Consider the following 57,671-nt stretch of genomic DNA (forward strand, 5'->3'; position numbering starts at 1 on the left):
TATTTTGATTATCTTGCCGGGAAGCGCGAAGACACTGGTTTTGCGGGAGAATACATGAATCAGTATAGCTGGGCAGAGCCAACTCTTGGAAAATTATGTCAACTATCTGACGGTTTTTGGTAAAAAGGTTTCAAAGTGGGTCTGGGAGACCGCATAAATACTGAACTTAAACGTTGTGACACTTTTGTGACACATAATATGAGACAATAAAGTCCCAAATGATTTCCTCTATTATATAGTTCCCTCTATAATAATTAAGGATGGGAAGAGCGCTTGCTTATGCAGGCGCTTTTTTCATGCCCAAAAATAATATTTTGATTTTTGATGTTTTTTAATATTTAGGGTTGATAAAATACATCAAGTGTATTATTATGTATAAAACAAACGATAAATGAATAAATATGCAAGAAATAATGAATAAATTCATTTCGAAGGAGGAATTATGAAGAAGAAACTTTTAGCAGCTATTATGATCGGAGTTATGACATTAAGCATGACAGCCTGTGGCGGGGCATCTAAGGAGGCAGGCAGTACTTCATCAGAGATTTCAACAGTTACAGCAGGTAAGCTTACAGTAGCAACTTCACCTGATTTTGCACCTTATGAATTCTATGCAGTAGATGAGAACGGAACACCCAAGCTTGCAGGTTTTGATATTGCACTTGCTGAGTATATTGCTGATTATATGGGACTTGAGCTTGAAGTTGTTCCTGTTGATTTTGATGGTGTTCTTATGGAGCTTCAGACAAAGGCAGTTGATATTGGTGTTGCAGGACTTTCACCTGATCCGAAGCGTGAGTCAATCATGGATTTCTCAGACATTTATTATGAAGGTGGTCAGTCATTCGTATGCCTTCAGTCAAACAAAGATAAGTTCGCAAGCCTTGAGGACGTGAACGGTTCTGACCTTGAGGTTGGTGCCCAGACAGGATCTATCCAGGTTGACCTTGCACAGGCTAACAGCCCTGATGCTGAAATTATTCAGCTCACCAAGGTTACGGATATCATTGCTGAAATCCTTGCAGGCAAGCTTGATGGTGCTTATATTGAGACAGCCGTTGCTGAGAGCTATGCTAAGAACTATCCTGAGCTTTGCGTAGTACTTGAAGTTCCCTACGATGGAGCAGAGGGCTCTGCAATTGGTGTAAGCAAAGGAAACGATGCACTTAAGGCAGCAGTTAACGAGGCTATCGCTAAGGCGAAGTCAGAAGGAAAAATGGATGAGTTCGTTGCAACAGCTAACGAACAGGCTAGTGGTGAGATCATCGAAGGTCTCCTTGATCAGTAATCACTTAGCGAGGTCTTTTCGAGCTTAGTGTACTACTTAGTTCTGACGAAGGCGAAGCCTGAGAGCAGAACTTCACATAGGACATATGAATGAACTCGGCAATCCTTGCATTACCGAGTTCATTTTTATGATAGAATGATAATTGTGGAGGCGAAGCTTTTGCAAATACCAAAAAAATGGAGAGAGAATAAGTTATGGACAGCTTTATTCAGATTGAGAATTTTTCGAAGATCTCAGCGTATACCAGCCTGTTTTGGCAGGGAATGCTCGTTACCGTTATGCTTTCGGTTTTTACTGTGGCAATTGGTTTCGTGCTTGCATTAATACTATCATCCATGAGAATGTCAAGGTTCTATCCCCTGGCTTTCCTTGGACTTGATAAGGAAGGACATCAGAGGGAGAGAGGACTTGGTGTTACACTGGGAAAATTCAATCCCCTTGGTTTTCTTGCAACAGCATATGTTGAGATACTGCGATCAACCCCTGTTATTGTACAGGTTGCGATTATTTACTACGGAGTATTCGGTGCACTTATAAAACTGCCAAGCTTCACATTTTTGGGATTTATTAAATTTGAAAGATTTTTCCCGGGTGTGGTTGCCCTTGGTATGAACTCAGGAGCTTACCTCTGCGAGATCATGAGATCAGGAATTCAGTCAATTGATGGTGGTCAGACTGAGGCAGCAAGATCTCTTGGTATGAGCCAGTATCAGAATATGAAATACATCATTCTTCCGCAGGCTATTAAAAATATCCTTCCTGCTATTGCTAACGAGTTTGTTGTTATCATCAAGGAGTCGGCTATCACCTATACAATCGGTGTGCAGGATATCATGTCAGCGGTTAATGCTGTTCGTGGAGCAACATTCATCATCATTGAGCCTCTGCTTGTGGCTACGGCGATCTACTTCTGCCTGTGCTTCCCTACAAGTAAGATCATTGCATATTTTGAAAGGAGGATGAGCCGTGGCGACAGGAGATAAGCTTATAAAGGTTGTTGACCTTGAAAAACATTATAATTTCGGCAAAATCAAGGCTCTTGATGGTGTGACGGTAGACATTGACAGAGGTGACGTTATGGTTGTTATCGGACCCTCCGGAAGTGGAAAGTCCACATTCCTCCGTTCCCTCAATCTACTTGAGGAGCCCACAGGAGGAGCAATCCTTTTTGATAATGTGGATATAACCAAGAAAAAATATAGGGATGAGAACGGCAAGTGGGTAAAGCTTGATATCGATGTTCACAGACAGAAGATGGGTATGGTATTCCAGCATTTCAATCTTTTCCCGCATAAGACTATTATGGAAAACATGATTCTTGCTCCTATGAAGGTTAAGAATATGCCTGAGGATGAAGCCAAGAAAAAGGCAATGGAGCTTCTTTCGAGAGTTGGCCTTGCGGACAGGGCTGATGCATATCCTATTCAGCTCTCCGGTGGTCAGAAGCAGCGTATTGCAATTGTAAGAGCACTTATGATGGACCCTGAGGTTATGCTTTTCGATGAGCCCACATCAGCGCTGGACCCTGAGATGGTAGGTGAGGTTCTTGACGTTATGAAGGAACTCGCCGGTGAGGGGATGACCATGGTCGTGGTTACTCATGAGATGGGCTTTGCCAAAGAGGTTGGAAACCGTGTGCTCTTTATGGCTGACGGAAAACTGCTGGAGCAGGGGACTCCCGATGAAATTTTCGAACATCCAAAGCACCCAAGGCTTCAGGAGTTTTTGAGCAAGGTACTGTAATTTGTGAGAGATATAGATAAGAATTATCATAAGCCTTCCCCTTTTGGAGAAGGTGTCAGCTAAATAAGAATTATCATAAGCCTTCCCCTTTTGGAGAAGGTGGCAGCTAAATAAGAATTATCATAAGCCTTCCCCTTTTGGAGAAGGTGTCAGCTAAATAAGAATTATCATAAGCCTTCCCCTTTTGGAGAAGGTGGCAGCTAAATAAGAATTATCATAAGCCTTCCCCCTTTGGGGGAAGGTGTCAGCGAAGCTGACGGATGAGGGTGTCAGTGAAAAAAGATATAGCAATTTTGGAAATCGAAAACAAGCGCGACATTATCTGCGATGTCGCAGACAAAATCTGGGAATATGCGGAAATCTCACTGCAGGAATACAAATCCTGCGATCTCTACTGCAAGGTCCTTGAAGAGGAGGGCTTTGCGGTGGAAAAGGGAATCTGTAATATTCCCACTGCTTTTTCTGCAAGCTTTGGAAGCGGGAAACCGGTCATAGGAATTCTTGCTGAGTACGATGCTCTTTCGGGGCTCTCACAGGAGGGCGGCGCTCTTTTGGAAAAGCCTTTAGAGCAGGGAGGAAGTGGCCATGGCTGTGGACATAATCTTCTTGGGGCAGGTGCCTTGGCAGCAGCTATTGGTATAAAGAAGTATCTTGAAGATAGGACGAAAGAAGAATCGGATAGTGGTTCTTCAAAAGGCTGCGGCACTGTTATTCTTTATGGCTGCCCTGGAGAAGAGGGATGCGCCTCCAAGGCTTTCATGGCGCGTGATGGCGAGTGGGATAAACTGGATGCTGCACTTACCTGGCATCCCGCAGACTGCAATGAGGTCGTGACAGGTTCTTCCAACTCATGCATTCAGGTTCAGTACACTTTTCATGGAATAGCTTCTCATGCTTCAGGAGCTCCTGAAAAGGGCAGAAGTGCGCTTGATGCCGTGGAGCTTATGAACATCGGGGTTCAGTTTTTACGTGAGCATATGAGTGAGCGCGCAAGGGTTCACTATGCGATAACTGATGCCGGCGGAGTAAGCCCCAATGTGGTACAGCCAAGAGCACAGGTTCTTTATATGGTCAGATCCAATCACATTGCCGAGGCCGTGGAACTTCAGAAGCGAGTTGGCAAGATAGCTGAAGGCGCTGCACTGATGACAGAGACGACCTTTGATAGGAAGTTTGTGGATGGATTATCCGATACAGTTACTAACCGCACCTTGGAAAAAGTGGCCTACAGGAATTTTGAGGAGCTTGGCGTACCTTCGCATTCTGAAGAAGAGCTTGAGTATGCCGGAAAGCTGGCGATGACCTTCGACGGAGCAGGCTCTGTTCCGGGAGTGGGTTCAGGCGCGGATACCGATTATGCGGATAAAGTTAGTAAAATGTGCACGCCACAGGGAATGAATGATTTTCTTCTTCCGCATTTTATGGGAGATGCTTTTGAACCTTCATCCACGGATGTGGGAGATGTGAGCTGGAACTGCCCTACAATGCAGATACATGTGGCTGCATGGCCAAACGGATGCCCGGGACACAGCTGGCAGAACGTTGCATGTGCCAGAACTGAAATAGGCCACAAGGCTGCTGTTCATGCGGGAAAGGTTCTCTGCGCAACGGCAATTGATCTGTTTGAAAATGAGGATCTTTTAAACGAAGCAAAAGCGGAGTTCATAGAACGGACAAAAGAGGGCTATGTATGCCCAATACCGGCTGATGCGATCGCGGAAATATGATGAGGTAAAGCGCTGATGGGGAAGCGTTATGGCATCTTATTTTTCAGACATAAATGTGTTGCTATATGATGCAGATATTATATATTATTTATGAGGGGAACCTGTAAGTAGTGTACTGACGCGATGATGGTTCTATGTGAACCGTGAGCGGCACATTAGGTTTTGCGGAGGGAACGGTTATGTCAAAGGTTTTTGTTGGTAAATGTCCGAGTTGTGATGCTGATTTATTTAAAGAAGAGGGGCAGGATTTTGCAAGATGCAATTACTGTGGTTCGGTAATAGGCACCCATCATAAAGCAGAAGCTCCTGCAAAACGTGTCACACTGGAAGCAAAGATTGAAAAAAAGAAACCAGATAATAAGCTTTCAATTGCCCTGATTTCGGGATTGGGAGTTCTGTTTACAGGCCTTGCTGTTATGTTATTAGTTCTCGGAATTACAACTGCGAGAGGAAATCTTAGATCTAAGGATAATACTAAGCCTGATGCAGAGATGGGAAGTAATTTCCTTGGCAGACCGGATGAAGTATACACGGATGATGAGGTAGATATTCCTGAGAGTGCTTCACTGGATGGTGCTGAAACCATTCTTGATGATGAAACTCCTCTTGCTGCAGAGTTGCCTTCATTTGAGTTTACTCAGTATGGAGATCTTACGGAGAATGAGTGCCGCGCGGTTGATGATGCGCTGTTCTGCCTTAGCATGACGAGTTTTTCAAGGCAGATGCTCTTTGATTCTCTGGCTGAAGGAAAAGATGCACAGTATACCTATGATGAGGCCAATCATGCTCTTGACTATATGGAGGAGAATGGTCTTGTGGACTGGTATGCGCAGGCTGTGAAGGCAGGTGAGGATCTTCTGGAGATTTATTCCTATAACAGGAAGCAGCTTATTCATCTGCTCACTACAGGTGCTCAGGCATATACACAGAAGGAAGCAGAGTTTGCGGCTGATACGCTTGGTCTTGAATAAAAACAGCATTGACTAAGAGAGGATAAAACTGTATATTAGAACAGTTGGCAGAAGTGATGGAATTGGCAGACATGCAGGATTTAGGTTCCTGTGCCGCAAGGCGTGTGGGTTCAAGTCCCATCTTCTGCATAAATTAAAATGGGTATGGCAGATTGCCATACCCATTTTGATTTATGCCGAGGAGCCCCTTGAACCCAAGGGTTCAAGGTCTCCTCGCAGCATAGCTGCTTCGTCGGTCGGTTCGGCGGGAAAAAGGTCCCCCGGACCTTTTTCTTTATCCGCCTCACCCCATCTTCTGCACGAGCACACTACTTTTTGGTATAAAGTTATATGCCATACCCATTTTGATTTATGCAGAAGATAGACATATTAAGAAAGAATGCTTATAGTATAGGGTGAAATTTTTGTTTTAAGAGAGAAAGAGTAATGTTTGGAAATAGTAAGTTGAAGGAAAACCGCACATCAAGTGCGATTGTTATGAATATGCTCATTGCGGCGGTGAGTCTTGTGGCGAATGGATTTGGGGTGTACCTTACAATCCAGGCTAATATAGGCGCAGGGCCGTGGGATGTGCTTAATCTTGGGGTGTCGAATACCTTTGGGATTTTGTATGGTACGGCATCGGTTGCAATTTCCTATGCGATTCTGGGAATAGATATTGCGTTTAAGGAGCCTATTGGAATTGCGATGTTTATTGACGCATTTGTTGTAGGTAAGGCGGTGGATTTTTTCAATAAAATGGATGTTGTGCCAAAGCGTGATTCGATGATGGAAGGGGTTCTGGTAATGATTATCGGGCTTATAATCATGGCATATACGCAGTACACCTATATGAGTGCATCCCTTGGATGCGGACCGAGAGATACGCTTCTTGTGGCACTTGCAAAGAGAGCAAAGAATATTCCGATAGGAATTGTCAGCATTACACTTCTTAGTCTTGCAACCTTTATCGGATGGCTTCTTGGAGGCCCTGTGGGAATCGGAACTCTTATCTGTGCATTTGCTACAGGTCCTATTATGCAGATGGCATTTGCTACGGTGAAATTCGATGCTACCAGTGTTCATCATCAGCATCTTGCGGATTCATTTAAGGTGTTTGTAAATAAAAAAGCCGCATGATAAGAGAAGTCTGAGATTGAAGGTTAGCTAAAAATATTTGAATTCATAGTGGGGATAAAATGGTAAAATAAATATATCAACATTTTAGGAGGTGCCTATGAAGCTTTGTTTCATCGGTGCAGACCATGAAGTTACTGGGAGCTGCCATTATTTAGAGGTTGGTGACAAACACATTCTTGTTGATTACGGCATGGAGCAGGGACATATTTCTTTTGAACATGTGGAAATTCCTGTAAGTGCGGCCGAGATCGATTATGTTTTTCTGACGCATGCTCATGTGGATCATTCAGGAAATCTTCCCCTTTTATATGCGAGAGGTTTTCGCGGCAAAATTTATATGACAAGACCTACAGCGGATCTATGCAGTATCATGCTGCGTGATTGTGCGCACATTCAGATGCAGGAAGCTGAGTGGAGAAGCCGCAAGGGTAAGAGAAATAAGGATATTAAGCAGATTGAGCCTCTGTACACCATGGAGGACGCTGACAACACCTTAAGACATATCATTCCCTGTGAGTATGGCAAGAAGATTGATGTCTGCGAGGGTGTTCAGATCAGATTTACCGATATCGGACATCTTTTGGGTTCTGCCAGCATAGAGGTGTGGGCAACCGAGAAGAATGTAGAGAAAAAGATAGTATTTTCAGGTGATATCGGCAATAACGATCAGCCTATTATTAAGGATCCTGCGCTCACCACAACGGCGGATTATGTGGTCATGGAGTCCACCTATGGCGACAGATATCACGGTGAGGAGAAGCCTGATTATATCGCAGAGCTGACGGAAATCCTCAACAGGACCTTTGCAAGAGGCGGAAACGTGGTTATTCCGTCCTTTGCTGTAGGACGTGCTCAGGAGATGCTGTATTTCCTCAGGACTATTAAAAAGGAGCATCTTGTAACCGCTGTCGATGATTTCCCTGTTTACGTGGATTCACCGATGGCTGTTGAAGCTACCGAGGTTTTCACGGAGCATGCCATGGAGTGCTATGACGAGGAAGCCATGGAGCTTGTTAAAAAGCATATCAACCCCATTTCATTCCCGGGACTAAATCTTGCGATCACCACAGAGGAGTCGAGGGCTATAAATGAGGAGGATACTCCGAAGGTTATCATCTCGGCATCGGGTATGTGTGAAGCCGGAAGAATCAGGCATCATCTGAAGCATAATCTATGGAGACCTGAATCCACTATTCTGTTTGTGGGATATCAGTCTGTGGGAACCACAGGACGAGCTATTATAGACGGCGCTGATAAGATAAAGCTCTTTGGTGAAGAGGTTGATATTCGGGCTGAGATATGCAAAATTACCGGACTTTCCGGTCATGCTGATAAGGGCGGACTGATTCACTGGATTGAGGGCTTTACCGAGAGACCTAAGAAGGTATTCCTTGTTCACGGCGAGGATTCGGTATGTACATCTTTTGCAAATTGTCTAAGAGAGGAGCATGGCTTTAGTACATACGCTCCTTATAGCGGAACAGAGTTTGATCTTATATCGGGACAGATCATCAAAGAAGGCATTCCGAAGGAAGCACTCAGAAAGACAGCCAAAGTTTCTGATGTATTTACAAGACTTAAGGCAGCAGGTGCAAGACTTGTTGCAATCATTGCAAGGAGCGAGGGAATGACCAATAAGGATAAGGCCAAGTTTGCCGATCAGATTATCGCACTTTGCGATAAGTGGGAATAGGTGGTAAACTTAATTGTTGGTATGTAACGCATCTATGAGGGGAGCAAGATTTTTTTAGAGAGGTGAATGGTATGAAAAAAGGAATAATTGCGGCGCTTACATGCGCTCTGTTTGCAGTTGCAGTTCCGATGACAGCTAAGGCTTGGACAGGTGATCCGATCCGAGGCTATGACACTCAGGAACAGGCTGCAATGCTCGATTTTGGTAACACTTATTATGAAGAGCACATTATCGAGGGAAGAGATTACTACTACAAGTTCAACACCAGTGATAAGGACGGCGGTGTTTATCTTGTAAGTCTTGAATCAATCGTTATCGATAATTCTGCTAGTGGAACATTTACTGCTCAGGTCAAAGACAGATATGGTTCCGTTATTGATCAGGCTACCGTTGGTGGAGCCGGTGCAACCTATAGAAATGATGGCGGAAGAGCACTTGATATCCTTTTCCCGCTCAGCGGACTTCCTAAAAATGAGCCTTATTTTATCTGCCTTAAAGCTGATGATGGTTCAAATGCACAGCTTGAGATCACTAACAGATTAGGTGTCAGATACATTCCGTTCTTTGCCGCTGAAGGCTTCACAATGAAGAATGCGAACGGAAATCTTAATTTCTCATGGAACAACGTTCAGAGGGCTAATACCTATAACTCACTTAGCTCTTTTGACGCTTTCCAGATCGAACTCTATGGAAACAACACAACAAAGATTAAAGAGGCCGGTAACGGTGGTACTACTTCCTACTCACTTTCAGTTACTGATCCGGATCTTTTAGCACTTGGTTATCCTGCAAAAAGTGTTCGTGTAAGACTTGGCTGTATTCAGAGATACCGCTCTGTTCTTGAGCACACAGTGACAACTTCAAAGGTTATCTATTCCAATACAGTAATCAACACAGAAGTAGTAAAGAAGAAGACACCCACAGCAATCTCAAGCTATAAGTATGAGATCACAAAGGTTGCAGGTGATGGTTCCGGAACAGTTAAGCTCCTTGGCTTTGGTCAGAAGAAGAACGTAAAGAAAGTCAAGATTCCTGCTTCTGTAAATATCAATGGTACTTATTATCGTGTTACAGAGATTGATACTAAGGCCTTTGCAGGAAATAAGACTATAACAACTCTTGAGGTTGGTGAGAACGTAAACAAGATCGGTGCTAATGCATTTAATGGATGTTCTTCTCTTAAGAAGATCACCTTCAAAGCCGGAAATGTAACTTCTATCGGAAAAACAGCATTTTCAGGTATAAACAAGAAGACAACAATTTACACACCTACTACCAAGATCAGAAAGAAATATAAGAAGCTTCTGAAAAAGAAGATCGTTGCAGGAGTTAAGTATAAGATTTCTTAAATGCGAGGAGACCTATGAGTAAGGCTGATGAGATTTTCATAAATATGTGCAAGGATATCCTTGAGAACGGTACCAGTACTGAAGGAGAGAAGGTTCGCCCACACTGGGAGGACGGAACACCTGCATATACGATCAAGAAATTCGGCGTTGTTAATCGCTACAATCTTGCCGAGGAGTTTCCTATCATGACTCTTCGCAAAACCGCACTTAAGAGTGCCACAGACGAAATGCTCTGGATATGGCAGCAGAAGTCTAATAATATCAATGATCTTCACAGTCATGTGTGGGATGAATGGGCTGATGAGACAGGTTCTATCGGAAAGGCCTACGGCTATCAGATGGGTATCAAGCATCAGTACAAGGAAGGAATGTTTGACCAGGTTGATCGCGTGATCTATGATCTTAAAAATAATCCCTTTTCAAGACGCATCATGACAAATATGTATGTACATCAGGATCTTTCGGAGATGCATCTTTATCCTTGTGCATACAGCATGACATTCAATGTTACACAGAAAAAGGGCGATGACAGGCTGACTCTTAATGCGATACTCAATCAGCGCTCACAGGACATTCTGGCAGCAAATAACTGGAATGTGGTTCAGTACTCAGTTCTGGTTCATATGCTGGCTCAGGTGTGTGATATGAATGTTGGTGAGCTTGTTCACGTGATCGCGGATGCTCACATTTATGACAGACATGTGGATCTTATAAAAGAGCTTATTAAAAGAGAGCCGAAACCTGCACCGACTTTCCACTTAAATCCCGATGTTCATGATTTTTATCAGTTCACAAGGGATGATGTCTCCGTGGAAAATTACGAGGTTGCCGGAGAACAGATTAAGAATATTCCGATTGCGGTATAAAACAATAATTGCTCCGCTGCACCACGGCGGAGCAATTTGCAGTATTACGGACAATTTCTTGGAGGAAAAATGAAAATAATTTTATCTGCAGATGAGAAATGGGGAATTGGTAATAAGGGACAGCTCCTTATAAGAATCCCAAATGACATGAAGAATTTCAGAGCTGAGACAATGGGCAAGGTTCTTGTGTACGGAAGAAAGACCCTTGAGACTTTTCCCGGGCAGCAGCCTCTTGAGGGAAGAAAAAACATAATTCTTTCCACTAACCCTAATTATGAGGTTAAGAACGCCACTGTTGTTCACAACCTCGATGAGCTCAAGGATGCAATCGCTGAGTATGATACAGACATCGTGTACTGCATCGGCGGAGCCAAGGTGTATGAGGAGCTTCTTCCCATGTGCGATACCTGCATTGTGACCAAGATCGACAGAACCTTTGAAGCGGACAGATTTTTCACTAATCTTGATGCGGATCCGGAGTGGGAGCTTGTAGAGGAGAGCGAGGAGCAGGCCTACTTCGATACAACATATACATTCCGCACTTATAAGAGAGTTAAGTAAGAACTTATTTCATTAGAGATTTATCTTATTGTAAGTAGATTTAACTCAATAAATGAAGCAGTATAATGTTATGAAGCCTTCTCCTGGGGGGAGAAGGTGTCAGCGAAGCTGACGGATGAGGGGTAGCGCGAATCTTAAAAAACATTGACCAATTTTAAGGTTTGCGCTATTATTATAAATATTTACTTTTGCGGTTTAAAGCGTCAAAATGTAAAAGCGTAAAAGTGCTAAATCATGAAAGCGAAAAACGCGAACATAAAGAGGAGGATTCAGTATGAAAAAGAAGATTCTTGCCGCTATTCTCAGCGGTGCAATGATTTTCAGCATGACAGGCTGTGCTCGTACAGCAGGTGGCAATACTCAGCCGGCTCAGGAAGCAGAGGATACTGCAGAAGAGGCTGTTGAAGAGGTTGAGGAAGAAGCCGAGGCTGAGGAGAGCACAGAAGAAGCAGAAGAGGGCACAGAGGAAGAGGCTGCAGAGGATACTGCAGAAGATCAGGAGAGCAAGGGTAAGACATTCCATGTAGGTGTTATCCAGCTTGTTGAGCATCCCGCTCTTGATGCTGCAACTAAGGGCTTTGAAGAGGGACTTGAGGATGCCCTTGGTGCTGCCGGATATGAAGTTGAATTCGACTATCAGAATGCACAGGGTGAGCAGGCTAACTGCGCTACCATCGCAACTAAATTCGTAAATGACAAAGATGACCTTATCATGGCAAACGCAACACCTGCACTTCAGGCAGTTGCAGCAGCTACAGGTGATATTCCGATCATCGGAACTTCAGTAACAGACTTTGTTTCTGCAGGCGTTGTTAAGGCTAACGATGCTCCCGGAACAAACGTAACAGGTGCATCAGATTTCGCTCCTATCGATGAGCAGATCGCACTTCTTCAGAAGCTCGTTCCTGAGGTTAAGCAGGTAGGTATTCTTTACTGCTCATCAGAGGCTAACTCCAAGTTCCAGGTTGACCTTGCAGCCGAGGCTCTTGATGCAGCAGGTATCGCTCACAAGGAGTACACAGTAGCTGATTCCAACGAGATTCAGTCAGTTGTTACTAACGCTATTTCAAATTGTGACTGCCTGTACATTCCTACAGACAACACAATCGCTGATAACATGTCAATCGTTAAGAATGCAGCTTGGCCCGAGAAGCTTCCCATCATCTGCGGTGAAGAGAACATGTGTAAGAACGGCGGTCTTGCTACACTCAGTATCGATTACTACGAACTTGGTAAGGCAGCAGGCGAGCAGGCTTTCGATATCCTTGTAAATGGCAAGAATCCTGCAGAGATGCCCGTTGTTTACGGCGGTATCACAGGTGAGTACAACCCTGAGACAGTTGAAGCTATCGAGTTTGACGAGAGCCTTCTTGATGGACTTACAGCTATCGATATGTCAGAGTGATCTGCCTGTTAAATCAAAATGTTTTGGAGACGAAGGTGTCGGGTTATTGGACACCTTCGTATTATGTAAGAAAAGCCGTGAGTTTTCGGCTTTGTATTAAAACAGACTAAGGAGTAATATCATGATCTCACTATTACATGCACTGCCGGGCTCAGTTGCCCAGGGACTTATCTGGGGAATCCTGGCTATCAGTGTTTTTCTCACATTCAAGGTACTTGATTACGCAGATATGACAGTTGATGGATCATTCTGTACAGGTGGAGCTACCTGCGTAATGCTGATGCTCTCAGGGCAGAGCGTTTATGTAGCGCTTATATGCGCCTTTATTGCAGGAATGTGTGCGGGATATGTAACCGGACTTCTGCATACAATGCTGAAAATTCCGCCGATACTTTCAGGAATTCTTACACAGCTTGGCTTGTATTCGATAAATCTTGCTATTATGGGAAAATCCAATCAGGCAATCAGTGTAGATCAGTATGCTCTTATCGTCAGCCTCAGATTTATTAACTACTCAATCATCATGAGCGTGATCATAGTAGCTGTCATTATTTTCCTTCTGTATATGTTCTTTGGAAGCGAAATTGGTTCAGCTATCCGTGCTACCGGTTGTAACCAGAACATGGCCAGAGCCCAGGGTATCAACACAGGCCGTTGCATCAGAATCGGTCTTGTTGTAAGTAACGGACTTACAGCTTTTGCCGGCGGACTCTATGCACAGTATCAGGGTAATGCGGATGTCAACGCAGGTCGTGGTGCTATCGTAATCGGACTTGCTGCTGTTATCATAGGCGAAGTTATTTTCGGTTCAAGACATAATTTTGCAGTAAGAATGGGAGTTTCAGTTTGCGGTGCGATCATCTATTACATCGTTATTGCTGTAGTTCTTCAGCTTGGACTTCCTTCAACTTACCTCAAGCTCCTGAGTGCAGTTCTTGTAGCAGTATTCCTTGGAATCCCCGCTATTCAGGGATATCTTGGAATCAAGGTTAAACAGAGATAAGGAGCGGAATTATGTTAGAGATTAAGAATCTGGTTAAAATTTTTAATAAAGGCACAATCAATGAGAGAGTGGCTCTTAACGGAGTGAATCTTACATTGAATGATGGTGATTTCGTAACCGTTATCGGTGGTAACGGAGCAGGTAAGTCTACAATCCTTAATGCGGTTGCGGGTGTATGGCCCATAGACGAGGGAAGCATTGTACTGAACGGTCATGATATCACAAAGCTCCCTGAATATAAGAGAGCTAAGTATATCGGACGTGTTTTCCAGGATCCTATGATGGGAACCGCTGCAACAATGCAGATCGAGGAGAACCTTGCTCTTGCAGCAAGACGTGGACAGAGCAGAGGCCTTAAGAGTGGAATCAACAACTCCGAGAGAGCACAGTACAAGGAGCTTTTAAAGTCTCTTGACCTTGGACTTGAGGATCGCCTCACAAGTAAGGTTGGTCTTCTGTCAGGTGGACAGAGACAGGCAGTTACACTTCTTATGGCATCTCTTAAAAAGCCTGATCTTCTCCTTCTTGACGAGCACACAGCTGCTCTTGATCCCAAGACCGCTAAGAAGGTTCTTGAGATATCTGAGAACATCATCAAGGAGCACGGCCTTACAGCTCTTATGGTAACTCACAACATGAAGGACGCTATTGCTCACGGCAACAGACTTATCATGATGAGCGAAGGCAGGATCATCTACGACGTATCCGGAGAGGAGAAGAAGAACCTCAAGGTTGCAGACCTTCTCCAGAAGTTCGAGGAAGCCGGAAATGACGAAGTAAATGACGCTATGGTGCTTTCATAAATAAGATACAGAATATATGCCGCATCGGCACTGGTGACAGTGTTGATGCGGCTTTTTGCGTATTGTGGTAAACTGTCTATAGATTTTGCGGAAATATTCGAGTATGTAGACTCGGTTTGCGGAGTATGATATGAGTTTTATTTTTGAAGTAACAGAAAAAGGAGATCCCTATATTACGGTTAAGGGATTTGAAGGTCCCTGTAAAAAGCTTGTGATCCCCGATGAAGGATGTATAAATATAGATTCAGACGTGGAGCTATCTGATGCAGAGAGTGTTGGTCGTGGTGCTGGGCAGGTATTTCCGGTCAGAATTATCGGCAATCATGCGTTTTCCTCACGAAAAGATTTGGAGGAGGTCGTAATCCCGGATTCAATCCATACGGTTCTTGGCTTTGCCTTCCACAATTGCGGTAAGCTTAGGAAGATATCTCTCACGGACAGTATTGAGGAATATCTTGACGGAGGAACAAGGCAGTGTGAGAGCCTCTGCGAAATAGAGGTGGATTTAAAGCGTGGCAAACCCTTTATAATCCGTCGAATTTTGGAGGACAATGACAGAAGACTTACCTTCAGAATTCATATGCCGGGCGGCGAAGCCCTTGTGGTATTCCCGGGATTTAACTATGATTTTGTGGAAAACACCATGGCAAGGACCATTCAGTTTGCTATTGAAGGTACCGGCTATGCTTACAGAGAAGTCGTAAAATCAGATCAGATTAATTTCAGAGAATATGATAATCTGTTTTCGAAAGTTTCAGCGGATGACAGAGGGACCGCTGAGATGATAGCCATAGCAAGACTTCTGGAGCCTTATGAACTATCGGATGAGGCCAGAATTACTTATGAAAACTGGCTAAAAAATAAGGCTTTGAAGAATTTGACTAAGATAGTCAAGAATACAGACAGAGCAACCGGCAAGGATCTAGGGACCTTTAATGAGTTCATGGATGATATAGAAGAGCATATAGACTTTTATTTGAAGAGAGAACTTCTTGATAAGTCAGATGCGAGGGAATTAGCACATATAGCTGCTGACATGGGCATCACCGCAATAGTTAGTATGCTGATGGACTATGCAGAAAGTGACAAATATTTGCAAAAAGATGGTGACAATGGTGTCACAAAAGATGATGACAACATGCTTGAACTTGATTTTTGAAGAATGAGTTAATGTGAATGGGAAATAATGAACAGTTAGAAAATCTAGGCAATCAAATATGGAACAGCGTAAAGACGGAGCTTCTTTTGTCCATGAGGTTCATGGCGCCTGCCCTATCTATGCTTGAGATCAGACGTGACATGTCCACCACATCTGTCGGTACTGATGCGGTCAGCGTACTTTATAATCCGAATTATGTCTTTAAGACCTACGTGGAAGATCCGTCGAAGATGAATAGGACCTATCTTCATATGCTGATGCATTGCATGTTCAGGCATATGTATGCGGCCGATAAGTATCCGGATACAGAGCTGTGGGATTTATCCTGCGACATAGCAGTAGAGCATATCCTGGATACCATGGATTATCAGTGTATCTACAGAGTGAGTTCAGACCTTAGGGAGCGGTGGTATGAGAGACTTGAGAATGAGCTTAAGGTCCTGACCGCGGAGAAGCTATACAGGTATTTTGAGGAACACTGCGAGTGGCTGATGGCTGATACTTCAGTTCAGAGCGTTTTGGAAGAAAAAGACTTACAGAGTCAAAATCAACCTGAGGATACAAAGGCGCAGAATGAAGAAGTCATAACCGAGGATACCTGGAACCGCCTTGTCAGGGAATTTAAGCTGGATGACCATGGCTTTTGGGACCGCCTTGAGGATAAGAAGGACGACGCCAGAGAGCAGGAGAATAAGCCGGATATCGACATGCAGATGCAGCTTCGTATGCGCCGTGCTAATAAGAAGGAAATAGAAGAAGCCTGGAAAAATACAGCGAAGCGAATAAAGAATGACATCGCAAGTCTTGGAGACGAGAAGAGCTCCGAATCCGGAAGCCTTAAATTCTATCTTAAAGCCGAGACGCAGGAAAAAGTCTACTTTACCGATTTTCTTAATCAGATAGCTGTTGTGAGAGAAGAGATAAGGATAGACCCCGATTCCTTTGATTATGGATTATATAACTACGGCATAGAGATATATGGTAACATGCCACTTATAGAGGAAAATGAGTACAGTGAGACCCACAAGGTCGATGAACTGGTGATAGCTATTGATACCTCGGCTTCATGCTCTGATGAGCTTGTGCAGACTTTCCTCAACGAGACCGCGGGGATCCTTCGGCAGAGCGAGAATTTCTTCAGGGAGATACACGTTCATATCATAGAATGTGATAATAAGATTCAGAACGATCTCATAATCAATCATCCTGAGGATATGGAAAAATATGCCGAGAAGTTTGAGATATCCGGAGGCTATGGAACAGATTTCAGACCGGTTTTTTCATATGTTGACGATCTTAGGAAAAAAGGAGAGCTAAAGCACCTTCGAGGACTAATGTACTTTACGGATGGCTTTGGAGATTATCCGGAGAATCCAACAGATTATGATACGGCGTTCGTGTATCCTTCAGATAAGGAGACCGGCGCTGATAAAATGCCTAACTGGGCGATTCAATTGTATATTTAGGTGAGGGGCACTTGAAAGGAATATTATGAACATAAAAGACGCAAAACAGGAAATAATCAACACTATAAAAGCCTACAGGCAGAAGGACGAGATGGGGAATTACATGATCCCTGTACAGAAGCAGCGCCCTATCCTCCTTATAGGACCTCCGGGTATCGGTAAGACAGCGATCATGGAGCAGGTGGCAGAGGAGCTTTCTGTGAATCTTGTTTCCTACACAATTACTCATCACACAAGGCAGAGTGCCATAGGCCTTCCGTTTATCTCCAAAAAGGAATACGGCGGCAAGGAGATCTCTGTAACCGAGTACACAATGAGTGAAATCATCGCATCTGTCTACGACAAGATCAATCAGACAGGTGTTAAGGAAGGTATTCTCTTCCTTGATGAGATCAACTGCGTATCGGAGACGTTGGTTCCTACCATGCTGCAGTTTTTACAGTACAAGACCTTTGGTGCCCACAGGGTTCCGGATGGATTCATCATCGTAACGGCAGGTAACCCGCCTCAGTACAACAAGGCGGTTAGGGATTTCGACATCGTTACTCTCGACCGTGTTAAGAGAATAGATATAGAGGAGGACCTTGAGGCCTTCAAGGAATATGCGGATTTCAACGGAATTCACGGATCAATCCTGGCATACCTCGATATTCACAAGGACAATTTCTATCGTATCAAAAATGACATCCAGGGCAAGCGTTTTGTCACCGCCAGAGGTTGGGAAGATCTTTCACAGCTTATCAGAGCCTATGAAAAGCTTGGTATTGAGATAGACGAGAAGGTGACTATTCAGTACCTTCAGGAGCCTGAGGTGGCAAGGGATTTTGCCATGTACTACGCCCTCTACCACAAATACGAGGATGTCTACAATGTCTCTGAGATTCTTGGTGGCAGCGTTCCGCAGGAGAGAGACAGACTGCGCAAGGCATCTTTTGATGAAAAGCTGAGCATAATAAATCTCCTTATAGACAGACTTAATCAGGAGTTTTCAAGGTATGACACCGACTTTAAGGTTCAGAAACGCCTGCAGAAGGAGATTACGGGCATAGTTAAGGAAATGATACCGATCTCAGAAGGCGGAAGTGAGGAAGATTCCATAGCCGAGAGATTAAAGCTCCGTATCAGCCAGCTTCGTGATGATTTTGAAAACAAGGCAGGTCAGCATCTCATGGATAAGGGCTCTGAGATTGTCCTTAAGAAGGTGATGATCGCCCTTGAGGAATTGCAGAAGACTCTTGTAGAGAAAACTGTGGAATCGGGGAAGAACTCAGATGGCGCAGCGGATATGGCAGAGTCGCAAAAAGCCGATATCAAATCCTGGTTTGCGGGAAGAGAGAAGGAGCGCAGAGCAGCTGCTGCTTTGACAGGAGAGCATCTTAAGAACTGTTTTTCATTCCTTGCTCAGATCTACGGTGAAGAGCAGGAGATGGTACTGTTCCTCACAAGACTGGATTCCGGCCATTATAGCCTTAACTTCATCCAGAATGAGGGCTCGGAGGAGTACTACAAGTACAATAAGTTATTGCTTCTTAGAGACCGCAGAAATGATATAGTTTCACAGATTTTGGAAATTGACTAGAAAAAGTCGCTGACCTTTGAATCATCAAATTATAAAAAATGTATTAAAATCAACCATTGTCAAGTACGGATTGTGAATTGGAATGTTCATAATCCGTACTTTTTTTTGAGGGGAAATAGTATAGGATTTTAGTATCTCGAAATATGTTTGCTCGTCACAAATGGTTTTAGTTTTCATTTTTTTTCTTTAACGAAGGGGGTTAGGATTTTATGAAACACTTTAAGCCTTTAAGGGCGCTTTCTTTTGCACTGGCATTTTCTATGTCAGTTTCCATGACACCTATTATTTCACCATCAATTACGGCTAGGGCTGAAGCTGAGACTTATGCTCAGGCAAAGACAATCTGCGGATTGGGGACAGGATATATAACTGACCCTGTCAGTCGTGGCGGAAAGTGGTGCTACGTCTATTATGGAAATTATAATGGTAAGCCTCAAAAAAACAGAGTTCTTGATACAGACTCACGTGATTTTGGTATAAATGGCTCGCTTCTTCTGGATAGCGTAGCAGACACGTATACTTATTGTTTTGACTTGGACGGAAAGAAAAACAGCGGAGCCAGCCACGTATATGAGTGGCTATATAGCGATCTGAGAGAAGAAGTGAATACAAATCTTTATTCAAAATTATTCACTGAGCTTGAAAAGAAAGCAATAATTACCAGCAAAAAGACGACAATTAGAGAGCCTGATGGAAGATCAGGGTTAGAATCATATGGATTTGCACCGATAGACGATAAACTCTTTTTCCTTGATGTATGCGAAGCTACAAGAGAATCCTATGGCTTTGAGGATACTTTGGGGGAGATGTCTACAAGAAAGAACATTGATGGAGGTAAGAGCGGAGTCTGGCTGAGATCTCCATATTTAAATAATCCGGATTATTATGCTTCTTCTATAACTTCTAATGGTGGCATTAGTTTTTATGGTGGAGGGGCAACACATAGAGTATCTCCCGCATATAACCTGGATCTAAAATCTATTTTATTCACTTCATTAGTTGAAGGTACACTGGGTAAGTTAGGGTCTTCGTATAAGCTGACATTAGTAGATAAGGATGAAGAGGTAATCACCCGTCCTTATTCAGTTCGTGCAGAAAACGTTGAAGATGAAATTAAAATCCATTTCCAGCTCACCGGTTACAGGAAGGACGATCCTACTAAATATAGTGTTCTTTTGCTTAAGAAAAAATATACTCCAGGAGAGACAGTTGGAAACGCCTATGCTTATATTCCGGTAACAATAGATAATTATGAATTAAGAGATGATGGAGTGCATCCCAGATATTCAATAGTAGATGGCTCTTTCAAGATTCCTTCAAAATATGAACGCTACGGCGCTTGTTATCTTGTAGCTGAACAGGTTAATGGTACATATGAAACAGATTATGCATGTGAGCCGGTGGAATTTTCTATTGAAAAGCATACACATAACTGGACAGTAACTGAATCTGGTAGTGTTGGAAAAATTTCGTGTGAAGATTGTGGAAAAAGCTATACTGTAGAGATTAGTACCAACGATAAGATATATGATAAAACAGCTGCATCGGCAGTTGTGACAATGGCTGATGGACTTCCTGAAGGATTTAGTGTTACAGAACCGGTTTATGGTGTGGCGAATAAACCCTCATTTGATACACCGCCTGTAAACGTAGGTAGCTATTATGCAGCGGTGACAATTAAGGAAGAAGAATCGGTGGGTACTGTAATTTCTTCAATTTTTACGATTTCCCCTGCGAAAATAAATGAGGGAATGGTTGTTGTAGAGACAGGACCTTTTGTCTATGATGATTCAGAAATCACGCCGGAAGTTACTGTGATGGATGACACAGATATACTTCAGCTTGATAAGGACTATACAGTTTCATATTCAAATAATGATGCGCCCGGTACGGCTACAGTAACAGTTGTAGGAATAGGGAATTATAAAGGAGAGGTTTCAACAAACTTTGAAATAGCAAGTAAAAAGGTAACGCCCATAGAGTCCATGAATAGGGGAGAAAGGGAGATTGATCTTGGAAGTACGGATTTAGTTCTTCATTCAGCTGAGACTGAAGATCAGATTGAGCGAGATAGAATTTTCAATACTTTAGAAGCAACGATGGGGACAATAAGCTTTGATAAGAAGATTAAAACAGTGAAAGAATCTCTGCCGCTAAAGGTTGACCTGAATAACGATGGTGAATATGATTTTGAGATTATTTATGTTCCTGCAGGGACTGCCTTTAGAAAGCTTGAAACCTGCAGCTGCGGTGATGAGTTTAACTTAGAGCTGGAGAAGCTAAATCGACGATATCTTGATGAGGCAAAATCAGAGTATTACAGTCCTATAAAATTCAGCTTCAAGGAGAAGGAGCCAACGGATCCTGACGAGCCGACAGATCCTGATACACCAACGGATCCCGGCACACCAACAGATCCTGATACACCAACGGATCCCGATACACCAACAGATCCTGATACACCAACGGATCCTGACACACCAACAGATCCCGACACACCAACGGATCCTGATACACCAACAGATCCTGATACACCAACAGATCCTGATACACCAACAGATCCCGACACGCCAACGGATCCTGACACACCAACAGATCCTGATACACCAACAAATCCTGACACACCAACAGATCCCGACACACCAACAGATCCTGATACACCAACAAACCCTGACACACCGACGAATCCGGACACACCTACAAACCCTGACACACCGACGAATCCGGACACACCTACAAACCCTGACACACCAACAGATCCTGATACACCAACAAACCCGGATACACCTACAAACCCTGACACACCGACAAATCCGGATACACCAACAAACCCGGATACACCGACGAATCCGGACACACCTACAAATCCTGATACGCCGCAGAATCCTACCACGGATCCTTCAGCTCCGGCAGATACACCGCAGGTTCCTACTCAGGGTGAGACCAAGGCACCTACAGTACAGGATCCTGCACCTGCAGAGCGCCAGGCAGGCGATGTTGTTAAGGATGAAAGTACAGCAGCTGAGTACAAGATTCTATGCACTACCGAAGGCGCAAGGACAGTAGTTTATAAGCAGTGCTTACTTATGGATTCAACCTCAGCCAATATTCCTGCAACTGTCACAATAGACAACAAAGAATATAAGGTAACTGAGATAGCTGCGAATGCATTTAAGGGCAACAATAAGCTTAAGAAAGTCACGATAGGAAAGAACATCGTAAAGATTGGCAGCAAAGCATTCTATAAGTGTAAGAACTTAAAGAAGATAACCATCAAGACAACTGCCCTTACCAAAAAGAGTGTCGGCGCTAGTGCTTTCAAGGGAATCCATGCTAAGGCAAGCGTAAAGGTACCAAAGAAGAGCTTAGATTCTTACAAGAAGATATTAAAGGCTAAGGGTATAAACGGAAAAACGCAAAAAATTACTAAATAATATGTGAATACTTGTACTCGAGTGTTCATGTTTATATGGAGCTATCGCATTAGATGATTTCATTTTGGCGATGGCTCCATTATATTTGTGAAATTTTGGGATCATTCACTTTTTAAGAAAGTCTTAAAGAAATCTTAAGTAGTTCTTCTCTTGTCCCATCCCCTTCAACTATGTTATTTTATCTAAGCGTTATTCAGACGCACCAGATGAATTTCATTCATTTGATTTTTACCACTTTTGCAAAAGAAGCTAAACATCTAAAAAGGAGTAACTACATATTTATGTCAGAAAGAAAAATCACATACCAGAATGCCACTGGTACCATTGAATTCACTTTAAAAAGTGATCTAATGTTCCACTATGTAATGCAGAAATCAAAGGCTGCATTAATTGGACTTGTTTGTGCCCTAAAAGGAATACATCCTTCCCAGGTCAGAGATATCATTGTCATGAATCCAATCGATTTAAACAGTACATCCAAGGAAACTGTCATGGATCTGAAACTTATTCTTAACAGTAAAGAAATCCTCAATATAGAATTACAGGTATATACTGATAAATATTGGATAAACCGCTCAGTATTATATCTTTGCAGAGCATATGATTCCATAGGCGAAGGGGAAGACTACTCCAAACTCAAACCTACAACACACTTTTGTATAACAGACCAGGAACTGTTTCCAGATGATGATGAGTTTTATTCAAGTTATTTGCTTCTTAACACTAAAAATCACAGGCCATACACTAAAAATTTCGGTATAAACGTGTTACAATTGAATCACATAGAGAATGCAACAAAAGAAAATTTCGATAATAATCTTGTCTATTGGGCAAGGCTTTTTGAAGCCGATACCTGGGAAGTGTTCAGAAAACTTGCTAAGGATAATCCGGCAATTGAGGAGGTGGGTAATTTGATTCTTGAGCTTAACACTGACAACCAAGCAAAAGAACTTCTTGAAGGTCAGCGTCGTTACAGAGAAATGCTTGCTTCACAGTATACTGCAGGTTATACCGACGCAGAAGATAAATATGCTGCCCAGCTTGCTGAAAAAGATGCAGCACTTGCGGATAAGAACGCCACCATTGCTAAAAATGTCTCCGATCTTGCAAATAAAGACTCAACAATTGCTCAAAAGGATGCTCTTCTTCAAAAATATATTGATAAGTTTGGGCCAATTTGAAAGACCAAAAGGAAAACTATTTTCCATATTTAAAAACTTTCTATAACGATATGTGAATATTTTATAAATAAGAGTTCTGAGAGATCGGAACTCTTATTTTTTTGATTTTTTTGACGATATTAATGATAAGTGTAGTTATGCAACTATGGTTTTTTTATTGATTGTTGAGGGATTATTTCAGATGAAAAAGACTAAATTCAAGGTATCTTCATATCTGCTAATTCCAATCTTTCTAGCGGCATTATTACTGATTTTTTCCAGGGATGCTTATGCCGCCACAGCAAATATAAATCCTTATAATGCCGTTCAAGTTGAGGTTAACTCTACGAATGAGGATGGCACTGTAAAAATAGGTCAGGATCTTTGGTATACCTTTACAGCACCCCAGGGAAACAGCTGGGTCATCGCCAGGCTGACCGGTACGCAGGAAACCGGTACCATGCAGATAGCTATCTTTGATGAACAGCTGAATATGGTAAAGGAGAATTACACACAGGCGGGGAATCATATAGCCGAGATAGTGTGCAGGATGAATTATGAAGGGATAGGTTCTACAGAAGAGTTCATACCGAGACTTGTTGCAGATAAAAAGTACTATATAAAAATCAGCGGAACAGGGAGCTTTAATCTTAACCTTGACCAGTTCATGGACGATTACGCAGGAGATTATGATTCTGCAACAGTACTTAATGTTGGTACCACAATCTCGGGTACTCTTGAACGTGAAGAAGATATAGACAGCTTCTGCTTTGAAGTTCCTAACAATAACAGCTACAAGGTTACTGTCACGGCCACCAGGAAGATGGATGTAAAAATTGCCGATGACAATGAGTACGTTCTTAACAGCAATGCACTAAGAGTTATACGTGACAATGGAAGTGCGGAATATACCATAAGCGGCTCCGGTGTTAAACGATATTTCTTTTTATCTGGAAAAGGAAACACACACTATAGGATAAGCGTCGAAATAGATGAGGATGCCGCAGAGCTGGGCCTTTGGACCAGAGTGACCGCCAATGTGGGTGAAAACACCATAAGGGTCGACACAAAAAAGGGAGCCAGGATATCCATAATTGTTAAGAAGGGCTCCAAGAAAAAGAGCCTCAAAATCAAGTATAAGGGCAAGAAAAAGAAGAAAATAACCGTAACACAGAAAAGCGCATCAAAAACATACAAGCTCACGAGGAAATTAAAACCGGGCGACGTTGTTATAGTGACAGCCACAAAGAAGAGATATAAGGAGTTCAACTACAAGAAAAAGATGAAGTGAGGGGGAAAAGATGAAGAGATTCTGCAGATTATTGGCTTTACTTATCACTATTGTGCTTTTAGCAGACGGCACAGCAATAACATCACATGCAGCATTTAATGATCTTAAGAAAACAGGCTGCAGCTTCAACTTTTATAAAGGCTCCTGGGTTCAGGTTTCAACAAGACTTCCCGGGAAAAAGGGGCTTTCCAAGGTATATGCCAAGATAACTAAATACAGTGGCAGAGAATATCCTGCGGCAAAGACCGGAGGTGCGGCAACTTCGGGAACATCGTCAATGATGACTGTTTCCATGACTATCCAGGTTCAGAATCCCAAAAAGCCAACCAAGAAAATGGCTAAGAAGTTCATAAATTCAGGTCGGGATTACATCGATTATCTTGATGTTGTTGTGGTTGACAAGGTGACCGGCGAAAATTTAAACACAGCGGAGACCTCTGAGGATGGAACGAATTACCACGGAGTTTCAGTCACAGAGACTGAGTGGAAGGGCCTAAAGCCACAGAAGCTTGTCTGGTCTGACGGAACCATATACCAGTACTACGTATCCTACGTAAAGACATTGGTAATAAAATTCCCCTCCACCTATAAAAAGACCTGCGTTGGAATTTGCGGGACACATGTCAGTGACTATGATAAAATGACTGACTGGAACGAAGGCTTTATTGAGGGCTACACAGTGTTCTCCGATTCCACTCATGTAAAAATGGGAAGTAAGAAGCAGACAGCTCAGCTTTCACATTTCATAAACATAAAGAAGAGTAAGAAAGCTAACAGCTATTACAATAACAGTCCGTTTATTAGATAGTGAGGTAAAATAACGACGAAGCGACATCAGAAAATGAATACTGATGTCGCTTTTTCTTAGTTTGTTTTATACAAATACAATTTTATCAAAGTTTATGCTGATCACGTTGATTAAGAAATGATAAAAAAATATTGAAATCTTCGTTTTTTTGAGTATTTTTATTGCATTTACATATATAATAAATACAAGAGTATTGAAATTGGAATGGTGCGCTGACGGTAATGAGGAGATAAGATGAATAGTGATCAAATGATGCATTATCTTACGGGCCTTCCCAACGCTGGTGGGTACATCAAGAGGGTTAGTGATTGCATCAAGGCAGGGACAATTACAGAGTACACTGCTTTCTATTTCAACTTAAAAGGTTTTGGCAACATAAACCAAAGATATGGAATGGAGAGCGGAGACAGGATCCTTGTGCAGTTCACTGATAAAGTAAAAGAATTCCTTATGGAAGATGAGATTCTTGGCCATCTTGGCGGGGATAATTTTGTCGCGCTCATTAAGAAGGATAGGAAGGAAAAATTCTGCAGGCTTCTAAATGGTATAGAGGTAGATCTGGGCACGGGAACGGATAATAGTAAGCTCAAGATCCAGTCTACGATTGGTCTTTGGGATATTGATGAGCCCTTCGATGATCCCGGAGAAGCAATTGGCAGAACGTCTATAGCGCTTCAGCATGCTAAGCACATAATGCATGTCCCTGTTGTCAGTGTAACCCAGGACATGCTTAATAAGGTTTCTGTACAGAAAAATGTTCTTGAGCAATATCAAAGTGCACTTGCCAACCAGGAGTTTCTGGTTTTCTATCAGCCCAAGGTTGACTCGAGGACCAACACTCTCGTAGGAGCCGAGGGACTTGTCAGATGGAAGCATGACGGACAGATGGTCTCTCCCGGAGTTTTTATTCCTCCCCTTGAGCAGAACGGCGAGATAGTACTCCTTGATTACTATGTGCTGAAAAGAGCCTGTGAGGACATAAAGAGATGGATAAGTGAAGGGATAGAACCCGTATGTATCTCAGTCAACTTTTCCAGAAAAGATCTCATGGACGCAGACCTTGCCCAGAACATAGACAGAATAATCACCGCCTCCGGAATCGATAAGAAATATATCGAGATTGAGGTTACCGAGACCGTGGATGAGCAGGAGCACGGAGAACTTGCCAGATTTATCAGCGATCTCTATGACAGAAATATCATGACCGCGATAGACGACTTTGGAGCAGGTTACTCATCACTTGCTACACTTCGAGAATTCAAGGTACATACTTTGAAAATTGACCGCTCGTTCATAAATACCAAGGAATTTTCATGGAAGGATGAGATCATCCTTCGCGACATCATTCATATGGCTCATGGCCTTAACATGGATATTGTCACCGAGGGTGTTGAGCGCGACGATCAGATAGCATTCATAAATAAGGTTGGATGTTATGTTATCCAGGGATTCTTCTACGACAGACCGCTGCCGGTGGAGGAATTTGAGGATAGACTAAAGGATAAAGTATATAAAAAAGGGTGAATGAACTAACAGATATGTGCCCTCCTTCCTGGATATACGGGAAGGAGGGCGTTTTTGTGTAATTCATTTTGCTCCTTGCTGAATGATTTTTTCACAGGATAAATGGGCCTTATGAAAGTTAAAAACATTTGATTTACCTATAAACTTTTACCATTGTCCTATCGATATTATTATTGAACAACAAAGTGACATGCACAAACGGCCGAACGCATGAAACAAATAAATGAGACTTGAACGGAGGATTTAGATATGTATATGTATGAATTGTTTCTTGCAAAAGATGTAAACGGGAAGAGCGTTCACTTTATAGAGACAGACCACAGGGTAGATGACCTTGAAGTATGGCTTAAGACACTTGTAAAAGACAACACAATCACTGAAGATATCGCAAATGCAGTTACCTTCGTATGGTAATACCTAAAAACGACTATAAGAAACCCATAGCTTAACAGTATAAAACAATAAGATCAGTCCACAAAGCCAGAGGGGAAATTTAAATAAAACAAGAACCTGTGCATCGCGAGCACAGGTTCTTTTACGTCTAATAATCAGGAAAAATTCCCAAGCAACCAGAAACTTATAACCATATATATTAAGTTGATGTCATTACTACGTTGACAAATGGAAACTTGTGCGTTAATATTTCAAAGTAATTTAGTTAAAATAAATTTAGTTAAACCGGAGGAAACAAAAATGAGTTTTGAGGAGATTAAGGAACTGATAGCAGAGATTCTTGCAGTAGATGAGGATAAGATCACACTGGAGACAAAACTGGTTGATGATCTTGGAGCTGACTCACTTAGTGTTGTTGAGCTTCACATGGAGATTGAGGAGAGACTTGGAGTAAAAATTCCTGACGAAGAGATTCCTAATCTTAAGACAGTTCAGGACGTTCTTAGTGCAATTGAAAAGAACAAATAATGTAGGTTCACTAAGGAACCAAATAATAGGAGGTCTATATGGGGACTTTTCTTGACACGTTATCTTTTCCCGCAAGAGTAAGAAAGGATTTGGGAGAGGTTTTCCTTAAGAAAGATAAGGAGCCGGTTTTCATAACATGTAAAGCCTGCAACAGAAGGGCTTTAAAGAAGGATTGGCAGGATAACTTCTATGTGTGCCCGGTATGCGGACATTACAGACCAATCGGTGCATATTACAGATTGTCGCTGATCCTGGATAAGGGCACTTTCAGAGAGCTCAATGAGGATCTTATTGCCAAGGACCCGATGGACTTTCCTGAATACAGGGATAAGCTCAAGGGCCAGATGCAAAAGACGGGACTACCCGAGGCAGCGGTAACAGCAGTTGGAAAAATTGGCGGCCATAAGGTTGTGACTGCAGTCTTAGACAGTCGCTTCTTTATGGGGAGTATGAGCAGCACTGTAGGTGAAAAGGTGACAAGGGCAGTTGAATATGCCATGGAAAAAAAGCTTCCGCTGATAATCTTTTCAGCCAGCGGCGGGGCCAGAATGCAGGAGGGTATCTACAGCCTTATGCAGATGGCAAAAACCGCAGCAGCGATAGAGGAGTTTAATGCGGCAGGAGGTCTTTATATAAGCTTCCTGACACACCCCACAACGGGAGGAGTTACCGCAAGCTTTGCTTCTCTTGGGGACATTACTCTTGCTGAGCCCGGAGCCCTCATTGGATTTGCGGGACCCAGAGTCATAGAGCAGACAATCCATAAAAAGCTGCCCAAGGGCTTTCAGCGAAGTGAATACCTTGAAGCCCATGGCTTTGTCGATAAGATCGTTCCCAGAAATGAGATGAGAGATACACTTTTGCAACTGATCGAACTGCATTCCTGATGCTGCGCAAATATAGTACATGGATATGACATTCCATTGTTTTTCCTTAGGGGAGATGAATAGATATGACATTCCATTGTTTTTCCTTAGGGGAGATGAATAGATATGATAATTCTTTGCCTTCCCCTAGGGGGAAGGTGTCAGCGCAGCTGACGGATGAGGGGAAGGAGGTACGTATGCTGGAAAAGGTTTTAAAAGAGGTCGAGAAACTGGATGAGAGAATTGCTGCCCTTGAAAAAAAGGCAACAGGCGTAACGGATAAACTTGTGAAAAAGGCCTTCAAATCAAAGGATGTCCTTGAAGAACTCGAGGATGATTATGAAGACTGGTCCACAAAGGAAAATGAGATCGACAAGCTTAGGAGAATGCGAGACAGTTTTCTTTCAGATTGTGAAAACATCGCTCCCGACGAAAAGGTATTCCTTGCAAGACACCCGAAGAGACCGCATATAGATGATTTTATAGAGGGACTTTTTACGGATTTCTTCGAGCAAAAGGGAGATCATCTTTTCGATGAGGACAAGAGTATATATGGTGGAATTGCCAGATTTCATGGCATTCCTGTCACAGTGCTTGGGCATAAGAAGGGACACACCATGGAAGAAAACATGGAGTACAACTTCGGTATGCCGTGTCCTGAGGGATATCGAAAGGCACTTCGCATAATGAACCAAGCTGAAAAATTCGGAAGACCTATCATTACCTTCATAGATACACCTGGCGCGTATCCCGGACTTGAGGCTGAGGAGCACGGACAGGGTGAGGCCATAGCCATGAATCTTGCAAAAATGAGCCAATACCATGTGCCGGTTATTTCGGTTGTCACAGGTGAGGGAAATTCAGGTGGTGCTCTGGCCATCGGTGTTGCTAACAAGGTTCTTATGCTTGAGAATGCGGTTTACTCAATCTTAAGCCCTGAGGGCTTTGCGAGCATTTTGTGGAAGGATGCTGAAAGACATAAGGAGGCCTGCAAGCTCATGAAGCTTACAGCGGATGATCTTTATGAGGCCGGAGTTGCCGATGAGATTGTAAAAGAGCCAATCGGAGGTGCGCAGAGAAACTATGACGAGGTTTTCAAAAATCTGGACAAGGTTCTCTATGCAAACTTAAAAGAACTCATGACACTCTCTCCTTCCGGATGCAAGAGACAAAGACTTGATAAATACAGGAAGATCGGATGAGTATGAAAAATATTGAAATAATAGGTACCGGAAGGTCGATTCCGTCTAAGGTTGTAACCAATGATGATCTTGCGAAAATCGTTGATACAAGTGACGAGTGGATAAGCACAAGAACAGGAATCAGGCAAAGGAGATTTTGCGATGAGGGAGAGAGTGCCAATTCACTTGCGATTGCGGCGGCGGCAAAGGCCATTGCAGCATCGGGACTTGCGCCGGAGGATATTGGCGTCTGCATCTGCGCGACCATTTCCGGGAACTATGCTACACCCAGTATGGCCTGCATTGTGCAGCGCGAGCTGGGACTTAGGGAATGTATACCGGCACTTGACGTAAATGCGGCCTGCAGCGGCTTTTTATATGGGATTGAGGTTGCAAGGGGGCTGCTAAACGGAACCGGAGAGAACTATGCACTTGTTGTTGGCTGCGAACAGTTATCGAAGCTTCTCGATATGACAGACAGAAGCACCTGCGTCCTCTTCGGAGATGGTGCCGGGGCAGCAGTTGTCAGAATTTCAGATGATGCACCCTATGCATCCACACTTGGTGCAAGGGGCGGCTATGAGATATCGGTTTTGGGAGCAGGACCCGAGCCCAGCCATATTCACATGGATGGCGCAGAGGTCTTCAAGTTCGCAACAAACATTATTCCTAAATGCATAGGTGAGCTTGAGAAAAAGAGCGGCATAGGGATTGATGGCGTAAGCAAGGTTGTCTGCCATCAGGCCAATGAGAGGATAATCGATTCCTGCATAAGAAGAATGAAAGCGGATTCCTCCAAATTCTATAAAAACATGGACCGCTTCGGTAACACCAGCGCAGCTTCAGTACCCATCGCTCTTAGCGAGCTTGTAGAAAATGGCGAAGTGAAAGACGGAGACCTTCTTATGATGGTAGGCTTTGGCGCCGGACTCACCTGGGCTGGAGCTCTTGTGAGATACGCAGGACAGTAGAACTAAATGAGGGCAATTATGAAAAAAATTAACGAAATACTTGGCACAGAATTCCCCATAATCCAGGGCGGCATGGCCAACATTGCAACAGGCTCTTTTGCAGCAGCCTGCTCCAATGCCGGAGCCCTTGGACTTATAGGTGTCGGCGGAATGACTCCAAAGATGCTCAGGGAAGAAATCAGAATATGCAAAAGTAAGACCGACAAACCTTTCGGAGTAAACATCATGCTTCTGCACCCGGATGCGGATGAATTTGCTGACATAGTGGTGGAAGAGGGCGTGAAGGTTGTAACAACCGGCGCGGGCAATCCTGCCAAATACATGGAAAAATGGAAGGCTGCGGGAATCACTGTAATACCTGTGGTTGCGGCTCCAATCCTTGCAAAAGCACTTGAGAAAAGCGGTGCTGATATGATCATCGCTGAAGGCTGTGAGAGCGGCGGACATGTGGGGGAGATGACCACAATGACGCTGGTACCACAGACGGTGGATGCGGTCAGCGTTCCTGTAATTGCGGCAGGTGGAATCGCTGATACACGTCAGGTTAAGGCAGCCTTTGCCCTTGGCGCATCAGGCATCCAGGTTGGAACATGCCTCCTTGCCAGTGACGAGTGCCCTATTCATGAAAATTATAAAAAGGCAGTTATCAAGGCAAAGGGAACAGATGCAATCGTAACAGGCAGAATCGGTGGAACTCCCGTAAGAGTTCTAAAGAACAAAATGACCAGGGAATACATCAAGCAGGAGAAGGCCGGAGCGGATCTTATGGAGCTTGAAAAGTTCACCCTTGGAAGTCTCAGAAGAGCAGTATTTGAAGGTGACACCGAGACAGGAAGCCTCATGGCGGGACAGACTTGTGGCCAGGTAAAAGAGATCAGACCCGTAAGAGAGATATTTAAGGAGCTTATGAGCGTATGAAAACAGCATTTTTATATGCGGGACAGGGGAGCCAGCACAAGGGTATGGGCGAGGACCTTTACCGCGATTTTGAGGAATTCAGAGAGGTTATCGACGGCGCAGATGCATCCTTCGATATAAAGCAGATGTGCTTTGAGGATCCCGATGGAAAACTCTCAAAGACCAAGTATACACAGCCCTGCATGGTTGCGTTTGCTTCGGGAGTCACAGCTATTTTAAATAAAAACGGCAAGAAGCCTGACTATCTAGCAGGCTTATCTCTGGGCGAGTATTCTGCACTTCAGGCAGCAGGCGTCTGGGATTCCAAAAAGGCAATAAGCCTTGCAGCCTTCAGAGGCGAAGCAATGACCAAAGCGGCAGAGGGCGTAGAGGCAGGAATGACTGCGGTTATGGGACTTTCTGAAGAGGCTCTTCAAAAGTGTGTTGATGAAGCAAAAAGTGAGGGCGTTGTTTCTATATGTAATGACAACTGCCCCGGACAGATTGTAATAGGCGGTGAGAAGAAGGCCGTAGAAAAGGCAGCGGAAATAGCAAAGGAAAACGGTGCAAAGAGATGCATCCCTTTAAATGTCAGCGGACCTTTTCACACTAAGTTCATGAGCGCTGCAGGTGATGCCTTAAAGGACTACTTTAATGACATTGAGTTTTCAGAAGAGAAAATTCCTGTAGTTTTCAATGTGTCAGGAAAAGAAAAGGGTGAGACCGAGACCACACAGGAGCTTCTTGTAAAGCAGGTTCAAAGCGGCGTCAAGATGACACAGACCATCGAGTACCTTCTTGATAAGGGCGTAAGACGCTTTGTTGAAATCGGCCCCGGAAAGGCACTTACAGGCTTTGTCAAAAAGACTGCCAAGGAAAAGGAAATATCTGATATTGAGTGTATTACCCTTGAGACTTCCGAGGAAGTAAAGAGCTATATAGAAAAATAATATACACAACCAATGGTTTGAGATATTGCAAGTAAAAAATATGCCTTCCCCCTTGGGGGCGCACGACATCCGGGGGATGTCGGTTCTGCGCGGACCGAAGCGGAGCGAAGACAAGGTGTCAGCGTAGCTGACGGATGAGGGGGCATAGGAGGTCATTATGACAAAAACAGTAATCATAACAGGTGGAAGCCGCGGCATAGGCCGTGCCATAGCCACCTCGTTTTCAGAAAAGAAATACAACGTAGTTATCAGCTATGCAGGTAACGATACAGCTGCTAAGGAGGCGGAAGAACTTTGCAGACAGGCAGGAGCTTTAGATGTTCTCCTTTTCAAGGGTGATGTCTCGGATGAAAAAAATGCCGAGGAGCTTGTAGGTAAGACTCTTGAGAAGTACGGACAGATCGATGTTCTGATCAACAATGCAGGAATAACAAGAGACAATCTTCTTGCCAGGATGAGTGCCGAGGACTTTGACAGCGTTATAGCAACTAACCTGCGCGGTGCATTTTTGATGACTAAGTACGTGACAAAGCCGATGATGAAAAAACGCTATGGAAGAATCGTGAATATTTCAAGCGTGGTCGGAGTTCACGGAAATCCCGGCCAGGCCAATTACTGTGCTAGTAAGGCAGGCCTCATAGGAATGACTAAGAGCGCCGCAAAGGAGCTTGCATCCAGGAACATCACAGTCAATGCGGTCGCACCCGGAATGATAGCTACCGAGATGACAGCTGTATTATCCGACGAGCAGAAGAGTGCAATAAACTCGCAGATTCCTGCAAAAAGAATGGGAGAGGCAAGTGACGTGGCAAATGCTGTCACTTTTCTTGCGGATGAAAACAGCAGCTACATCACCGGACAGGTAATTGGAATCGATGGAGGCATGGGTATATGAAAGTAATCACTTAGCGAGGTTTTTCCGAGCTTAGTGTACTACTTTGTTCTGGCGAACGAAGTGAGAGCAGAACTTCCTTGTATGAAAATGGAGATAAATATGAAAAGAAGAGTAGCAATAACCGGACTTGGCACTGTCAATCCGACCGGAAACAGTGTTGCAGAGAGCTGGGAGAGCATTAAAAACGGAAAAATCGGAATCGGTGAGATTACCACTTTTGATACAACTGATTTTAAGACAAAGGTAGCAGCAGAAGTAAAGAACTTCGAGCCTGCCAGCAGACTTGATAAGAAGGAACTGCGGCACATTGCAAGATACACTCAGCTTGCAATGTATGCAGCTGAGGAAGCTATACAGGATGCGGGACTCTGTAAGCCTTCCGACGGAGAATACACCTTTAATACACCTGTATCGGAGATTCCTGCTGACAGATGCGGTGTCATTGTATCCAGCGGAATCGGCGGACTGGATATTATTGAGCAGCAGCACAGCAGAATGGTTGAAAAGGGCAACAATCTTGTAAGTCCTTTCTTCGTTCCGATGGCTATCACTAACATGGCAGCTGCCAGAATCGCAATATCCCATGGCTTTAAGGGAATGTGCACCTGCCCGGTTACAGCCTGTGCGGGCGGAAGCAATGCTATCGGAGATTCCTTCCTAAGAATCAGAGATGGCTACGAGGATGTGATGATTTGCGGCGGAACCGAGAGCACGATCACGCCCCTTGGAATCGCGGGCTTCCAGAACATGAAGGCACTCTCTGACTCAACTGATCCTGCGAGAGCCAGCATTCCTTTTGACAAGGACAGAAACGGTTTTGTAATGGGCGAGGGAAGCGGAATTCTGGTGCTTGAGGAATATGAACATGCTGTAAACAGAGGCGCACACATTTACGCTGAAATCGTTGGCTATGGCAGCAACTGTGATGCATACCACATCACTTCTCCTTCACCTAATGGAGAGGGCGGTGCGGCATGCATGAAGCTCGCAATCAAGGATGCAGGTATCACTGAGGGTGACATTGATTACATCAACGCACATGGCACTTCCACAAGCCTTAACGATAAGTATGAGACTGCAGCTATCAAGACTGTATTTGGCGAAAAAGCAAAGGATCTCTACGTATCCAGTACCAAGTCAATGACCGGTCACCTTTTAGGAGGCGCAGGCGGAGTTGAGGCTGTTTTCTCAGTAAAAGCGCTTGAGGATGGATTTGTTCCACCCACAGCAGGACTTGAAGAGACAGAGCCTGAGATGGATTTAAACTATGTGCCTAAGAAGGGTGTGGAAGCGAACCTTAAATATGTTCTCAGCAACAGTCTTGGCTTTGGAGGACACAACGCATGCCTGATTTTCAAGAAGGCAGAATAAATTAGCTGACGGATGAGGGTTATATGAATATAGAAGAAAGAACCGAAAAAAAATCACTTACAGCAGAGCAAATCGCAGAAATCCTGCCCCATAGATATCCCTTTGCTCTGGTGGACAGAATAATCGATCATGAGCCCGGAAGCTGGGCTGTTGGCAGAAAATGTGTCAGCATGGATGAGCCCTTTTTTCAGGGACATTTTCCGGGAAAACCAATCATGCCCGGAGTACTTATAATAGAAGCTTTGGCTCAGACAGGGGCGGTAGCAGCGCTGTCTCTTCCAGAGAACAAGGGGAAGCTGGCTCTTTTTGGTGGTATAAAAAATGCACGTTTTAAGAAGCCTGTGATCCCGGGAGACGTCCTTGAACTTCGCTGTGCAATGATCAAAAGCAAAGGACCTGTGGGCGTTGCCGAGGCGGAAGCTTTGGTGGATGGCAATGTAGTTACAAGAGCTGAGATTACTTTTTCAATATTGTGATATAATTATATTGTTATTTATCATTTGTTGAAAAAGGAAGTAAGTAATGTTTGATTATGCTATACGACATATTTATGAGAAGCTTCGCCTTCATTTCTATATGAAGGTTTATTCACGCTTCGAAAATCGAGAGGCAACTCTTTCTGCAGTAGAGACCTTCAGCATGGAGGTTATTATGGCAATGGAGGAGCCGACCGTTGCTCAGTTTGCCAAGATGATGGACATCTCATCACCTAATGCAGCCCACAGAGTAAAGTGCCTTGTACAGAAGGGCTACGTTGAGAAGGTGCAGTCACCTGAAGACGGAAGAGAGTTTCACCTTAGACCCACACAGAAATATCTCGATTTTTGCAAGATCAATGAAGACTATCTCAAGGTCCTTATGAAAAGATGCGAACAGCGCTTTTCACCGGAGGACTACGCTAAGCTTAACGAGATGCTCGACATCATAAACAATGAACTGATGCCTGAGCTTGATCTTGAAGCATATAAAAATTCTCCAATTTAAAAACAGAAGAATTTTCTTTCCGGAAGTTTTACTAAAACAACAAAAAGCCCCGGTAATCTTATGTGAATTCTAATCTATGAGATTGAAACTCACATAAGGTTACCGGGGCTTATTAGCGCAATTTATGCGTTGTGCTCAGCGAGGTAGTCGTTGAGTGCATCTGTAATCTCATCACCATCGATGCCGTGAACTGCACATGCATCTGAAAGTGATTCCATCTGTGATGCAGGGCAGTGGATGCAACCCATGCCGCACTCCATAAGGAACTGTGCTGCGAGAGGATGCTTTGAAATGATATCGCCTACAAGCATATCTGAATTGATAATCTGATCGCTCATTATTTTTTCCTCCTTAAATAGCTTAACATTATCATCTGAAATAATTTGCATCGAGCCAGGCTCGTTATTTAGCAAAAAACTGACATTTAGACTACTGCATTGTAGCAAGAAAATGAATTGTTTACAAGTAGTTATTGCAGATTAAAAGACAAGGAGACAATTATTTATGAAGGCTGTAGTATTGAACGGAAGCCCAAGAAAAAACGAAATACAATATAAAGTTTTTCTGAAAAAAGTCTAAATTCATCTTGCAAAGTGGACTTAATCAGTCGATATCTAATACAATTAAAATATAGTATTTATAACTTCTGGCGTAATGTTTATTACAGGAGGAATCGACCAATGACTAGAAAACATACCATTTTAGATCATTCAATTATCGGATATTTTGTTCTTATAATCTTTGTTATGTTTTTTTCATCTATTGGTGCAAGCCTGATTGATAAACCGCTTTCAAACGTTATACCTGGTTATGCAAGAGAAATGTCAGGATTAGGTACCACTGTGACATCTGTGTCTGGAGGAGGTAAAATATGATATCGATTATCAGTTTTGTTCTATGTTTGATTGTTTTGGGTATTCTTTATAAGAATATGATTGCCTGGGAAGGAGACTACAGAATCTCAAGAGGACAGGCTTTGCTACCGGTATTACTTGGACTTTTATCTGTGCCGCTTTCATTTATCTTTTTCTTAATAATCGGTCTTGTATTCAGGGCTGTAACCGGGTTTGTACCTACAGATGGACCTGCATTACTTGCCAGTTTCAACCATGCGCTTTTTTCAGCAGCGCTGAATGAAGAATTAGCAAAATTAATCATTACACTTATTGTATTAGGCATTTATAGAAAAAAATGGAGAAATGTATATGAATATATGCTGATAGCAGGGGCTGTAGGATTCGGATTTACGCTTATAGAAGATTTTGTATATAGTAGCGGTCTCGCAGGACTTTTTATGAGGCTGCCAAATATGACAGTGCATATGATGCTTGGGCTTGCCATGGGAAGGCATCTTGGTCTTGCCAGATATAACAAAGTAACAGGCAGAGGGTCTGTAGTAAAAGAATACCTCCTTGCATATTTTGTCCCTGTATTTTGTCATACTGTTTTTGATTTTTTTGCAGCAAACATGCTCATACATGCCGGGGATAATGTAGAGACTATAACAGAGGAAATACAAAGAACAACATATATTGGTGCTGGTATGGTATTGATCATAGTAGTTCCGATATTCTTTTTCCAGTTCTACATATTCAGACGACTTAAGAAAAATGCCGCAAATCTTGTAGCACTTTCCTTCATAGCTGCAAACAGTATAGATCAGGAGAATACCAATGCTTAAAAATATATTGAATTTATGAAAAAATCTCCGCTTATAACTACTGCATAGCATCCTTGTAGATGGATATTGCTTTTAAATATGTCTTTCTAAAAAAAAAATAATCATATAAAAGTAAATTGACATATGTCGGAATAAATATTGTGTTTAATCTGACATATGTCAATTTTTATTTGTGGAGGATAACTATGCCCAGGACACCTAAGTGCAGGAAAATATGTCGCTTTCCGGATTATTACAGTTTTATTCCTGAAGACGCGGAAAAAGATGTAATGGAAACAATAATGATATCTCTTGATGAATATGAGACTCTAAGGCTTTTGGACTATGAGAATCTAACTCAGGAAGAATGTGCACAGAGGATGGGGGGTCGCCAGAACTACAGTGACAGCCATGTATGAAAATGCAAGGAGGAAGCTGGGCAAATCCCGTTAAAGTGAATATTGAAAGGCTTAAATATTAGCGTGTGATAAATCTGTGATAGAAATGCTGATAAGATGCAATACGTAAGATAAAAAACGAAAACAAATAGCCATGAGGGCGGAGGAAAAAATGATGACAAAGAATTTTAAAGAAAAAGTTATGATTAGCTGTGTTGCACTTGCAATGATGTTCTCAACTTCTATAGCAGTTTATGCAGGGGATAAAAATAATGCCGATAAGGCTTTTAATATAGATGATCAAAAGGCACCTGTTTATGCAGCATATGTAAGCCATGATGGCTGGAAGACACAGTATGATAAGAATGTCATTGAAGTAAATGAGACAAGAGACGGAGCATACTTTGTTTACACAGGTGAATGTGCCGGAACCTGCTATGTTGGACTTAGTGTAGTAAGCGGAAAAACTCCCAGAGAGGTTCTTAACGAAAAGACAGCTGACTGGAATCCCGGTCAGACTATTGAAAGTGAAGGCTTCTTCAACGGAGATAACTGGTCATATACAAGAAGACTGCTTCCTGCAGCAGGTGAAGTGCCGGTGTATCAGATGTTCGATGCAGCAGAGTATAACGGAAAGGTTTTCCTTGTTGAGTCCTATGAGACAGTTGGAAACAATGAAGAAATGGATATGTACGTAAGCGATAACCTTTCATATGTGCTCAATGCAGTAAAATTCGACAACTTCAATCCGCAGACACAGTTTGCTAACTATGCAGGAACCTATGAGTATCACTACGATGACGTGATAGATGGACAGATGCAGCTTATTACAAATACAATCACACTTAATCCTGATCACACTGGAAAAATGAGCTTCCAGGATGATATAGATATCCATTGGGGCAGCCACGAGCTTTATCTCAATCCTACATGGACTGACAGAAATGAATTCATCGTTGAAGGCGATAACCTTCAGGTTGAATTAGGAGATGGCCACTGGGTTACCTTCACAAGAGTAGAAGAGGAAGACTTGGAGTAATCTAAGGCCCCTCATCCGCCCTACGGGCACCTTCCCCCCAGGGGGAAGGCTTTTTTCTTTTGGAAGAAAAGCTCATACATTTCCGATAGTAAGGTGTTTCTATTTATGCCTTCCCCTTGGGGTAAGGCTTTTTTCTTTTGGGAGAAAAGCTCATACATTTCCGATAGTAAGGTGTTTTTACTTATGCCTTCCCCTTGGGGGGAAGGTGCCCGTAGGGCGGATGAGGGGAAACTTTTATAAGTACTCTCTTATTTCTTCCTCTGTCCTTCTGACTTCATACCAAAAATCGTTAGCAGACATTCTTGTTGCTCCGGAGCCATAGATAATTACCTGCTCAATGGCGTCGGAAGTAGCGACAGTGACACGATTTTTCTTACTGTATTCATGAGCGGTGCGCTCAATATACTGATCCGCGGTCTCGGCTTCTTTCGTGAAAACCACGTCGAGATTATGGTACTTGATGGCATGCTCGGTACCGCCGGGAACTCTGTAGGCGTCAAATACCAGTATTACAATCTCACTTCTATAGCCTTGGAAATTCACCAGAATATCCATGAGCTTGTCTCTTGCAGATTTCATATCATGCTCTGCGAGAGAGCGCAGCTCGTCATTTGAATAGATGATATTGTATCCATCCACAAGGAGATATGAGTCGGAAGGAGAGTACTCCTTCGGCGCACGATATTTCTTTGCGGGTGCTTTGTTTGCTGCAAGTCTTTTTCTTTCCTCATCAGCCTTGGCATCGTAGCGAGGCTTAACAGGTCCATAGGTCTTCTCAAAAATACTGTCAAGCTCCTGCATGGTCGCGTTGTAGGCTCTGGTGCGCTCTTCATAGGTAAGCTCAGCTTCCTTGCGCACATCCTCTGACCTAAAGCTCTGAAGGGATTCGCCAAGCCTTGAAAGATCTGTCTCAGCCGCGTCGCTACGCTGATCACCATCAGGAGTCCACCCTGTTTCCACATGCATATGATTTCTTACTTCATTCCAGGAAATAAGCGTTCCCGCGCCATGGGAGCAGAATACACTTCCTGTTGGCTGCTTGATATCACGCTCGGGATCGTAACCCTTTTCCTCTATGACAGCCTCTGCGTTATGGCAGGGCTCATAACCCCTAAGTGACAGATTTATCCTGCCCTGTCCGTGAGTGTATGACAAAAGCTCACTGGCATAATCTGACAGCTCCGAGGCGGGAACAGAACCCGTTAAAACCGCACCTCCGTCAGGCAACATATCAGGAGGATTGGTGGTACCATTCATTTTCTGAATATCGCTAAGCGCTCTTCCCAGATTTTCGGAAGGCAGCTCTATGACAAAATTGAAAACGGGCTCAAGCAAAATGCTCTCAGCCATCATAAGACCCTGCCTTACAGCTCTCATGGTGGCTTCTCTGAAATCACCGCCCTCAGTGTGCTTAAGGTGGGATCTTCCGCCAATAACGGTGATTTTCATATCTGTGATTTCTGATCCTGTGAGGACACCGCGGATTTTAAATTCCTCGAGGTGTGAGAGAATCAGGTTTTGCCAATTGATCGCAAGATCATCAACGGGACAGTCCGCATCAAATGACAGACCGCTTCCGGGTTCTGTGGGAGTTAGCAGAAGATGTACCTCCGCATAGTGTCTTAGTGGCTCAAAATGTCCGACACCCTCGACTGTTGATTTTATTGTTTCTCTGTAAACTATGCTGCCGGGACCAAAGGCAATATCAAGTCCAAAGCGCTCAAGGCAGAGGTGCTTTAACACCTCCATCTGGACCTGTCCCATAACCTGTACAGAAATTTCTCCGGTATCATCATCCTTTGATACGGATAAAAGCGGTTCTTCCTCTGATAATTCCGATAGCTGACCGTATACCTTGAAGGCATCTGCGCCCTCGGGAAGAATTATCCTCGAAGAAAGGATGGGCTGTAAAATCTCAGTTACATCACCCTCAAGACTACCAAGTCCCTGACCTGCATGTGATGAATTCAAGCCGGTTATGGCAACTATTCTGCCGGCTTCTGCTTCCTGAAGAAGCTCATATTTTTCGCCAAAATAGACACGTATCTGATCGACCTTTTCATCATTCATGGTGCCTGCTGCGGCACCCTTTGACATGTCGGGCATCTTTAGGATGTCTCTTACGTGAAGAGTTCCGCCCATGATCTTTACCCAGGTGAGCCTTGTGCCGCTTGAGTCTCTTGAAATCTTGTAAACTCTTGCAGCAAATTCAGAAGGGTAGGATGGAGTCTTTGCAAAAATATCCACAAATCCCATAAGCTCATGAATGCCCTCCATTTTGAGCGCGCTTCCAAAAAGACAGGGAAATACCTTTCTATCTGTAAAAAGCTTAGATATATCCTCTAAAGAAACAGGAGTGCCCTCTTCAAGGTATGCATTAAGAAGCGCATCGTCGCACACAGCGATCTCCTCCTGAAAAGCATCATCCGATAGTGCAGCTTCGGAAACACTCTGATCTTTTATAATTGATGAAAAATCTATTGAGTGAGGTGAAAGCCTCTTTTTAATGTCTGCAAGAACAGCTTCCTTATCAGCTCCTGTCTGATCCATCTTGTTTACGAATATAACGACAGGTACCTCGTAGTGGGACAAGAGTCCAAACAGGGTCTGAACCTGTGATGTGACTCCATCTGCGGCGCTTATCACAAGAACTGCAACGTCAAGAACCTTCATGGTACGCTCAGTCTCCGGCGCAAAGTCAGCGTGTCCCGGAGTGTCCAGAAGAGTTACATGAGTATTCTCTGAAAAATCCAGCTCAGCCTGCTTGGAAAAGATAGTTATTCCGCGGCTTCTTTCCAGTGAATAGGTGTCAAAAAAAGTATCTCCGTGATCAACTCTGCCGGATTTCCTTATGGCTCCCGAAAGGAAAAGTAATGCCTCGGAAAGCGTTGTCTTTCCTGCATCAACGTGAGCGTATATTCCAATGTTTAAATGTTTTTTGTCCATGATATATAAATGATTCAGAAAGTAGCGTACTTACTCTGAAAATTCCAATCTAAAGATTTTGCACAATGTTGTTTAATTATACAATGAAATAGGAGTAAGGAATAGGATTTCTTAAATGTCAAAACGGGAATTTGTTCTATTTCGGCATAGAAAGTAAGAAGTAAGCCTATCCGGTGCCCTAGAGACAAAGGCCTTTGAATATATCCGGAAGAGACCGAGGCTTAGTTACCTTTCGGGCATGGGAGTTTTGGTAATATTACCAGAAACAGACACAAAAAAGGAACTGCAATCTCTTACAGTTCCTTAGTAGTCGGAGTGGCGGGACTCGAACTCGCGGCCTCTACCTCCCTAAGATAGCGCGCTAACCAACTGCGCTACACCCCGGCGACAAGTGGTATAATAACATGGTACGGAAACAAAAGCAACAACTTTTTTAAAAAAATTTTTGATGTCTGTAAAAAAATATAAAACAATGTGATGTTTTCGCGGTTTGTACCACATATTTTTGTGGCATATATTTGCCCATGCACGTATAATTAACTTTAATATATTTTGGGGAGATGAGTATGAAAAAAGAATTTTTAGGCAGACGATGTCGTCTGTTTTCAGCTATTCTTGTGGCAACACTTACATTATCTACTGGTATGACAGATTCTTTTGCACTAACTGTAAGAGCTGATGATACAGTTAAGGTAACAGTGGATAAGGTGATTCCTAAGCCTGTTATTTCAGAAGTTAGTAATGATTATAAAGGCCTTCTTGTGACCTGGAAGGAAGCGGAAGGGGCAAACGGCTATCTTCTTTTCAGAAGACTTAAGTCATCCGCACCCTGGGAGCAGATCGCAGATCTTCCCAAGGAGACTCTTTCCTTTATTGATGAGGATGCCATGAAGGAAGGCGGCATTTACACATATATGGTCCGCGCCTATGATGGTACTATTGTTTCTGAGGATTCTGCTCCTAAGACTGTGACAAGATTTCCTGTGTCAAAGGTTAATGTCAAAGTAAAATATGCCCAGAAATCAGCCAGGAACATGCAGAAGATGATCAATGACTTCAGGCTTTCAAATGAGGCATGGGAGTGGAATGCGACCAATACTCAGCAGATTAGCATCCAGGGACTTACTAAGCTGGCCTACGACTACAAACTGGAAAAAATAGCAATGACCAGGGTTGCTGAGATAGCGCTCAAGTTCAGCCATGAGAGACCCTGCGGAACGGATTGTTTTAGTGCGTTTTCCGAGGCGGGTTACAAGTATACATATGCAGGCGAGAATATCGCTTATGGGTACAAGACGGCTAAGGCTGCCTTTGAAGCCTTTAAAGAAACAAATGAAAAATACGCAGGACAGGGCCATCGCAGAAACATGCTAAGCACCAATTACAATGTATGTGCGATAGGACACGCCAAGATAAACGGAGTTCATTACTGGGTTCAGCTTTTTGCAAATACTGAGGATGATTCCGATTATTCCAAGACAATAAGCACTACGAAAAAAGTCACAATGTATGTGGCTTCGGATGACCTTGCAACTTATAAGAAGACCCTTAAGGAGCTTGGTGCCAAGGTAAAGGACTATGCCCCGAGGAAGACATCCTTTGTTGATGCTGTGGCAGGACAGCGGAAGGTGAAGCTTGTCTACAACAAGGCGATCGGTGCCTCTGGCTATGAGATATACAGATCGAATAAGAAAAAGGGCGGCTATAAGAAGATAGCTACTATCAATAATCAGTATAAGCTTGAATATATGGATAAAAAGCTTTCACGGAAAAAGAAATACTATTATTATATTATTCCGTTTAGAACCGCCCATGACGACAAAATATACGGAAAAAAATCAGAAGTGAAAATGGTCAAGACTAATTGATCTTACAATGTGAAGGAATAGGAGATTTAAAGATGGATATCGGAGAGCGCCAGAATCTTAAGACTGAGATTGAGGGGATAGTAAACCTCATAATTGATGATTATAACAAAGGCAGAGATGTCGACCAGATGGACATTTATAACCAGCCCGACAGGGATGTGGTTATTGATATTGTAAAAAAGCTGACGAAAGTGCTTTACCCCGGTTATTTCAGGGACAAAACCTTCAGAAGCTATAACGATGCCAACAGAGTTGCGGTAATAATTGAGGATGCGATTTACAATCTTCAGAAGCAGGTGGCAATAGCCTTCAGGCATGGTGGCGGCTATGAAAATGCATCTGACGAAACTCTGACATGCGGGGCAAGATGCATCACGCATGAGTTTTTCAAAAAGATACCTGAGATCAGAGCCCTGATAGATACGGACCTTCAGGCAACCTTCGACGGAGACCCTGCAGCATTCAGCAAAGAGGAAATAATTCTTTCTTATCCGGGACTTCGTGCGACAGCCATAAACAGAATGGCTCATGAGCTGTATCTTCTTAAGGTGCCGCTTATTCCCAGAATAATGACTGAGTATGCACACTCTGTCACCGGAATTGATATACATCCCGGTGCTACCATTGGAAAATATTTCATGATAGATCATGGAACTGGCATAGTTATTGGTGAGACGACTATCATCGGTGAACATGTTAAGGTTTATCAGGGTGTTACCATAGGTGCGCTTTCAACAAGAGGCGGACAGGCCCTTAAGGGAGCAAAGAGACACCCCACCATCGAGGACAATGTCACAATTTATGCCGGAGCGTCAATACTTGGTGGAGAGACAGTTATAGGCCATGATTCAGTTGTGGGATCCAATGCCTTCCTCACATCCTCCATTGCACCCGGAACAAGAGTAAGCATTAAAAATCAGGAGCTTCAGATCAATACCGGTGGACGAAGCGATTTTTGATCTTTTAACAAATAAACTTCTCACGCTAATGATATTTTCATAATGTGTGAGAAGTTTCTTTTTTTATCTAAAGAATCTCATCAGGTTGTCCGAAATAGATGATGTAGGTAAAGATTGCGTAATTCTGTTTATATGAAAGCGGTGAGATTATGATGAGATCATTGTGGTCCGGAGTTGCCGGACTTAAGACACATCAGATACAAATGGACGTAATCGGTAACAACGTAGCCAACGTTAATACCACTTCATACAAAGCTCAGAAGACAACCTTCGGTGACCTTTTATATCAGAATGCGAGAAGGGCAGCTCCGCCTTCAAATGTCAGAGGCGGAACAAATGCAAAGCAGGTCGGACTTGGTGCCAAGACATCGTCTATAATGACCAACATAGCTAAGCAGGGCTCTATCCAGCAGACGGATTACGCATTGGATCTAAGTATCACCGGAGATTCATTTTTTGTAATAGAAAATGAGCGCGGAGAGATGAACTATACAAGAGATGGTTCATTTACAGTGGACGCTGAAGGATATTTGGTAACAAGATCTGACGGTTACTATGTCAGAGGATCAATTGCCGAGGGCGGAGAAGCAGCCGGAACATCAAGAATCCAGGTACTTCCCATCGATGATGAAGGCAATATGGAAAAGATGGCCGGCGAAGCTACAACCTACGCCAGAATCACCGGAAATATCAGTAAGACAGACAGCCTTCTTAGCTCCGATGCCGGAAGAAAGGTCGATCTTGAGTTCTATGGAACTGATGGGAAAACCTATACCGTAAGACTTGCCTTTACTGATGCGGGAGATGATAACCCCACAACATATCAGGCTAAGATCACCGGAATCATGGATCAGAATCATAACTTTATCGAAGGCGGTGTGCCTGAAGATACAGTTGTCAACCTGACCTATGATGTTACAAACGGAAAATTCGTTTCAGCGAACGGGAATGCTAATGGTATCTATGATCTCACCTTTGAGGGAGATGCTGCTGTGGCCGGTGGATTCTCACTTGATTTCTCGGGTACCACCAATTATGCACCGCTAAACGGAGCATCAACCTCAGCACTTGCTGCATACAGAGGCGATATGGAAGGCAATGGCGAAGGTTACCCTGAGGGCGATATGAACGGCGTTGCAATTGGCAGAGACGGTACTATCACCAGACTTTACAGTAACGGTCAGAACAGATTTGCAGGAAAAATCGTTGTTGCAGAGTTTGCCAATGTAACAGGACTTAACAAAGAAGGTCAGAATCTCTACGCAGTAACATCGAACTCTGGACCTGCACAGATGATGTACGTTGAGGATGACGGAGGCTACATCAGCTCAGGAACACTGGAAATGAGTAACGTGGATCTGTCCGGAGAGTTCACGGATATGATTATTACTCAGCGTGGTTTCCAGGCTAACAGCCGAGTTATCACAGTTTCCGATACTCTTCTTGATGAGCTGAGACAACTTAAGAGATAACTTTTTATACAATAGTGCTTAGATAATACCCGTGATAAGAGGAAAATAGGGAACCTTATCACGGGTATTTCTTATTGAGTTAAAATAATTATTTTGTATAACGATTATTCCCGAGCGGTATTTTATCCTGTGAAAATCAAATAGCGTCTACCATTTTTCCAAATATTCGTTCAAGAATTATGTAATAAAATTAGTGCTTTGAACCGAAATATATAGTACAATAATAGTGAAGAAGATGAATTTTGCGACAATTAGCACTCAGTACTAGACAGTGCTAATAACGTGTGATACAATCTTTTAACATAGCAATTCATTTTTCGTAGGGAAAGGAGATGAGGCTATATGGTAATCGTTAAAATGAATAATACGACTGTAGAGTGCAGCATCGCTGCATCAGAACTTCGTGAAATCGGCCTCACCCCTGAAGCAATCATGAATGGAGAGAAGAGATCCGTTCCGTTTATGGCGCAGCTAAACAGGGAAGTTGGCGAGCAGCTAGGATTTAATCCCGAGACAGAAGTACTCATGATGAGTAAGAACATGATGGTTGACGGCAGTGTTCGAATCTTTGCGATCAAGATGTCCAATGAAGATATTCAGAAATCTGCCGACAGAATACGCGGATCGGCTGAGGCGATTTTAAGAGAGATGACTCAGGAGAGAGTTGATTCCATCAAGGCTAAGACAGGATACGACAAGGGACAGGCTCTCAATGAGATGATCGGACATGTTTCAGAGCTTATAGAGCAGATATATGACCAGGATGAAGAGCAGGATCCTCAGATCGAGGCGATGGCTAAACCGATAGTTAATACAGAGAAGTACATGGCCAGGTTTAAGGATTTGAATTCCGCGGCAAGATTTGCCAAGGTTTCATTCAGCCTTCCTATCACAGCATCGAAGCTTTATAAGGAAAATGAGGAGTATTATCTGACACTTGTACTTGAGCCTGATACTGAGAATACTGTTTATGACCTTAGAAGATGCGGACTGGAATATGCCGAGGAGCTTATGATGAATTCCCCCGAGCAGACACACATTGAAGAAACAGCTAAATGTATAATCAAGGAGGATGCACTCCTTCACTTAAAGGAAATGATCGCTAAATAACCATGAATGTGACAGTATACGATTTTACGGGAATCTATGAGAACGAGAGCTTTGACTTTTATAAAAAAGAGGGCGCTCGTTCTCTTTTTTGCTCCTTGAAGGATATAAGCGGAACCAACTGCATATGTGATGACTATGCCTTTGAGGAGATAAGAGGCAGGATTAAGGCCTGTGAATCAGAGGGTGAATGGACTATTGGAAAAGAGCCTGCGATTCGTTTTTTTGACAATGGCAATTATCACTATATGTCCAGAATCCTGATGGAGGACCTTTGTGAAAAGGACAGGGTAGATGGTACCGGTGAGAGCGGTGGCTTTGACCTCATCGTTTTTGATCACCATCCCGACATGAAGTGGACCTCCTTTGGAGAGATACTTTCCTGCGGATGCTGGGTGCTTCGCGCACTTAAGGATATTCCGGGGATTTCTAATGTGTACATTGTTGGAGCAGATAGTAAGCTCATGGAGGAAGCCTATCAGGATAATCCTGAGGTAAGAGACAGGGTATTCTATTTTGAGGATTTTTCAGCTCTTAAGGAGGAACTTCAAAAAGCCGGGAAGGATGCTGCAAAAAAGGTTTACATTTCGGTGGATAAGGATGTGCTTTCAAGGGATGAACTTCTGACAAACTGGGATCAGGGTGATATGAGCCTTGAGGAGCTAAAGGATGCTCTGATTTTTATTAAAGAATATTATGGTGACAATATCCTGGCGGTCGATGTATGTGGAGAGTGCGATGTTGATGCCCCGGAAGCCTTTGGCTCTCTTGGATTTGAGGCCGGTAACAGGATAAATGATTGTATCCTTTCTGTTTTTTCTTGAAACTTTATATTTTTTTTATCGTTAATAAAGGAGAATGCAGCTTCTTCGGAGGAAACAGGTGCTTCCATGCAGGAACTTTCAGCTACTGTTACAACACTTTCAGGCTCTGCGGATTCACTTAAGGGTATTGCACAAAAACTGAGTGAGGACATGAAGTTCTTTAAATAAATGTAAAAGTTGCTATAATAATATGTATGGCAGCCGGCAATCTATACTGCCGGCTGTCTTTTTGTTTATAAGAAATTCTAAGTTTTTATAAATGAAAGCACTCCGTGGGGATGCATTTAAGGAGAAAGAGTATGGAAAAGAGAATTCGGGACAGAATCAAGAGGGTTGAAAAACTGGAGTTGGATCTTTTATCTGATGAGGAAATGCTTACTGAGAAAAAAGAGATAACGATTCTTATCGAGGCAATCCAGCAGGAGCTTTTGAGGAGAGTCATAATAATAGGAGCTGTAATTTTGGCATTTGTTGTGGCCATGGTGGGACTTTTATCCTATCCTTCAACCCCTATGCTGTTTGTATGTCTGGCAACGCTTTTGGTGTTTATTCTGGTGATCATCCAATATTCCCAGAAATACAAGCTTTACAACGATCTTTTTAAAGCTTCGGATATTTTATACAAGTGATTGTTGACAAACTACCTTCTAGTGGATACAATATCTATTGTTGCTGGCAGGAATGGCGGAATTGGCAGACGCGCACGGTTCAGGTCCGTGTGATAGCAATATCATGAGGGTTCAAGTCCCTTTTCCTGCATTAGTTCATAGCTATTGCAACAGAACTTAATATGTATATGCGGAAGTGTCGGAATTGGCAGACGAGCAAGACTAAGGATCTTGTGATGGCTACATCGTGAGGGTTCAAGTCCCTTCTTCCGCACGCATAAAAAAGGTATGGCGAATGTCATACCTTTTTTATGTGTGCCGAGGAGCCCCTTGAACCCAGGGTTCAAGGTCTCCTCGCAGCAAAACTGCTTCGTCGGTCGGTTCGGCGGGAAAAAGGTCCCCCGGACCTTTTTCTTAATCCGCCTCACCCCATCTTCCGCACGAACAAAAGACCAGGTTGAATTACCTGGTCTTTTTGTTCGTACCGAGGAGCCGCCCCATGTCTTCCCCGTGACTTACTGTTGAATCTTGAGATTCATTGTTGTACAATACAGAAAGTTTGCCTCTTAAATGGGGCAGCATAGCATGAAATACGGGATGTGTGACAGAAAAAGATTTGAATCCCGCAACAAGGAGAGATATGACAAAGGACGATTTTCTTAAAATACTTCTTGCAGAAGGTTTTGTCTGCGAGAAGGGAGGGCAGTATCCATCAGTAGTATGTGATGCGAAGGATGTTAAAACGACAGCTAAAAGGGTAAGAGCTATTGCGAAGGATAAAGGGTATACATCTTCTTTTGCAGTAAGAAGTGCCCGTGAAGGAATGGAGCTTATTTCAAATAAAGAGCCCATCCCGATGCAGCCTATAACAGAGGAAGTAAGTGCGTAATCAAAAGAAAAGGTGCAAAGGGCAGTTACAAAATAAAGCCTCCCGGCATTCTACATTGTACGAGAATGCTGGGAGGCTTTTTCATTTTACCTGAAAAATTCGAATGATGGAATTCATTCGAGGAATCAGAATTAAACTCCGTTAGAACAGCATAAATTAATTCTGAATGCAAGAATTGTTAATTGGTGACATAAAAAACAAAATATTGGAACACATGGTTTAAATGCTTTATATGTTGGAAAATGCAGAAAATGACTATTCGAGTTCATTTATAGCAGAAATTTTGCAGGTAAACTGCTTTTTATATATAATGGGTAATATCTGTGAAAAAAGGAGAGCTTGAAGATGAAATTCTATCTGGTAAGGCATGGCCAGACAGACTGGAACAAAGAAGAGAGGCTTCAGGGACAGACGGATGTTCCTTTGAATGATGAGGGGAGAAGACAGATAACTGAGCTGGCAGAGAAAATGGCGGCAGCGGATCTGCATTTCGACAGGGTTATCTCAAGCCCGCTTGTCAGGGCATATGAGAGTGCGCAGATAATTGTAGATAAGATCGGCTTTGACAAGGAAATAATTATTGAAAATGATTTTACTGAGAGGAATTTTGGGCTGCTAGAGGGGAAGCCATGGGATCCCAATCGGGACATGGATGATCCTAAATATCAGACAGAGAAGATTTCAGAGGTTTGCGACAGGGCCGGAAGAGGACTTGCTAAGTACAATTTTGATGAGGATGAACGAATTCTCATTGTGGCTCATGGGGCATTATTGCCGGCGGTTAAATATGTGCTGTCAGATGGCAGGATAGCCTACGGCAACAAGGATGTTCCGATCATCCAGGGGAACGTTATGTGCTGTGAAAGGAAGGATGGCCAGGAGCTATCGCTTTATAATTTGTTCTAGAATTAACGAGGAGATTTGGGGTTTGAATAAAGACAAAGATTTGACGAGGGGGAATCCGTTTAATCTTATTTTCTCATTTGCAGTTTCTATGATGATGGGAAATGTTTTTCAGCAGTTATACACTACGGTGGATAGTATCATCATTGGTAAAAAAATAGGGTCGCTGGAGCTTGCCTCGATAGGCGAAACGGACTGGCTGATTTTTCTGGTCAATGGGTTTTTGATAGGCCTGATTCAGGGATTTTCTGTTATTCTTGGCAGGAAATTCGGAGAAAAGGACGAGAGGGCTTTTGATATCTACTATAAAAAAGCAAGACTATTGTGTTTTGTTATTTCAATTTTGTTTGCGGCGGTGCTTTTGTCAGTTTCAGGTTTACTGCTGCAGATAATAGGAACCAAGGCAGAGGCCTTTGATTTTGCAATAACTTATGTGAATGTGATTTTTGCAGGGATTCCGTTCCTTGTGTTTTATCAGTTTTTCGCAGCTGTATTAAGGAGCCGCGGAAACAGCCGTATTCATCTTATGGCGATGACGATTTCATCCATCTGCAATATTCTTCTGGACCTGCTTTTTATATGTGTTATGAAAATGGGAATCGCAGGAGCTGCGCTTGGAACCGTACTGTCTGAAGCGCTTGTAATGGTGATCTGCGGATATCATGTGTTTGATGCAAGAAGGAGTGCTAAAGCGGAGATTGCTTCTGGAAACGGCATAAGTGCCGGGGAAGATAATGATGCTGACAATAGCGATAAATTAAGGCATTCAGAAATGTCCCATACATCGAATCTTGCAATCGTCCGTGAGCTTATGACTATAGGTCTTCCTATGGCGCTACAGAGCGTTATAACAGCAATTGGAGGCCTTATTGTCATTAGATGTGTTAACCGATACGACATCACTTTTTTTACGGGATACATGATTGCAGGAAAAGTCTATGCCCTTCTGGAGATTGCGGCATCGTCTTACGGAATGGTAGTTGTTGCTTATGTGTCGCAGAATTATGGCGCAGGAAAGCTTGACAGGATTCGAAGCGGAGTGAGGATAAGCCTTGCTATGGGCGTCGTAACAGCGCTTTTGTGCTCATTTATCATGATCGCCTTTGGAAAAGCTGCTATGTCACTGTTTATGGATGCTGCGACAGCCTCTGAAGATATTTTCAGATATGGACAGGACTACTTACTTGTCCTTGGCATCTTTTACCCGCTTTTGTACATGCTCTACATTATGAGAGCATCGCTTCAGGGACTTGGAAATACAGTAGTTCCGATGATCTCAAGTTTTGGACAGGTGATAATGAGAGTGCTATGTGCACTTGTGCTCACCAGCTTCATCGGCTGCAGCGGTATATATTATGGCGAAATCAGCGCTTGGATTCTTGCGGATCTGATTATTATTGTGACGTATTTCAGGGAAATTCGGCAAGTAAAAGAATGCACCGTTGATTGATATCTTTGCTAAGTATAGAAAAATGGCTTTGACAAAATAGATGAGCATGCGAGGTATAAACACATGAAAAAACTTGCTGTAATATTCCCGGGAATTGGATACCATGCGGACAAGCCGCTTCTTTATTATGCGAGGAAGCTGGCTACAGAGGCGGGCTACGAGGAACAGATAAAAATCGAATACACCAGTACTCAGAATAAAATCAGGGGCGACAAAGAGAAGATGAAGAAGGCGTTTGAGGAGCTCTATGCCCAGGCAGAAAACTCCCTTAAGGATATAAAATGGGAGGAATACGACGATATCCTCTTTATTTCAAAGAGCATAGGGACTGTTATTGCCATGACCTATGCGTCTAAAATGCACCTCGATAACGCAAGGCAGATTCTCTATACTCCCCTTGCTCCGACTTTTTCAAATGTATGTAATACGGAAGTTATATCATTCATTGGCACTTCTGATCCCTGGAGCAACGTTCCTGAGGTGATAGCTCTTGCCAGGAATAATGATATTCCAATCCATGTCTATGATGATGCAAATCATTCTCTTGAAACCGATGATACCATCGAAAATCTCAATATTATCCATGATGTAATGAAAAAGACAAAGATTTTTATAAATTGATGTTGACAACTATACTTGTCATTCATATAATAAGTTTATCCAATTGATGACAAGGATAGTTGTCAATATGAAAAGATATCTTGTCAAGTTGCAAGGAGATCTTGTCAACGAGGAGATATACGTAAAACCGAAAATACATATCGATAATCAGATAACTATGCGCATAGTAAATGAGAAGGAGGGAATCATGCCACTTGAAAACCACCTCAAGGAACTAAGGGCAAGACTGGGGGTCAATCAGCAGGAGATGGGGGCTCTTGTTGGAACCAGCCGGCAGACGATCAGTCAGATCGAGCGCGGAGATTATTCGCCGTCAGTCACCCTGGCCTTGAAAATCGCTAAGGAATGCGGAGTGACAGTCGAAGAAGTCTTTGAATATATAGAAGACTAAATGGACCCCGGGACGGGGGTATAAGACCCAAAATACTAATGAGGATTGCATAAAACAGTCAGCAGTCCGGAAAACAGATTAAAAAATACAACGGAGGATTTACATAATGGGAGAGTATGGAAACAGCGCAGTAAGGGCTAAAGAGAAATTAGAGGCTTCAAGAGCCGGTTCAGGGGAGAAAAACAAAACTTTATTGATCATATTTATTGCATTTATGGCTGTGTGCTATGTTGGCGGACTTTTTGTGGGACGTTTTTTAGCTAATAATGAAACAGATCTGCATAGTATATTTACCGGAATCGGAACCTTTTTAAAACTGAATATGTGCTATATCGCCCTGGTAGTTAACATAGTCATGGGTGTTATAGGCTTTGCTTTATACGGAAACGTTGAAAAGCTTGCAAATAAGTGGGATGGCGAGGATGACGATCTTATCAATGAGGTTGAAAGCAAGCTGTTTTATCCCGGTGCAATATCTACTTTAATGATGCTGTTTAACTTTTTCGCATTCGGTGTAAGCCTGTGCCACTTAAGTCTTGGCGATGCATATAAAGATAGATTTATTTTCATAGTGGCATTTTCAACTTCAATACTGCTCTTTTCATTTATAGGGGAGATGATCCTTCAGGGTAAGTGCCTCTCACTCGAGAAGAAGCTTAATCCTGAGAAACGCGGTAATATCCTTGATATTAAGTTCCAGGAAAAGTGGTTCGACAGCTGCGATGAAGCAGAAAAAATGATCGTCTATAAGGCATCCTACGATGCATTTAAGTACTCATCATATATCTACGCTGTAGCTTGGATATTGGCAGTGATGGCTGACCTTATCTTTAAGAGTGGAATACTCCCTGTAACAATGGTGTCAGCTATGTGGATTATCCAGACAGTTATTTATCTTAGAGCATCACGTAAGTATTCAATGTAATTGGCAATGTCCCCTGTGGACGTGGTTATAGGACCAAAATGAAAATAATGGAGGGTAGAAAAATGTTTGTTGGGAATTTGATAAATGAAAAACAGGATTATTTTACATATCCCGGGAGAGTTGATGGCTTTAAGAAGTGGAAACCGATAGTAACTGCCATAATTGGTGTGATAATATTCTTTATCTTTTCGGGAGTTGTTCCTGCAATTATTGGTTTTGTAGGTGCACTTAACGGTCATGATTTTACAGACATTATCGCTTCTTTTAAGGGCGGTTATGACACAATGGATAATTACACATTTCTTGGTGTGTTTTTAAATATGGGCATAATAGCTGCAATGATTCCTGCACTCTTTCTGGCCATGAAGATAACTAAAGAAAGACCGTTCCATACTTTGATCTCATCGCGAGATGGTTGGAATAGCAGCTTTTTCAAGAAGGGCCTCATCATCGCGCTGATTGTAAACGGAATTCCTCAGGTTGTTTTCGCAGCTATGGAAGGTGGCTTTAGCCACATAAATATCAGATACACGATACCCGGCTTCATCTTATTTGTGATTCTTGTGCCTTTTCAGTGTATAGCTGAGGAATTTGTTTTCAGAGGCTATATTGGTCAGACTGTAAGTACATGGCTGAAAAATCCTATTATCGGTATCGTGGTTTCTACAATCCTGTTTACAATCGTACATCCATATAACACCGTGGGAAAAATCTTTGTGTTCTTTACAGGACTTACACTTGCATTTGCAGTTAAGTATACCAAGGGTCTTGAGGTCAGCTGCGCTTTACATACCGTCAACAATTTCTTTTCATTCTTACTTAGCGGAATAGGAGCAAACCCGATTTCTTCGCAGGTAAAGACCAGTGATTTGATACAGGAACTGATAATAAATATTGTATTCTTTGCATTAGTGATCATTATGGACAAAAAGAAAAATTGGTTTGCGGGAAGTGACGGCAGCGTGGCTACAGAGGAGAGTAGTGCTTCCTGAGGTTATGAATTTTGTTTAGTGATTTTCATGAAAAAACTTCTGTCAAGGATTTTCTTGTTTATAAAATTTTCACATTTGACACACAAAAATGAAACATTTGCCTTGTAAGATTGTCACATGACTTCTTAAAGGAGACTTGATATGAAGATTAATGATCAATACATAGCAGAGTTTGTTGGGAACTATACGAGGAGAAAAGGCTATCCGCCGACTGTGGAGGAACTGGTAGAGGTATTTGGTTTTGCGAAGGTCACAAAATCCCTTTACTACATAATCAGCCTTTATCGTATTGGCATGATCAGAAACAGCCTCTATTTTGGGACGAAGGATTTGCAGCTTCTTCCACTTAAGGCGGAGGTTTGAACTGATCTGGAAAAAATTTAATATCGTTTATGAGAAGAACTGTCGATTTGGCAGTTCTTTTTTTGAGTTTTTTTGAAAAAAGTTTTTTGAAGCGATTGCCAGTAAATAAGCGGGTTTTCGGCCAATTTGCAAACGCTTTCAAGTGCAAACATAAACTTTTTAACGATTTTTGAAAAAAAGTGTTGACTATTTCTGTGAATTTGATATTATATAGAAGCTGTCGCTGATGAACAGCGGCACACAACTAAATGCGGAAGTGTCGGAATTGGCAGACGAGCAAGACTAAGGATCTTGTGATGGCTACATCGTGTGGGTTCAAGTCCCATCTTCCGCACGAATCAAAAAAGGAATGACGAAAGTCATTCCTTTTTTGCGTTCGGGCGGAAGGGGACTTGAACCCGCTTGCTGCGCAAGCGGTTCTGGGATTCACACTAGACTCGGAAGAACCTCGTCAAGTGTTCACCCATGGCTCGCACTAAGCTCGTGCTTTGCCTTTGGCATGCACTTGCTAAGTGCTCTGCTCAAAGGTCCCCCGGGTCTCCGTTCCACTTCGGTCCGCGCTAAGCGGGTGTCCCCCGGACACCCAGCGCCTTTTTCTATTTCCGCCTCACCCCAACTTCCGCACTTAGAATGAAGGCTCAGAAAGCTTGAGAAATCAAGTGTTCTGAGCTTTCTTTTTTGTAAAAATATCCACATTTTGGTGAGACCTAGGTGAGACCTCCTGTGTTTTAGCGGGTTCCTGGCAGTTTGAATCAAACAGATCTACCAGATCATCCATACTATCTTTGGTAGGCTTAGGGCTAATGAGAGAAACCACAAAGGCGAAAAAGTTGGTGAGGTTGTTGATTTCCTGAAAGAAAAGGAAAAAAGACTATTGGAGTTGCAAGAAGTATAAAGTGGTCCATAGAAAAAGACGGGGGTGAAGCTCCTTTCTCAGCGGATTTGCGGAATCCATAAAAGTTCGTTCCCGGTCGCCGTTATGAAGAGAGACTTGAATGCGGAATTAAATTCCGCATTCAAGTCTTTCAAGGTTCCAGATGGTATCTTGAAAACATGTTGGAGGAGATGTGAGAGACTTAAAAGCAAGTGAATATAAAAGATTTGAAGAGATAAAACATGTTCGTGAGGATGGGACGGAATATTGGAATGCAAGGGAACTAGCCCCTACATTAGAATATACTCAATGGAGGAATTTTGATAAGGTCATTGGTCGAGCTATGATAGCGTGCGAGAACAGTGGACATAGTGTTTTAGACGATTTTGCTGAGGTCAGCAAAATCGTGAAGGCTGGCGCGACATCTAAACCTATGAAGGATTATGAGCTATCACGCTATGCATGTTATCTCATTGTACAAAACGGAGATCCACGAAAAGAAGTTATTGCTCTTGGGCAAACATATTTTGCAATTCAAACCTACAGACAAGAAGTAGCAGATCATTTTAACCAGTTAGATGAGGATAGAAGACGACTTGTTGTACGTGGTGACATAAAGCAATGGAATCAATTGCTGGCTGAAACTGCGCATGATGCCGGAGTAATAACAAATGAATAATTATTATTTTTGAAGCATGCATTTTTGTTATTCCCTCTATAAACTAAGGCTTCATTACAGCACTATGTGATATTATTGTTGTTGTATATTTATATAAAATTGCTTTCGGCTGAAAAACCATTAGCTTTAGCTGATGGGATGAAAGCCGTTCTACTAAATCAACATCTCGCCTAAGCGAGATAAAAAAGATATAATTCTATTCCATGAATAAAGAATATAAACATGGAAATCGAAATAAATATCTGCTTCGTTACCACTTAATTTTAGTATGTAAATATCGTAGACATTTACTAAGTGCTAATAATATTTCTTCAGACATGAAGACACATGCAAAAACTATCTCTGACAAACATAATGTGCAGATACATTACATGGAAGCTGATAAGGATCATCTACATATGATGATAGAAACAACTCCAAATATCAATTTGTCAGATTATATCAGAACTCTAAAATCCTACACTACCTTCCATATTTGGAAGAAATACACATCTTACTTGAGTAAATGTTTTTGGAAAGAAAGAACATTCTGGTCAGATGGTTACTTCATAAGTTCCATAGGTGAAGTCAGTAGTGATACTCTAAAACATTACATTGAGAATCAGGGTAAAAATGTTTGATACTATACAACATTGTTGTATAATAATCTCAAGAGGTAATACTTATGACAATTTTAGAGTTACGCCAAAAAACAGGACTCTCACAAGGTCAGTTTGCG

The 57,671-nt window shown here is 42.8% G+C and carries 55 protein-coding genes and 5 tRNA genes (1 of these 60 running past the window's edge); 57 read left to right on the forward strand and 3 right to left on the reverse strand.

Annotation, left to right across the window (positions count from 1 at the left end):
• The first annotated feature begins 442 nt into the window (after positions 1-442).
• The 33 genes from G586_RS23140 (at position 443) to G586_RS0113810 (ending at position 35,985) form a co-directional block, all read left to right on the forward strand.
• The gene (locus G586_RS23140; protein WP_035773361.1) at positions 443-1,288 is read left to right on the forward strand and encodes a transporter substrate-binding domain-containing protein; all 846 of its coding nucleotides are present in this window, start codon (positions 443-445) and stop codon (positions 1,286-1,288) included.
• A 194-nt stretch (positions 1,289-1,482) separates the two neighbouring features.
• Positions 1,483-2,271 (forward strand): amino acid ABC transporter permease, encoded by a 789-nt coding sequence (locus G586_RS0113655; RefSeq protein WP_026528211.1) that lies wholly within the window; start codon positions 1,483-1,485, stop codon positions 2,269-2,271.
• Positions 2,255-3,031 (forward strand): amino acid ABC transporter ATP-binding protein, encoded by a 777-nt coding sequence (locus G586_RS0113660; RefSeq protein ID WP_026528212.1) that lies wholly within the window; start codon positions 2,255-2,257, stop codon positions 3,029-3,031. Before G586_RS0113655 ends, G586_RS0113660 begins: the two co-directional genes overlap by 17 nt.
• A gap of 272 nt (positions 3,032-3,303) precedes the next feature.
• On the forward strand, positions 3,304-4,758 hold the full coding sequence (locus tag G586_RS0113665) for a M20 family metallopeptidase (RefSeq protein ID WP_026528213.1): 1,455 nt from the start codon (positions 3,304-3,306) through the stop codon (positions 4,756-4,758).
• Between the two features lie 179 nt (positions 4,759-4,937).
• The gene (locus tag G586_RS0113670) at positions 4,938-5,729 is read left to right on the forward strand and encodes an Ltp family lipoprotein (protein WP_026528214.1); all 792 of its coding nucleotides are present in this window, start codon (positions 4,938-4,940) and stop codon (positions 5,727-5,729) included.
• Positions 5,730-5,776: 47 nt separating this feature from the next.
• Positions 5,777-5,858 (forward strand) — tRNA-Leu (locus G586_RS0113675).
• Positions 5,859-6,155: 297 nt separating this feature from the next.
• Complete coding sequence (locus G586_RS0113680) at positions 6,156-6,848, forward strand: YczE/YyaS/YitT family protein (protein ID WP_026528215.1); 693 nt, start codon at positions 6,156-6,158, stop codon at positions 6,846-6,848.
• Between the two features lie 97 nt (positions 6,849-6,945).
• Positions 6,946-8,541, forward strand: coding sequence for an MBL fold metallo-hydrolase RNA specificity domain-containing protein (locus G586_RS0113685; RefSeq protein ID WP_026528216.1), 1,596 nt, complete (start codon positions 6,946-6,948; stop codon positions 8,539-8,541).
• Positions 8,542-8,612: 71 nt separating this feature from the next.
• Entirely contained in the window at positions 8,613-9,890 is a 1,278-nt protein-coding gene (locus G586_RS0113690; RefSeq protein WP_026528217.1) for a leucine-rich repeat protein, read from the forward strand.
• Positions 9,891-9,904: 14 nt separating this feature from the next.
• Positions 9,905-10,756 (forward strand): thymidylate synthase, encoded by an 852-nt coding sequence (gene thyA, locus G586_RS0113695; RefSeq protein ID WP_026528218.1) that lies wholly within the window; start codon positions 9,905-9,907, stop codon positions 10,754-10,756.
• A 69-nt stretch (positions 10,757-10,825) separates the two neighbouring features.
• The gene (locus tag G586_RS0113700) at positions 10,826-11,317 is read left to right on the forward strand and encodes a dihydrofolate reductase (protein WP_026528219.1); all 492 of its coding nucleotides are present in this window, start codon (positions 10,826-10,828) and stop codon (positions 11,315-11,317) included.
• Between the two features lie 274 nt (positions 11,318-11,591).
• A complete protein-coding gene (locus G586_RS23145) occupies positions 11,592-12,722 on the forward strand; it encodes an ABC transporter substrate-binding protein (RefSeq protein WP_035773363.1) in 1,131 nt (376 codons plus the stop codon).
• Positions 12,723-12,843: 121 nt separating this feature from the next.
• Positions 12,844-13,725, forward strand: coding sequence for an ABC transporter permease (locus G586_RS0113710; RefSeq protein ID WP_026528220.1), 882 nt, complete (start codon positions 12,844-12,846; stop codon positions 13,723-13,725).
• Positions 13,726-13,736: 11 nt separating this feature from the next.
• Complete coding sequence (locus G586_RS0113715; RefSeq protein ID WP_026528221.1) at positions 13,737-14,528, forward strand: ABC transporter ATP-binding protein; 792 nt, start codon at positions 13,737-13,739, stop codon at positions 14,526-14,528.
• Between the two features lie 130 nt (positions 14,529-14,658).
• Positions 14,659-15,687: a leucine-rich repeat protein gene (locus tag G586_RS25085; protein WP_051204806.1), complete on the forward strand. Its 1,029-nt coding sequence runs from the start codon at positions 14,659-14,661 to the stop codon at positions 15,685-15,687.
• 17 nt (positions 15,688-15,704) lie between these two features.
• A complete protein-coding gene (locus tag G586_RS23155; RefSeq protein ID WP_051204807.1) occupies positions 15,705-17,153 on the forward strand; it encodes a vWA domain-containing protein in 1,449 nt (482 codons plus the stop codon).
• A 25-nt stretch (positions 17,154-17,178) separates the two neighbouring features.
• Positions 17,179-18,732 (forward strand): ATP-binding protein, encoded by a 1,554-nt coding sequence (locus G586_RS0113730; RefSeq protein ID WP_026528222.1) that lies wholly within the window; start codon positions 17,179-17,181, stop codon positions 18,730-18,732.
• A gap of 209 nt (positions 18,733-18,941) precedes the next feature.
• On the forward strand, positions 18,942-22,166 hold the full coding sequence (locus G586_RS27020) for a leucine-rich repeat protein (protein ID WP_051204808.1): 3,225 nt from the start codon (positions 18,942-18,944) through the stop codon (positions 22,164-22,166).
• A gap of 281 nt (positions 22,167-22,447) precedes the next feature.
• Complete coding sequence (locus G586_RS0113740; protein ID WP_026528223.1) at positions 22,448-23,347, forward strand: PD-(D/E)XK nuclease family transposase; 900 nt, start codon at positions 22,448-22,450, stop codon at positions 23,345-23,347.
• Positions 23,348-23,528: 181 nt separating this feature from the next.
• Entirely contained in the window at positions 23,529-24,617 is a 1,089-nt protein-coding gene (locus G586_RS0113745; RefSeq protein ID WP_026528224.1) for a hypothetical protein, read from the forward strand.
• A gap of 10 nt (positions 24,618-24,627) precedes the next feature.
• Positions 24,628-25,425, forward strand: a complete 798-nt coding sequence (locus tag G586_RS0113750; RefSeq protein ID WP_026528225.1) for a hypothetical protein — start codon at positions 24,628-24,630, stop codon at positions 25,423-25,425.
• 234 nt (positions 25,426-25,659) lie between these two features.
• Positions 25,660-26,949: a putative bifunctional diguanylate cyclase/phosphodiesterase gene (locus G586_RS23165; protein ID WP_035773365.1), complete on the forward strand. Its 1,290-nt coding sequence runs from the start codon at positions 25,660-25,662 to the stop codon at positions 26,947-26,949.
• A 249-nt stretch (positions 26,950-27,198) separates the two neighbouring features.
• A complete protein-coding gene (locus G586_RS26200) occupies positions 27,199-27,363 on the forward strand; it encodes a hypothetical protein (RefSeq protein ID WP_155834178.1) in 165 nt (54 codons plus the stop codon).
• A gap of 279 nt (positions 27,364-27,642) precedes the next feature.
• Entirely contained in the window at positions 27,643-27,870 is a 228-nt protein-coding gene (acpP, locus tag G586_RS0113765; protein WP_026528226.1) for an acyl carrier protein, read from the forward strand.
• 38 nt (positions 27,871-27,908) lie between these two features.
• Entirely contained in the window at positions 27,909-28,757 is an 849-nt protein-coding gene (accD, locus tag G586_RS0113770) for an acetyl-CoA carboxylase, carboxyltransferase subunit beta (protein ID WP_026528227.1), read from the forward strand.
• 176 nt (positions 28,758-28,933) lie between these two features.
• Positions 28,934-29,938, forward strand: coding sequence for an acetyl-CoA carboxylase carboxyltransferase subunit alpha (locus G586_RS0113775; RefSeq protein ID WP_026528228.1), 1,005 nt, complete (start codon positions 28,934-28,936; stop codon positions 29,936-29,938).
• 2 nt (positions 29,939-29,940) lie between these two features.
• Entirely contained in the window at positions 29,941-30,888 is a 948-nt protein-coding gene (locus tag G586_RS0113780) for a beta-ketoacyl-ACP synthase III (protein ID WP_026528229.1), read from the forward strand.
• Positions 30,889-30,906: 18 nt separating this feature from the next.
• Positions 30,907-31,806 carry a DUF561 domain-containing protein gene (locus tag G586_RS0113785; protein WP_026528230.1) on the forward strand — a complete coding sequence of 300 codons (900 nt, stop codon included), beginning with the start codon at positions 30,907-30,909 and terminating at the stop codon, positions 31,804-31,806.
• Positions 31,803-32,735, forward strand: a complete 933-nt coding sequence (fabD, locus tag G586_RS0113790; protein WP_026528231.1) for an ACP S-malonyltransferase — start codon at positions 31,803-31,805, stop codon at positions 32,733-32,735. The genes G586_RS0113785 and fabD overlap by 4 nt, the downstream gene beginning before the upstream one ends.
• Positions 32,736-32,892: 157 nt before the next feature.
• Positions 32,893-33,630 carry a 3-oxoacyl-[acyl-carrier-protein] reductase gene (gene fabG, locus G586_RS0113795; RefSeq protein ID WP_035773366.1) on the forward strand — a complete coding sequence of 246 codons (738 nt, stop codon included), beginning with the start codon at positions 32,893-32,895 and terminating at the stop codon, positions 33,628-33,630.
• Between the two features lie 99 nt (positions 33,631-33,729).
• On the forward strand, positions 33,730-35,001 hold the full coding sequence (gene fabF, locus G586_RS0113800) for a beta-ketoacyl-ACP synthase II (RefSeq protein WP_330363279.1): 1,272 nt from the start codon (positions 33,730-33,732) through the stop codon (positions 34,999-35,001).
• 23 nt (positions 35,002-35,024) lie between these two features.
• Complete coding sequence (gene fabZ / locus G586_RS0113805) at positions 35,025-35,477, forward strand: 3-hydroxyacyl-ACP dehydratase FabZ (RefSeq protein WP_035773367.1); 453 nt, start codon at positions 35,025-35,027, stop codon at positions 35,475-35,477.
• A gap of 46 nt (positions 35,478-35,523) precedes the next feature.
• A complete protein-coding gene (locus G586_RS0113810; RefSeq protein ID WP_026528235.1) occupies positions 35,524-35,985 on the forward strand; it encodes a MarR family winged helix-turn-helix transcriptional regulator in 462 nt (153 codons plus the stop codon).
• Positions 35,986-36,107: 122 nt separating this feature from the next.
• On the opposite strand, the gene G586_RS0113815 is transcribed toward G586_RS0113810, so the two are convergent.
• Positions 36,108-36,323, reverse strand: a complete 216-nt coding sequence (locus G586_RS0113815) for a DUF1858 domain-containing protein (protein WP_026528236.1) — start codon at positions 36,321-36,323, stop codon at positions 36,108-36,110.
• A gap of 342 nt (positions 36,324-36,665) precedes the next feature.
• Here G586_RS0113815 and G586_RS0113820 point away from each other — a divergent pair, with 342 nt between their 5' ends.
• The 4 genes from G586_RS0113820 (at position 36,666) to G586_RS0113835 (ending at position 39,082) form a co-directional block, all read left to right on the forward strand.
• Positions 36,666-36,860 carry a hypothetical protein gene (locus tag G586_RS0113820; protein ID WP_026528237.1) on the forward strand — a complete coding sequence of 65 codons (195 nt, stop codon included), beginning with the start codon at positions 36,666-36,668 and terminating at the stop codon, positions 36,858-36,860.
• A complete protein-coding gene (locus tag G586_RS0113825; protein ID WP_026528238.1) occupies positions 36,857-37,666 on the forward strand; it encodes a PrsW family glutamic-type intramembrane protease in 810 nt (269 codons plus the stop codon). Before G586_RS0113820 ends, G586_RS0113825 begins: the two co-directional genes overlap by 4 nt.
• Positions 37,667-37,851: 185 nt before the next feature.
• Entirely contained in the window at positions 37,852-38,064 is a 213-nt protein-coding gene (locus G586_RS0113830) for a DUF134 domain-containing protein (protein WP_026528239.1), read from the forward strand.
• Positions 38,065-38,215: 151 nt separating this feature from the next.
• Complete coding sequence (locus G586_RS0113835; RefSeq protein WP_026528240.1) at positions 38,216-39,082, forward strand: hypothetical protein; 867 nt, start codon at positions 38,216-38,218, stop codon at positions 39,080-39,082.
• 234 nt (positions 39,083-39,316) lie between these two features.
• Here G586_RS0113835 and G586_RS0113845 read toward each other — a convergent pair whose 3' ends face one another.
• Both G586_RS0113845 and G586_RS0113850 read right to left on the reverse strand, forming a co-directional pair.
• Complete coding sequence (locus G586_RS0113845) at positions 39,317-42,028, reverse strand: translation factor GTPase family protein (RefSeq protein WP_026528241.1); 2,712 nt, start codon at positions 42,026-42,028, stop codon at positions 39,317-39,319.
• A 310-nt stretch (positions 42,029-42,338) separates the two neighbouring features.
• Positions 42,339-42,412 (reverse strand) — tRNA-Pro (locus G586_RS0113850).
• Between the two features lie 182 nt (positions 42,413-42,594).
• On the opposite strand from G586_RS0113850, the gene G586_RS25095 reads away from it, so the two are divergent.
• The 20 genes from G586_RS25095 to G586_RS27515 form a co-directional block, all read left to right on the forward strand.
• A complete protein-coding gene (locus G586_RS25095; RefSeq protein ID WP_051204809.1) occupies positions 42,595-43,896 on the forward strand; it encodes a CAP domain-containing protein in 1,302 nt (433 codons plus the stop codon).
• A 32-nt stretch (positions 43,897-43,928) separates the two neighbouring features.
• Entirely contained in the window at positions 43,929-44,855 is a 927-nt protein-coding gene (locus tag G586_RS0113860; protein ID WP_026528242.1) for a serine O-acetyltransferase, read from the forward strand.
• A 149-nt stretch (positions 44,856-45,004) separates the two neighbouring features.
• Positions 45,005-46,327, forward strand: a complete 1,323-nt coding sequence (locus G586_RS0113865) for a flagellar hook protein FlgE (protein WP_026528243.1) — start codon at positions 45,005-45,007, stop codon at positions 46,325-46,327.
• A 342-nt stretch (positions 46,328-46,669) separates the two neighbouring features.
• Positions 46,670-47,437 (forward strand): adaptor protein MecA, encoded by a 768-nt coding sequence (locus G586_RS0113870; RefSeq protein ID WP_026528244.1) that lies wholly within the window; start codon positions 46,670-46,672, stop codon positions 47,435-47,437.
• Between the two features lie 2 nt (positions 47,438-47,439).
• Positions 47,440-48,258, forward strand: coding sequence for an arginase family protein (locus G586_RS0113875; RefSeq protein ID WP_026528245.1), 819 nt, complete (start codon positions 47,440-47,442; stop codon positions 48,256-48,258).
• Between the two features lie 299 nt (positions 48,259-48,557).
• Complete coding sequence (locus G586_RS0113885) at positions 48,558-48,887, forward strand: hypothetical protein (RefSeq protein WP_026528246.1); 330 nt, start codon at positions 48,558-48,560, stop codon at positions 48,885-48,887.
• Between the two features lie 46 nt (positions 48,888-48,933).
• Positions 48,934-49,017: transfer RNA gene (locus G586_RS0113890), tRNA-Leu, on the forward strand.
• Positions 49,018-49,056: 39 nt separating this feature from the next.
• Positions 49,057-49,140 (forward strand) — tRNA-Leu (locus tag G586_RS0113895).
• A gap of 327 nt (positions 49,141-49,467) precedes the next feature.
• Positions 49,468-49,755 carry a hypothetical protein gene (locus G586_RS0113900; protein WP_155834179.1) on the forward strand — a complete coding sequence of 96 codons (288 nt, stop codon included), beginning with the start codon at positions 49,468-49,470 and terminating at the stop codon, positions 49,753-49,755.
• 345 nt (positions 49,756-50,100) lie between these two features.
• Positions 50,101-50,661 (forward strand): histidine phosphatase family protein, encoded by a 561-nt coding sequence (locus G586_RS23175; protein ID WP_051204811.1) that lies wholly within the window; start codon positions 50,101-50,103, stop codon positions 50,659-50,661.
• A 22-nt stretch (positions 50,662-50,683) separates the two neighbouring features.
• On the forward strand, positions 50,684-52,108 hold the full coding sequence (locus G586_RS0113915; protein ID WP_035773368.1) for an MATE family efflux transporter: 1,425 nt from the start codon (positions 50,684-50,686) through the stop codon (positions 52,106-52,108).
• Positions 52,109-52,171: 63 nt separating this feature from the next.
• Positions 52,172-52,729, forward strand: coding sequence for an alpha/beta family hydrolase (locus G586_RS0113920; RefSeq protein WP_035773369.1), 558 nt, complete (start codon positions 52,172-52,174; stop codon positions 52,727-52,729).
• 187 nt (positions 52,730-52,916) lie between these two features.
• Positions 52,917-53,120 carry a helix-turn-helix transcriptional regulator gene (locus tag G586_RS27505; RefSeq protein WP_026528250.1) on the forward strand — a complete coding sequence of 68 codons (204 nt, stop codon included), beginning with the start codon at positions 52,917-52,919 and terminating at the stop codon, positions 53,118-53,120.
• A gap of 106 nt (positions 53,121-53,226) precedes the next feature.
• Positions 53,227-54,045, forward strand: coding sequence for a DUF3169 family protein (locus G586_RS0113930; protein WP_026528251.1), 819 nt, complete (start codon positions 53,227-53,229; stop codon positions 54,043-54,045).
• 62 nt (positions 54,046-54,107) lie between these two features.
• Positions 54,108-55,037: a CPBP family intramembrane glutamic endopeptidase gene (locus G586_RS0113935; protein ID WP_026528252.1), complete on the forward strand. Its 930-nt coding sequence runs from the start codon at positions 54,108-54,110 to the stop codon at positions 55,035-55,037.
• 141 nt (positions 55,038-55,178) lie between these two features.
• Entirely contained in the window at positions 55,179-55,400 is a 222-nt protein-coding gene (locus G586_RS0113940; protein WP_026528253.1) for a hypothetical protein, read from the forward strand.
• A 250-nt stretch (positions 55,401-55,650) separates the two neighbouring features.
• Positions 55,651-55,734: transfer RNA gene (locus tag G586_RS0113950), tRNA-Leu, on the forward strand.
• 733 nt (positions 55,735-56,467) lie between these two features.
• Positions 56,468-56,953 (forward strand): BRO family protein, encoded by a 486-nt coding sequence (locus G586_RS23180; RefSeq protein ID WP_081674379.1) that lies wholly within the window; start codon positions 56,468-56,470, stop codon positions 56,951-56,953.
• Between the two features lie 203 nt (positions 56,954-57,156).
• Positions 57,157-57,573 (forward strand): IS200/IS605 family transposase, encoded by a 417-nt coding sequence (gene tnpA / locus G586_RS27510; protein ID WP_026528255.1) that lies wholly within the window; start codon positions 57,157-57,159, stop codon positions 57,571-57,573.
• A 44-nt stretch (positions 57,574-57,617) separates the two neighbouring features.
• On the forward strand, positions 57,618-57,671 hold part of the coding region annotated (locus tag G586_RS27515) for a helix-turn-helix domain-containing protein (RefSeq protein ID WP_081674380.1) (this coding region is incomplete at its 3' end). Its footprint extends 118 nt past the window's final position; 54 of 172 annotated nt are visible.

Origin of the sequence: Butyrivibrio sp. VCD2006, from assembly GCF_000423925.1 — a bacterium.
Lineage (GTDB): Bacteria > Bacillota > Clostridia > Lachnospirales > Lachnospiraceae > Butyrivibrio.

What these genes read in the sequence shown, in the direction of transcription:
- G586_RS23140 (WP_035773361.1), top strand. Translation starts at nt 443, where the DNA reads ATGAAGAAGAAACTTTTAGCAGCTATTATGATCGGAGTTATGACATTA.
- G586_RS0113730 (WP_026528222.1), top strand. Translation starts at nt 17,179, where the DNA reads ATGAACATAAAAGACGCAAAACAGGAAATAATCAACACTATAAAAGCC.
- G586_RS27020 (WP_051204808.1), top strand. Translation starts at nt 18,942, where the DNA reads ATGAAACACTTTAAGCCTTTAAGGGCGCTTTCTTTTGCACTGGCATTT.
- G586_RS0113775 (WP_026528228.1), top strand. Translation starts at nt 28,934, where the DNA reads ATGCTGGAAAAGGTTTTAAAAGAGGTCGAGAAACTGGATGAGAGAATT.
- G586_RS23165 (WP_035773365.1), top strand. Translation starts at nt 25,660, where the DNA reads ATGAATAGTGATCAAATGATGCATTATCTTACGGGCCTTCCCAACGCT.
- G586_RS23175 (WP_051204811.1), top strand. Translation starts at nt 50,101, where the DNA reads ATGAAATTCTATCTGGTAAGGCATGGCCAGACAGACTGGAACAAAGAA.
- G586_RS0113740 (WP_026528223.1), top strand. Translation starts at nt 22,448, where the DNA reads ATGTCAGAAAGAAAAATCACATACCAGAATGCCACTGGTACCATTGAA.
- G586_RS0113835 (WP_026528240.1), top strand. Translation starts at nt 38,216, where the DNA reads ATGATGACAAAGAATTTTAAAGAAAAAGTTATGATTAGCTGTGTTGCA.
- G586_RS0113930 (WP_026528251.1), top strand. Translation starts at nt 53,227, where the DNA reads ATGGGAGAGTATGGAAACAGCGCAGTAAGGGCTAAAGAGAAATTAGAG.
- fabZ (WP_035773367.1), top strand. Translation starts at nt 35,025, where the DNA reads ATGAATATAGAAGAAAGAACCGAAAAAAAATCACTTACAGCAGAGCAA.
- fabG (WP_035773366.1), top strand. Translation starts at nt 32,893, where the DNA reads ATGACAAAAACAGTAATCATAACAGGTGGAAGCCGCGGCATAGGCCGT.
- G586_RS0113750 (WP_026528225.1), top strand. Translation starts at nt 24,628, where the DNA reads ATGAAGAGATTCTGCAGATTATTGGCTTTACTTATCACTATTGTGCTT.
- G586_RS0113865 (WP_026528243.1), top strand. Translation starts at nt 45,005, where the DNA reads ATGATGAGATCATTGTGGTCCGGAGTTGCCGGACTTAAGACACATCAG.
- G586_RS0113710 (WP_026528220.1), top strand. Translation starts at nt 12,844, where the DNA reads ATGATCTCACTATTACATGCACTGCCGGGCTCAGTTGCCCAGGGACTT.
- thyA (WP_026528218.1), top strand. Translation starts at nt 9,905, where the DNA reads ATGAGTAAGGCTGATGAGATTTTCATAAATATGTGCAAGGATATCCTT.
- G586_RS25095 (WP_051204809.1), top strand. Translation starts at nt 42,595, where the DNA reads ATGAAAAAAGAATTTTTAGGCAGACGATGTCGTCTGTTTTCAGCTATT.
- G586_RS0113785 (WP_026528230.1), top strand. Translation starts at nt 30,907, where the DNA reads ATGAAAAAAATTAACGAAATACTTGGCACAGAATTCCCCATAATCCAG.
- G586_RS0113860 (WP_026528242.1), top strand. Translation starts at nt 43,929, where the DNA reads ATGGATATCGGAGAGCGCCAGAATCTTAAGACTGAGATTGAGGGGATA.
- G586_RS0113940 (WP_026528253.1), top strand. Translation starts at nt 55,179, where the DNA reads ATGAAGATTAATGATCAATACATAGCAGAGTTTGTTGGGAACTATACG.
- G586_RS0113825 (WP_026528238.1), top strand. Translation starts at nt 36,857, where the DNA reads ATGATATCGATTATCAGTTTTGTTCTATGTTTGATTGTTTTGGGTATT.
- G586_RS0113830 (WP_026528239.1), top strand. Translation starts at nt 37,852, where the DNA reads ATGCCCAGGACACCTAAGTGCAGGAAAATATGTCGCTTTCCGGATTAT.
- G586_RS0113935 (WP_026528252.1), top strand. Translation starts at nt 54,108, where the DNA reads ATGTTTGTTGGGAATTTGATAAATGAAAAACAGGATTATTTTACATAT.
- G586_RS0113680 (WP_026528215.1), top strand. Translation starts at nt 6,156, where the DNA reads ATGTTTGGAAATAGTAAGTTGAAGGAAAACCGCACATCAAGTGCGATT.
- G586_RS0113670 (WP_026528214.1), top strand. Translation starts at nt 4,938, where the DNA reads ATGTCAAAGGTTTTTGTTGGTAAATGTCCGAGTTGTGATGCTGATTTA.
- G586_RS0113715 (WP_026528221.1), top strand. Translation starts at nt 13,737, where the DNA reads ATGTTAGAGATTAAGAATCTGGTTAAAATTTTTAATAAAGGCACAATC.
- G586_RS23155 (WP_051204807.1), top strand. Translation starts at nt 15,705, where the DNA reads ATGGGAAATAATGAACAGTTAGAAAATCTAGGCAATCAAATATGGAAC.
- G586_RS0113885 (WP_026528246.1), top strand. Translation starts at nt 48,558, where the DNA reads ATGGAAAAGAGAATTCGGGACAGAATCAAGAGGGTTGAAAAACTGGAG.
- fabF (WP_330363279.1), top strand. Translation starts at nt 33,730, where the DNA reads ATGAAAAGAAGAGTAGCAATAACCGGACTTGGCACTGTCAATCCGACC.
- G586_RS23145 (WP_035773363.1), top strand. Translation starts at nt 11,592, where the DNA reads ATGAAAAAGAAGATTCTTGCCGCTATTCTCAGCGGTGCAATGATTTTC.
- G586_RS0113920 (WP_035773369.1), top strand. Translation starts at nt 52,172, where the DNA reads ATGAAAAAACTTGCTGTAATATTCCCGGGAATTGGATACCATGCGGAC.
- G586_RS0113845 (WP_026528241.1), bottom strand. Translation starts at nt 42,028, where the DNA reads ATGGACAAAAAACATTTAAACATTGGAATATACGCTCACGTTGATGCA.
- G586_RS0113820 (WP_026528237.1), top strand. Translation starts at nt 36,666, where the DNA reads ATGACTAGAAAACATACCATTTTAGATCATTCAATTATCGGATATTTT.
- G586_RS27505 (WP_026528250.1), top strand. Translation starts at nt 52,917, where the DNA reads ATGCCACTTGAAAACCACCTCAAGGAACTAAGGGCAAGACTGGGGGTC.
- G586_RS0113745 (WP_026528224.1), top strand. Translation starts at nt 23,529, where the DNA reads ATGAAAAAGACTAAATTCAAGGTATCTTCATATCTGCTAATTCCAATC.
- G586_RS0113700 (WP_026528219.1), top strand. Translation starts at nt 10,826, where the DNA reads ATGAAAATAATTTTATCTGCAGATGAGAAATGGGGAATTGGTAATAAG.
- tnpA (WP_026528255.1), top strand. Translation starts at nt 57,157, where the DNA reads ATGAATAAAGAATATAAACATGGAAATCGAAATAAATATCTGCTTCGT.
- G586_RS0113690 (WP_026528217.1), top strand. Translation starts at nt 8,613, where the DNA reads ATGAAAAAAGGAATAATTGCGGCGCTTACATGCGCTCTGTTTGCAGTT.
- G586_RS0113810 (WP_026528235.1), top strand. Translation starts at nt 35,524, where the DNA reads ATGTTTGATTATGCTATACGACATATTTATGAGAAGCTTCGCCTTCAT.
- G586_RS0113815 (WP_026528236.1), bottom strand. Translation starts at nt 36,323, where the DNA reads ATGAGCGATCAGATTATCAATTCAGATATGCTTGTAGGCGATATCATT.
- G586_RS26200 (WP_155834178.1), top strand. Translation starts at nt 27,199, where the DNA reads ATGTATATGTATGAATTGTTTCTTGCAAAAGATGTAAACGGGAAGAGC.
- accD (WP_026528227.1), top strand. Translation starts at nt 27,909, where the DNA reads ATGGGGACTTTTCTTGACACGTTATCTTTTCCCGCAAGAGTAAGAAAG.
- G586_RS25085 (WP_051204806.1), top strand. Translation starts at nt 14,659, where the DNA reads ATGAGTTTTATTTTTGAAGTAACAGAAAAAGGAGATCCCTATATTACG.
- G586_RS0113870 (WP_026528244.1), top strand. Translation starts at nt 46,670, where the DNA reads ATGGTAATCGTTAAAATGAATAATACGACTGTAGAGTGCAGCATCGCT.
- G586_RS0113875 (WP_026528245.1), top strand. Translation starts at nt 47,440, where the DNA reads ATGAATGTGACAGTATACGATTTTACGGGAATCTATGAGAACGAGAGC.
- G586_RS0113685 (WP_026528216.1), top strand. Translation starts at nt 6,946, where the DNA reads ATGAAGCTTTGTTTCATCGGTGCAGACCATGAAGTTACTGGGAGCTGC.
- G586_RS0113780 (WP_026528229.1), top strand. Translation starts at nt 29,941, where the DNA reads ATGAAAAATATTGAAATAATAGGTACCGGAAGGTCGATTCCGTCTAAG.
- fabD (WP_026528231.1), top strand. Translation starts at nt 31,803, where the DNA reads ATGAAAACAGCATTTTTATATGCGGGACAGGGGAGCCAGCACAAGGGT.
- G586_RS0113655 (WP_026528211.1), top strand. Translation starts at nt 1,483, where the DNA reads ATGGACAGCTTTATTCAGATTGAGAATTTTTCGAAGATCTCAGCGTAT.
- acpP (WP_026528226.1), top strand. Translation starts at nt 27,643, where the DNA reads ATGAGTTTTGAGGAGATTAAGGAACTGATAGCAGAGATTCTTGCAGTA.